Source organism: Pseudomonas sp. CH235, from assembly GCF_004368175.1.
Taxonomy (GTDB): Bacteria; Pseudomonadota; Gammaproteobacteria; order Pseudomonadales; family Pseudomonadaceae; genus Aquipseudomonas; species Aquipseudomonas paraglycinae.
Genome location: NZ_RRZJ01000002.1, coordinates 57672 through 115342 on the forward strand (window position 1 = coordinate 57672; position 57671 = coordinate 115342).

Sequence of the window (57671 nt, forward strand, 5' to 3'; positions counted from 1 at the left end):
CTATCAGTTGAGTGAGTTGGGGTTGTTGCTGGTGGAGAAGACGCTGGATAACGAGCGGGCGATTGCGATAACCGCATAAGAAAAAAGGCCACAACCTTCGTCAGGTTGTGGCCCTTTTTTGTTTTCAGGCCGAGGCCGGCAACGGCTGAAAACTGAAATACTGCTTCAACGCCTCGACCAGTTGCCCATACTCGGGCGGTGTCCGGTACAGGCTGAAGCCGGCGTCGTAGTGTCGGGGGGTCGCGTCTTCGTGGCACCACAGGCAACAAGCCGTCAGGTCGATAACCTGCTGACAACCCTCGCCCAAGGGGATTTTCAGGCGCAGGTTGAACTCGGCACCGATCATCATCGGCAACTGGCTGATGAGCATCAAACCGTCTTCGGACACATTGCCCAGAAAGCCGATGGGTTTGTCGGTGACGCTGTTGAACACTCGCAGAAAATACGGCAGCTGATGCCGTTCGATTCGACGGTCGGTAAACATACTCAGTTCGCCATGCAAGGCTCCATCACAGAGCCGCACTCTCGCTTCGGAACGGACCTGTGCGTCAGGTTCGCTCTCCCCGCTCCCGGTGTGGCGCTCGCCACGTGCATCTCATGCCAGTCGCAGGTGTTGCGCCGGTACAGAATTCGATCTGCACCGGTTTCATTCGACTATAGCTCACCCTATACAAGCAGCCAGCTTTTGTATGACAACCGCCATCAGAACCGGGTTGGACGGACCACGGCGGCAGCGCTGCGAGTCGGGTAGTGACCCAGGCTCTGCAGGGTTTCCAGACGCGCGCGGGCGCGGTAGGCGTATTCGCTGTTGGGGTACGAGGCGATGATGAACTGATAGGTCTGCGCCGCATCGACGAACATTTTCTGCCGCTCGAGGCACTGGCCGCGCATCATCGACACTTCCGGCCACACGTAAGGGCGGGCACGGCTGGCGCGTTCGACCTTGGACAGTTCGAGCATCACTTGCTCGCAGTTGCCCCGGTCGTAGGCGCTGTAGGCGTTGTTCAAATGATGGTTCATCGACCAACGGGTGCAGCCCGAAGCGGCGAGGACGCTGAGGGCAAGGGCGGCAATGGGCACGAATCGCATGGGGGGGGTTCTCCTGTCTTGTGCTCTGTATCGACCCCTGGTCGGAAATCTTCAGGCGCGTTTGTCCCAAAGTTGCCGTGTTCAATAAAGAAAGTATTAAGTAGTGCAAACGAACAATGACTACACCCCAAGAGCATAGTAGCCTTCGCTGGCGCTTGAACTTGAGGAGTCTTTGCATGTCCGTCCGTCGTACCAAAATCGTCGCTACCCTTGGCCCGGCCAGTAACTCGCCGGAAGTTCTCGAACAGCTGATTCTGGCTGGCCTGGACGTCGCCCGTCTGAACTTCTCCCACGGCACCCCCGACGAGCACAAGGCTCGCGCGAAGCTGGTGCGTGACCTCGCTGCCAAGCACGGCCGCTTCGTCGCCTTGCTGGGTGACCTGCAAGGCCCGAAAATCCGAATCGCCAAATTCGCCAACAAGCGCATCGAGCTGAAGATCGGTGACCAGTTCACCTTCTCCACCAGCCATCCGCTGACCGAAGGCAACCAGCAGGTGGTCGGCATCGACTACCCGGACCTGGTCAAGGACTGCGGCGTGGGCGACGAGCTGCTGCTCGACGACGGCCGCGTGGTCATGCGCGTTGAAACCGCCACCGCGACCGAGCTGAACTGCGTCGTGACCATCGGCGGCCCGCTGTCCGACCACAAAGGCATCAACCGTCGCGGTGGCGGCCTGACCGCTCCGGCCCTGACTGAAAAAGACAAGGCCGACATCAAGCTCGCCGCTGAAATGGAAGTCGACTACCTCGCCGTGTCCTTCCCGCGTGACGCCGCCGACATGAACTACGCCCGTCAACTGCGCGACGAAGCCGGCGGCACCGCCTGGCTGGTGGCGAAGATCGAACGCGCCGAAGCCGTGGCCGACGACGAAACCCTCGACGGCCTGATCAAGGCTTCCGACGCCGTGATGGTTGCCCGTGGCGACCTGGGTGTGGAAATCGGCGACGCCGAACTGGTGGGCATCCAGAAGAAAATCATTCTGCACGCACGCCGCCACAACAAAGCGGTGATCGTGGCGACCCAGATGATGGAGTCGATGATCCAGAACCCGATGCCGACCCGCGCCGAAGTGTCCGACGTGGCCAACGCCGTGCTCGACTACACCGACGCCGTGATGCTGTCTGCCGAATCCGCTGCCGGCGCTTATCCGCTGGAAGCCGTGCAGGCGATGGCGCGCATCTGCGTCGGCGCTGAAAAGCACCCGACCAGCAAGACCTCCAGCCACCGCATCGGCAAGGAATTCGAGCGCTGCGACGAGAGCATCGCGCTGGCGACCATGTACACCGCCAACCACTTCCCGGGCGTCAAGGCGATCATCGCGCTGACCGAAAGCGGCTACACCCCGCTGATCATGTCGCGTATCCGTTCGTCGGTGCCGATCTACTGCTTCACCCCGCACCGCGAAGCCCAGGCCCGCGCGGCGATGTTCCGTGGCGTGTACACCGTACCGTTCGACCCGGCTTCGCTGGCCCCGAACGAAGTCAGCCAGAAAGCCATCGACGAGCTGGTCAAGCGCGGCGTGGTCGAGAAAGGCGACTGGGTCATCCTGACCAAGGGCGACAGCTACCACACCACCGGCGGCACCAACGGCATGAAGATCCTGCACGTGGGCGACCCGCAGGTCTGAGTGACCGGTTGCTGAAAACGAAAAGCCCCGCCATGTGAATGGCGGGGCTTTTTCATTTCAGATTGATCGTTCCCACGCTCCGTGTGGGAATGCCTCAATGGACGCTCCGCGTCCGCTTCGGCATGGGACGCGGAGCGTCCCGGGCTGCATTCCCACGCAGAGCGTGGGAACGATCGGTGCACGGAGTGCGGCGGCGGTCGGCGGTCGGCGGTCGGCGGTCGGCGGATATCTCAATGGCGTTTGATGAACCCGGTCAACGCCGCCAACGCCTCCGGCGAGCGCAGCCGCTGGGTGAACAGCGCGCCCTCCTCCTCGATCACCTTGCGGATCAACTCGCGATCCGGCGCGCGCATCAGTTGCTTGCTGATGCGCACCGCCTCGGCCGGCAGCTCGTCAAACCGCAGCGCCATCTCCCGCGCCTTGGCCAACGCGGCTTCGCCACTGCCCAGCGCCTCGGTTGCGATGCCCCATTGCGCCGCCTGCTCACCGGTGAAGCCTTCACCCAGCAACAACAGCTCCGATGCCTTGGCCTGCCCGAGCAAGCGCGGCAGGATCAGGCTGGAACCGAACTCCGGGCACAAACCGAGGTTGACGAACGGCATGCGCAACCGCGCATCCCGCGCCACGTACACCAGATCGCAATGCAGCAACAGCGTCGTGCCAATCCCCACCGCCGCCCCGGCCACGGCGGCAATTACCGGTTTGCGGCATTCGAGCAGTTCGAGCATGAAGTGAAACACCGGGCTGTCGAGGTCGCTCGGCGGTTGCTGGATGAAGTCGGCGATGTCGTTGCCGGCGGTGAAACACTCAGCGCTGCCGGTGATCAGCACGGCGTTGATTTCGGGGTCGTGATTCGCCTGTTTGAGCGCATCGGCCAACTGGCTGTACATGGCGCGGGTCAGGGCGTTTTTCTTGTCGGGACGGTTGAGGCGCAGGGTCAGCAAACCGCGTTCGCGGTGCAGCAGGATGGCTTCGGGCATGGCAGGTCTCGCGTCTGAGAATTCAGCGCTCAACCACGGCTCAGGAAGACATCGGCCAGCAGTTGATTGCGCGGCAGTCCGGCCAGGAACAGACGCTTGGCAAACGCGTCGACACTGGCAGTCGAGCCGCAGACTAAGGCCAGGGTTTGTCGGGAGACAAGGCGCAGTTGCGCCAAAGCGCCCGGCAACTCGGCCGCCGTCCACCCTTCGACGCTGAGGTTTTCCCGCTGCGCGGCCAGTGCTTCAAGGGGTTTGGCCAGGTAATGCCCGTCGGCATCATGGGCCAGATGAATGACGCGGATGGCGCCGCGATGATCGTGACGCAAGGCTTCGCGCAAGACACCGAACAACGGGCCGAGCCCGGTGCCGGCGGCGAGCAGCCACAGCGGCCGGTCATGCCAGTCCGGGTCGTAATGCAACGCACCGCCGCGCAGTTCGCCGAGGCGGATCGGGTCGCCGATCTGTAGGCGGCGCGCGGCATCGCTGAATTCGCCGGGCTGGCGGCAATCGAGGTGGAACTCGAGAAAGCGGTCTTCTTCCGGCAGGCTTGCCAGCGAATAAGGCCGCGCAATGTGGCCGGCCCATAGCACCAGATGCTGGCCGGCGCTGTAGCGCAACGGCCGCTGGGGTGTCAGGCGCAATCGCAGCACGCTGTCGCCGAGCCAGTCCAGCGCTTCGACCGTGGCCGAGCGACCATCGGTGACGGGGTCGAAAGTATGCACCTGCAAGTCTTCGATCACCTGGCACTGACAGGCCAGCCGCCAGCCCTGATCACGCTGCTCGGCGCTCAAGGCATCGGGGCGACTGTCGGCGGGCAAGCCCTGCACGCATTGCACCAGACACGCATGGCAACTGCCGGCGCGGCAGCTATAAGGCACCGCCACACCGTTCTGATTGAGGGCATCGAGCAGGTTGCTGCCCGCTGCCACCGACCACTGTCGTTCACCGACCCGCAGTTCAGGCATCGACGTTCTCCCACGCGGCTGCGCAACGGTTGCGCCCGTCACGCTTGGCCCGGTAGAGCGCCTGATCGGCACGCTGCAAGGCATCGTCCAGATCATCGCCCAGTTCCAGCAGGGTCATGCCGGCGGACAGGCTCAGGTTTTTCACGTTCAGGCCCACCAGTTCGACGTCGGTGAAGGCGATGCGCAGCCGTTCGCAACAGGCGGTCAGGCGCTCGGCGTTGCAATCGGGCAGCAGCACCACGAATTCTTCACCACCATATCGCGCCAGCACATCGCCGTCGCGCAGACAGGCCCCGGCCACCCCGGCGAAGGCTTGCAGCACCTGATCGCCGGCGGCATGGCCGTGAATATCGTTGATGCGTTTGAAGTGGTCGAGGTCGATCAGCGCCAGGCCATGCACCACGTCGGCCTCCATCGCATTCAGCTCGCGGGTGGCCAGGCGCAGGAAATGCCGGCGATTGAACAGCCCGGTCAATTCGTCGGTGGCCACCAGGTCTTCGAGCTGGCGCATCATCCCGCGCAGGGTGTCCTGATGCGCCTGCAAGGCGAACCGCCGCTGGCGCATGCGTTGGCGCGACGTCTGGACGAAACGCGCGTAAATCACCAGCCACGCCAGCACGATCAGCAGAATGCACGCCTGCAACGCGGACAGCGCCGGATCGTGAAGACGCATGTGATAACCGTCCCACAGCGTGATGGCGCAGAAGCTGAAGAACACCAGCATCGCGCAGCGCACGAACGCCCGTTGTGAAAGATGGAACAGGCCGAACAGCAGGATCAGCACATAAAAGACCAGAAACTCGCCCCGAGCCTCCTCCAGATGTGCAATCAGCCACGTCTGCCAGCCGAGGCCAAGCAGCACTTGTGCTTCCGTCAGGCTCGGGTCGGAAAAACGCAGGTTGCAGCCAGAAAAGAATAGGGCAAACAGGGTCGCCTGACTGATTACCACCAGTGCACTGCCGACGGCGACGCCGGCCAGTGAGTCATTGTAATGACCAGTGAAATACGCCAGCCACAGCAGCAGCAAAGCCAATCCATAGGTGGCTGCAGCGAGGGCGAAGCGTTTGAGCAAAAGACGTTGAATGGCGTTATGGGTCAATCGTTGACTCACCGTGCGATAAGAGGCTGACCGAGTGTCCTACTCTACAGACCGGCTGCCACTTTAGTGGCCCAGTCGATAAATGACCATTGATTTTCGGGCCGGGTATTTGGCGTCAAAAACCTGCAGCCATGCGACCAACGAATGACTCCCGGCAGATGTGCCCGCCACCGAGGCGCGGTATACTGCCGCGCCTTTTTAGCGTCGCGCCAGCAGCCCCGGCGTGCCTTGAAAGGTGTCTGCGACCGACCGATGCACCCAAGCCGCAGGCACCTTATTGAATGTTCCCGTCTTTTAGAGGAGCGCGACTCATGACCGTGATCAAGCAAGACGACCTGATTCAGAGCGTTGCCGACGCCCTGCAGTTCATTTCCTACTACCACCCCGTGGATTTCATCCAGGCGATGCACGAAGCCTACCTGCGCGAAGAATCGCCAGCGGCCCGTGACTCGATGGCGCAGATCCTGATCAACTCGCGCATGTGCGCCACCGGCCACCGGCCGATCTGCCAGGACACCGGCATCGTGACCGTGTTCGTGCGTGTGGGCATGGACGTGCGTTGGGATGGCGCGACCATGAGCCTGGACGACATGATCAACGAAGGCGTGCGCCGCGCCTACAACCTGCCGGAAAACGTCCTGCGTGCTTCGATCCTGGCCGACCCGGCGGGCGCTCGTAAAAACACCAAGGACAACACCCCGGCGGTCATCCACTACTCCATCGTTCCGGGTAACACCGTGGAAGTGGACGTAGCGGCCAAGGGCGGCGGTTCCGAGAACAAGTCGAAAATGGCCATGCTCAACCCGTCCGACTCGATCGTTGACTGGGTACTGAAGACCGTTCCGACCATGGGCGCCGGCTGGTGCCCACCGGGCATGCTGGGCATCGGCATCGGCGGCACTGCCGAGAAAGCCGCCGTCATGGCGAAAGAAGTGTTGATGGAATCCATCGACATTCACGAGCTCAAAGCCCGTGGCCCGCAGAACCGCATCGAAGAAATGCGTCTGGAGCTGTTCGAGAAGGTCAACCAGCTGGGCATCGGCGCCCAGGGCCTCGGTGGCCTGACCACCGTGCTCGACGTGAAGATCATGGATTACCCGACCCACGCCGCCTCTTTGCCGGTGTGCATGATCCCGAACTGCGCCGCCACCCGTCACGCGCACTTCGTGCTCGACGGTTCCGGCCCTGCTTCGCTGGAAGCGCCACCGCTGGACGCCTACCCGGAAATCGTCTGGGAAGCCGGCCCGTCGGCCCGTCGCGTCAACCTCGACACCCTGACCCCGGAAGACGTGCAGAGCTGGAAGCCGGGCGAAACCGTCCTGCTCAACGGCAAGATGCTCACCGGTCGCGACGCCGCGCACAAGCGCATGGTCGAGATGCTGAACAAGGGCGAAACCCTGCCGGTGGACCTCAAAGGTCGCTTCATCTACTACGTCGGCCCGGTTGATCCGGTCGGTGACGAAGTGGTTGGTCCCGCTGGCCCGACCACCGCCACGCGGATGGACAAGTTCACCCGTCAGATCCTCGAGCAGACCGGCCTGTTGGGCATGATCGGCAAGTCCGAGCGTGGCCCGACCGCCATCGACGCGATCAAGGACAACAAGGCCGTGTACCTGATGGCCGTCGGCGGTGCCGCTTACCTGGTGGCGCAAGCGATCAAGAAGTCCAAGGTCCTGGCGTTCGCCGAGCTGGGCATGGAAGCGATCTACGAGTTCGAGGTCAAGGACATGCCGGTCACCGTCGCGGTGGACAGCAAAGGTGAATCGGTACACATCACCGGTCCTGCGATCTGGCAACAGAAGATCAGCGAAAGCCTGGCGGTTGAAGTGCAGTAAGCGCTTCATCCGTCAGTGAAAAGGCCGGGCGGTCAGCAATGACCGCCCGGCCTTTTTTTCGCCTGCCATAAAGTGCAGACAAAGACACCTGTCAGATCTGACAGGTGTCGAAGGAAAAATGCTCTGTTAGCGTGCAATCTCGGCATTCACTGGTTGCGTTGCTATGGTTCCTGATGCAGATGCGCTCGTCACCCCGCCCTCCATTGCCAAAACTGCGTCCATTGCCACCAATGGACGCAGTTGGGGGGAGATCGGTGCGACCGGGCAACGGTCTTACTCATTGACGTTGCCGATCATCGCTGCGCGCTCGCTCAATCCTGACCTGCAACTGGTCTATGACGGCAACGCGGGTAACGGCAAGTGCGGCCTCGGCTGGGACTTGCCGCTGCCAGTCATCTCCCGCAAGACCAGCAAGGGCGTACCGAAATACGCACCCGACGACGTCATGCAGGCGGACGGCACCGAACTGCGACCCGAACTGACAACCCGCGGCAAGATCAAGGCAACCCGGCGCACCCGTGGCAAGGGCAAGAACGCCCGCAAGTTTTCCGTGGTGCGCTACATCCCTCGCCTGGAAAGTACGTTCGACCGCTACGAACGCTGGACCTCTGCCGACGGCAATACCTTCTGGATCGTGTTCCGCGCTGACGGCTCGCAAGATTGCTATGGCAATAACCCGGGCTCACGCATCTACGACCCGGCAGACCCAGGCAATATCGCCACGTGGTTGCTGGTGGAAACCCGGAACGCGGTGGGAGAAAACATCTTTTACGAATACAAGGCCGATGACAAAGTCGCCGACGCTCGTTTTGATTACCAGGCCCAACGTTATTTGCGTCAGGTCTGTTACTGCAACAAGAGCGCCAGCACTGATCTGTATTGCCTTGGTAATGAGCAGCCAGAACTGCTGGACTGGCTGTTCCGGCTGGTCGTCGACTACGGCGAACGCGTCGCTGGCTATGACGACATCCCACCGTACACGGCCGCCAACGAAAACGCCTGGACGGTGCGCTCCGATCCGTTTCGCATGCATCGTTTCGGCTTCGAGGTCGGCACCCGGCGCCTGTGTCGGCAGTTTCTGCTGTTCAACCACACCGGCCCCGCTCCGGCCCTGGTCAATCGCCTGTTACTGGAACACGAAACCACGCCGCAGCAATACAACCAGCTGAAAGCCGCGCATCACATGAGTTATGACGCCGCCGGCCAGGTCAAACACACGCCTCCGATCGAGTATTTCAATCAGGCTCTTGTGCTCAACACACTGCCCCAAGCCTTCCTTGCACTTGATCGCATGCCCGGCCTCGACAACGGCCAGCCCTATCATTGCGTCGATCTCTATGGTGAAGGTTTGCCCGGTTTCCTTTGCCAGTACAACAACGCCTGGTACTACCGCGAACCCTTGCGCGGCACACCCGGGACGGACGAGATCAACTACGACCCATGGTCTTTGCTGCCATTGATCCCCAATGCCGACAGCAGTAAATCAGTGCTGCAGATCCTCACCGATCTTACCGGCAACGGACGTCTGGACTGGGTGGTCGCGCAGCTCGGTGGCAGCGGTTATTACACGCTCAACCCGGATCGAAACTGGTCATTGTTCAAACCTTTCAGCCAGTTCCCTGTGGAATTTTTCCATTATTCAGCGCGAATGGGCGACTTTAGCGGTGACGGGCTGGAATCGATGGCCCTCATCGGCCCGAACAGCGTGCGGGTGTATGCGAACCTGAGGGAAAAGGGCTTCGCTCCCGGCCAGGATGTACCCCATGCCCCGGACAGATTGCCGCTGTTCAGCGATGACAAAAGCGCACTGGTGACCTTCAGCAACATGGGCGCCAGTGGAATGGAGCTATGCCGGATTCGCCACGATGAAATCCGTTGCTGGATCAGCCTCGGCCATGGTCGGTTCGCAGAAGGTTTCAAGTTGAGCGACTTGCCGTTCAACTATGGCGAGTTCGATGCCGACCGGGTGCGTATCGCCGATCTGGACGGCTCCGGTGCCCCGGCCTTCATTTACTTGTCTTCGGATTATTTCGAAATCTGGCTCAACCAGGGCGGCAATGGCCTGGCCGCGACGCCGGTACGCGTCCCATGGCCCAGAGGCGTGCGCTATGACAACCTCTGCCAGGTGACCTTCGCCGATCTGCAAGGCATTGGCTGCGCCAGCCTGCTGCTGACCGTGCCACACATGAAACCGCGGCACTGGGTGTATCACTTTGTCAGTGAGCGGCCGTACCTGCTTACCGGCTGCAATAACAACATGGGCTACAGCGCCACCCTGAGTTATCGCAGCAGCGCACAGTTCTGGCTGGATGAAAAACGCCAGGAGCTGATCGCACGCAGGCGCCCGGTCTGCCATCTGCCGTTCCCGCAGATGGTGCTCGAATGGTTGCGTCAGGATGATGAAGTTACCGGTAATTACCTGATGCAGTTCCACGAGTATTTCGAGGGTCACTACGACGGGCTCGAGCGCGAATTCCGCGGCTTCGGCCGGGTCTGTCAGATCGACAGCGAACTGGAATCGGGCAAGGCCGAGAGCGGCCATACGGCGCCGATGCGGATGACGCACTGGTTTCATACCGGCAAAAGTATCGATCTGGTTTTGAACAATATTGGCGACCTCGACGATGAGATACAGCCACTGTGCCCCACTGTCATTTCAGCCTACGACACAAAACTTCGCAAAGAGCGCATTCGCAAGCGACGCAAGGCCGACGCCCCCGAAATTGCCTACGCCCTGGCGGGTCGCCTGCTTCGCACCGAAGTCTGCCAGGCAGACGACCCTGCCCCTGCGCGCCTGTTCTCTCTGAACGAGTCCCGCTATCGGGTGCGGGTCGTCAACGAAAGCCCATCCAGCCTGCTGGTGCTGGAACTGGAAAGCCGCAGCCAACAATACGAACGTTTCATGGACGACCCTAACTGTCAGCACGTGGTCAATCTGGCGTGGAACGAATACGGCCAACTGACTCACAGCCTGACGGTTGCCTGCGCACGCCGTCGAACCGAAACAGACGAACCGCCCTTCGATCAAGAGGATCAGCGGCGCGCCTGGGTGGACAGTCACGATGAGCAACAGCGGCACTTCTATCTGGCGGAAACCCTTGTCGAGCACACGCACCTGATCACTGACGGCCACTGGCTGCTCAATCTGCCCTTGCGCAAGCGCGGCAATGCGCTGATGTTGCCCAAGGGGGCATTGCCGGGTGGATTGACTGCGGACGCAATCAGTTTCGAAAACGTCGTCCTACACAAAGACAGTGCGCAATGGACAGCGGCCCGCGAGCTGACCTCGCTCTCGCAACAAACCTATCTGGAGGCGGCCGGCGAGATTCTGTATCCGCCATTGGCGGGGCCAACCGAGCAGGCGGTGTTCGACAAAAAAGCACTGGCGGCCTACGACGACGTCCCGATTGTCATTCGGGACGAGTTGGCAAAAATCGGCTACGCCCCGATGAAGCTGTTCTTCCCGGAAGACTCGGCACAGGATCAGCTGCAAAACCTGTGGTCGGCACGGAGCGGCTTCTTTACTTACGACAATGCCAACGGTTTTTATCACGTCACCGATGTGCAACCGACCGCCAGCCATGGCGCAACCCACATCACCCGGGACGCAGACCATCTGCTGACCATTGCCATAAGACCGCCGGACGGCTGCGTCACGACAGTGACCTACGACATGCACACACTGCTGCCGTGGAGTGTCACCGACCCCAACGAGAATATTCACGAAGTGCTGTACGAAGCGGGGGGGCATCCCATCGCGCACAGTTCTCATGGAACCGAAGGGGGCGTGCGCGCCGGTTTCGAACCTCTGTCCGTTTATCCACCTCAGTCTGATCTGAGCGTCGAGTTTGCCCTCGCCAATCCGAAAACCGTGCTGGCGTCCGCTGCCGGCGTGGTGCGCACCGATCTGTTCAGCTGGATGCCATTGCTACCGGTCAAAACGGCGCGGCTCAAAAGAAAGCAATGGATCGCCAACGGCCTGATCCTGCCCGACGGGCACATACGCGCATCGGCCCTGCGCGGGTTGACCAGGCTGAAAAAACGCACTGCCAGCGAACAGACCCTGCTCAATATCATCCAGACCGCCCTCAGGCAGCCGGTTCACAGCCTCAACCTGGTTGCCGACCGCTATCACACCGACCCGTTGCAACAGATTCAGATGACCCTTCGCTACGTCGACGGATTCGGCCGGGAACTGCAAAGCAAACAGCTAGTGCCGCCGGGCGATGCCTTTGTGGCCACGTCCGATAACGGCCTCGAGACCGGCGCCGACGGCAAGCCGATTGAAATGCCCGCCGCGCGTCGCTGGCGGGTCATGGGACGCATCGAATACAACCACAAGGGCGAACCGATTCGGACCTATCGCCCTTATTTCCTCGACACCCATCGCTGCATCAATGACAGCGCCATGCGTGAGCACGGCTATCACGACCAAATGTTCTACGACGCGTTGGGGCGTCCGGTCCGGACACTCAATGCCTTGGGCGATCTGGCGTTCGAGCTTCTGCATCCGTGGTTCAAACTCAGTTACGACTTCAACGATACCCACGAACCAGCGCCCGCCGGGCCGGCGAAGAAAACCACGCCGGCAAAACCTGCAAAACGGGTCAAGTCATGAACACCGGCGTGCACCATCTCACACCGAAGATGTCGGTAATCAGCCCCCGTGGCGAGGCTGTCAGGCACGTTGACTATCTGCGCACGGTGGCCGGCGGAGAGGTGCGAGCGCTCATCAACCGACTGCAATATGACGTGGCCGGCCACCTGGTTGCACAGCGAGATCCGCGCCTGTCCACACCCAATACAACAACGGTGCACAGACTCGATGGCATGGCGGTCAGAACCCACAACGTCGACGGCGGAGAACACACTGTCCTGCCCGGCCTCGGCAGCGAGCTACTGCAAAGCTGGGATGCAAACGACAATCACCGGGAGATGGGCTACGACCCGCAACTGCGGCTGCGGAGCGTCACGGAAAACGGGGTAACCGGCATCGAAAACTTCAACTACGACGACGCCCTGGCCGACCCGACGCACAACCTGCGCGGTCAGATGACGGCGCTAAGCGATCCATCGGGCACGTTACAAATCAACAGTTTCGCCATGAGCGGCCCGTCACTGGAAGAAACCCGCACCTTCAAGGACGGCAAGATCTGCACCAGCCGCCAGCGCTTCAGCGCCGTCGGTGCGCGGCTGCAAATCACCGACGCCGGCGGGCATGTACAACAATCGACCTACGACATCGCCGGGCAGCTTATTCAAGTGCAGCTGCAACTCAGTGGACAAAACCTCCAGAATATTTTGAACGGCGCGACTTACAACGCTGCCGGCCAGATCACCGAGCAACGGCTCGGCAACGGCGTGACCAGCCACTGGCACTACCGGCAGGCCGACGGATGCCTGCTTCGCCAATATGCGCAAAAGGCATCAGAACCGGCGGTTCAGGATTTCGAGTATGAGTACGACGCAGCAGGAAACGTCATCCGGATTGTCGCTCCCACCTACAAAACGACGTTTTTCCGCAACCAGCGGGTCGACGGTGAACGTGCATTTGTCTATGACTCGATGTACCGGCTGAAGCACGCCACTGGTTACAGCGACGCCCCGCCCGCAGACAACCCCGGGCGGCCGCAACCCACCGATCCCAATGACCGACTCAACTACGTCGAGTCTTTCGAATACGACGATGGCAACAACCTGAAGAAATTGACCCACGTTCGCGACGGCAACACCTACACCCGCGAGATGTTCATTGACCCTGCGAGCAATCGCGGTGTGCGCTGGAAAACGGGGGACCCGGTCCCTGATTTCGGCGCTCTGTTCGACCCTGCCGGCAATCTCAGGCATCTGCAAGCCGACCAGCCGCTCGACTGGAACAGCCGCAACCAACTGCAATCGCTGACCCTCGTCGAACATGACAGCGGGCCATCGGATCAGGAGCTGTACCAATACAGCCAGGGCACCAGGGTCTACAAACGTCACGAAACCCACACCAGCAAAGTCAGCCACGTGGATGAAGTGCATTACGTGGGAAGTCTGGAAATCCGCACCAAAAGCAGCGGTGAGGAATTGCACCGGATCACTGTCGCAACCGGTATCGGTGAGGTGACTTGCCTGCACTGGGTAGCCGGAAAGCCGCCGGGCATCGATGTTGATCAGGTGCGTTATTCCCATTCCGACCACCTGGGATCGAGCGTGACGGAGATTGATCAACGGGCGCAGATAATCAGCCGCGAAAGCTACTACGCCTTCGGCGGCACCGCGTCGATGGCAGCCCGCTCGCAGATCGAAGCGGACTACAAGTTCATCCGCTACTCAGGCGAGGAAGCGGACGCCACCGGGCTTTATTACTACGGCGTGCGGTATTACGCGCCGTGGTTGTGTCGCTGGGTCAGCAGCGACCCGGCCGGGGATGAGGACGGGCTGAACCGGTACGCATTTGTCGGGAACAACCCGATGACATACGTCGACACTAACGGGCAGACCAGGACACCTGCAGAGCTGAAAAGGCAGGCTGACTACTCGATGAACTTCCTGAGTGCAGCCAACAGGCAAATGGACGTTCTCGAACGACAGATTGACAACCTTTCGAGTCGGAGTCGGTTCCGTACCGTCACCACTGCAAAATTTGTCGTACAAGTCTCGAAGGTTCTTGCCAGTTGGTTCTCCACAAACGATCTCTTCAGTGCGGTGGAAACATTAGCCGGAGGAGATCCTTATTCATCAATGGTGGGTGAACTCAAGGGGCTGACCATCGGCAACTTCACCGCTGATCGTTCCGCTGAACTGGTCGATATGGCCTTTTCAAACTTTCAGGACGTTTCCAACCCTCTGATACCCCGCAAAGCCGATATATCGGCTGAATCAATCTCGCAACAGTCGAGGGGTGTGGAAAGTGGCCCCCTCGATGCTTTCATGCACATCAGATCTTTTGAGCCAAAGGACGCCATCGAAGCCTCGGTCAATGCCATCTCCGCCACCGGGGGATCACAACTCTACGGCGTCGGAGAATTAATAGAACTCGCGAAAGTGGCAGAACAGGGAAGCAGGGCCGAAGAAGGCATGTTTTCACAAGAGATCGACGCGCATCTGAATGCGCTCGACGCATTGCGTGAGAAAGTTGTCAGAGTATCCAATGCCGGCCAAATAGCCTTCAGCGAGCTTGGGGTCAACGAGTTCTACAACTCGGATGTCGATCATCTACTCGATCTGGCGCAAGGGAGAGTCGGCACTCAACAAGCCAGATCAGTCAGACTCGAAAATCTGCACGCACTCACTGAAAAAGCCTTGTACGTTGTCGATGACAGAAAGCAAATGCTCAAGACCTATGGCAGGCGGACCGCGCACAAACAGAAGAACAACTAACAACCGACAGGTGATCAAACCGGGCACGCAAAGGTGAAAATCTGGTCAAGTGGCAATGATGGACACCCAGGGTCATCGGGGGAAAATCACTGACATGCTCCGCGGTCTGGCAAACACGCTTCGACACCACCGGGCCAGACAGAGGGCAGCCCGTGAACACACGGATTTTATAGTGTGATAACAATGCCAGCACCCGGCGACATGCTATCGTGCCCGCCCGTCCTGCCATCCGTTTGCCCCAGCATGCTGCCGACTTCCCGTACCCTGCGTCTGTCGTTGTATACACTGCTGATCATCGCCGGTGCCGCCCTTGCTGCAACGCTTGCGATCCGCCACGCCGAGCGCCAGGCGCTGGAAGAAGACGCCGCGCGGGCCAATCAACAGCTGGCGCTGTACGCCAACTCGCTGCATACCCTGATCGACCGCTATCGCGCCCTGCCCGCCGTGCTGGCGCTGGACCCGCAATTGCGTGCGGCGCTGGCCGGCCCGGTCGACGCCGAACAGCAAGCGGCGCTCAACCTGAAACTGGAAAAGATCAACGGCGCGGCGCAGTCCTCGACGCTGGAACTGCTCGACCACACAGGCCTTGCGGTGGCAGCCAGCAACTGGCGTCTGCCCAGCAGTTACGTCGGTCACAACTACGGCTTTCGCCCCTATTTCAGTCAGACCCGCACCCAGGGCACCGGGCGTTTCTACGCGGTTGGCGTGACCAGCGGGATTCCCGGTTACTTCCTGTCCAGCGCGGTGCTCGGCGACAACGGCGAGTTCCTCGGGGCGATGGTGGTCAAGCTCGAATTCCCCGAACTCGAACGCGAATGGAGCCAAGGCAATGACACCCTGCTGGTCAGCGATGCGCGCGGGATCATCTTCATCGCCAACCAGCCCGGCTGGCGCTATCGCCTGCTGCACCCGCTGAGCCCGGCCGATTACCGCGAGATCAAGGCCACCCGCCAATACGACAAACAGTCGCTGGTACCGCTGACGCATCTGGCGCTGCGCAGCTTCGATGACAACAGTGATCTGCGCCGCGTCGAAGGCCCGCAAGGCACGGCGGATTACCTGTGGGAATCGCTGCCGTTGAGCGCCGAAGGCTGGACCCTGCATCTGCTGCGGCGCCCGCAAATATCTTTCGAGGATCAGCGCAATGCCGGGCTCGCCGCTGCCGGGGTATGGCTGGCGCTGGTGTTCCTGCTGCTGTTCCTCAATCAGCGCTGGCGCCTGGCGAAGATGCGCCAGCGTAGCCGCGAAGAGCTTGAGCAACTGGTCGAGGAACGCACCCGGGATTTGCGCACCGCCCAGGACGGTCTGGTGCAGTCGGCAAAACTGGCGGCATTGGGGCAGATGTCCGCCGCGCTGGCCCACGAAATCAATCAGCCGTTGACCGCCCAGCGCATGCAACTGGCGACCCTGCGTCTGCTGCTCGATCATGGCCGGGTCGATGACGCCTATAAGGCGCTCAAACCGGTGGATGACATGCTCACGCGCATGGCCGCCCTCACCGGCCACCTGAAAACCTTCGCCCGCAAGAGCCCCAGCGGCTTGCGCGAACGGCTGGATCTGGCGACGGTGGTCGATCAGGCCCTGCAATTGCTCGATGCGCGCCTGCGCGATGAGCAGGTCAGTCTGGTGCTGCACCTGACCCGTCCGGCGTGGGTGCGCGGCGATGCGATCCGCCTCGAACAAGTGCTGATCAACCTGCTGCGCAACGCCCTCGATGCGATGCAGGGCAAACCGTGCAAGCGACTGGAAATCCGTCTGGAAGCCGACGAACAACTGTGGTGCCTGAGCGTCATCGACAACGGTGGCGGCATCGCCGAAGAACATCTGGGTCAGGTGTTCGATCCGTTCTTCACCACCAAACCTGTGGGTGACGGGCTGGGTCTGGGGCTGGCGGTTTCCTTTGCCATCGTCCATGAATCCGGCGGGCGCCTGTGCGCCGAGAATGGCGATAATGGCGCAGTGTTCAGCCTGACCTTGCCGATCGATCTGGAGGCGCACATCTGATGCTCAACTCGGTGATGGTGGTCGATGACGAAAGCAGTATTCGCAGTGCCGTCGAACAGTGGCTGAGCCTGTCCGGGTTCGAGGTGCAGCTGTTCAGCCGCGCCGAGGAATGCCTGGCGGCGCTGCCCGCGCATTTTGCCGGGGTGATTGTCAGCGACGTGCGCATGCCCGGGCTCAGCGGTCTTGAACTGCTGGCCGAAGTGCAGCGCCGGGATCCCGACCTGCCGGTGATTCTGCTGACCGGCCACGGCGATGTGCCGATGGCGGTCGAAGCGATGCGCGACGGCGCCTACGATTTTCTGGAAAAACCGTTCAGCCCCGAGACCCTGCTCGGCAGCCTGCGCCGGGCGCTGGACAAGCGTCGCTTGGTGCTGGAAAACCGCGCCCTGCACGAACAGGCCGACAACCGCGCCAGGCTGGATGCGACGTTGCTCGGTGTATCCCGCGGCTTGCAGACCTTGCGCCGACAGGTGCTGGACCTGGCAACGCTGCCGGTCAACGTGCTGATCCGTGGCGAGACCGGCAGCGGCAAGGAACTGGTTGCCCGTTGCCTGCACGACTTCGGCCCGCGCGCCGACAAGCCGTTCGTGGCGCTGAACTGCGCGGCGATCCCCGAGCAGTTGTTCGAAGCCGAGTTGTTCGGGCATGAGAGCGGCGCGTTCACCGGGGCCTCCGGCAAGCGCATCGGCAAGCTGGAATACGCCGATGGCGGCACGCTGTTTCTCGATGAAATCGAAAGCATGCCCTTGGCTCAGCAGGTGAAACTGCTGCGGGTGTTGCAAGAGCAGAAGCTGGAGCGGCTGGGGTCGAACCAGAGCATTCGGGTGGACTTGCGGATCGTCGCGGCGACCAAACCCGACTTGCTGGATGAAGCGCGGGCCGGGCGTTTTCGTGAAGACCTGGCGTATCGCCTGAACGTCGCCGAGCTGCGACTGCCGCCGCTGCGGGATCGTCGGGAGGACATTCCGCTGTTGTTCGAATCCTTCGCCCAGAGCGCCGCCCAGCGCTTGGGCCGCACGTTCCCGCCGCTCAGTGGCGCGCAGTTGAGTCATCTGCTGAGTCATGACTGGCCGGGTAATGTGCGGGAGCTGGCGAACGTCGCCGAGCGGCAGGTGCTGGGGCTGGATGAACCGGTGCAGGGGATTGATCCGGGGCAGTCGCTGGCGGCGCAGCAGGAAGCGTTTGAGGCGCAGTGTTTGCGGGCTGCTTTGACCCGGCACAAGGGGGATGTGAAAGCCGTGCTTGAAGAACTGCAACTGCCGCGTCGTACGTTTAATGAAAAGATGCAGCGGCATGGGTTGAGTCGGGAAATGTTTTTGGTTGATTGAGTTCGGCTGGATATTTTTCGCGTGGCTGAAATCCATCCCCCTCACCCCAGCCCTCTCCCCCAAGGGGGCGAGGGGGAAAGGGAGCCGATTTGCGCTGGTTTTCAAACCTGAGTTCGACTCGATATCTCAGGTCGGTGCACCTCGAATAATCTACTCCGTCAGTCCCCTCTCCCTCCGGGCGGTCCGACGTTTCGGGAGGGCTAGGGTGAGGGGGCTTTTGATTCAAGCCCCCATAAGCGGAAATCCGCTCATTCATTCCGGATCATCGGCAAAATCCCGCTCAACCCATTTCCCCACCCCCTCTAAACCGGCCCTCCCCCCCGTTGGCACAGCTCCTGCTATAGCCCTCGCAGGCTGCGTTTCAACGCGCTCCACAAAAACAATTAAACGAAGGATCCTTCAATGGATAACTCCAACGCCCTGCCTCTTGGGTCGGCTGCCGTGCCGGCCAAAGAACGAACCACCGCCAGTCGCATCAAGTCGATCTTCAGCGGTTCCGTCGGCAACATGGTCGAGTGGTACGACTGGTACGTCTATGCCGCCTTCTCGCTGTACTTCGCCAAAGCCTTCTTCCCCAAAGGCGACACCACCGCCCAACTGCTCAACACCGCCGCGATCTTCGCCGTGGGCTTCCTGATGCGCCCGATCGGTGGCTGGCTGATGGGCCTGTACGCCGACAAGGTCGGACGCAAAAAGGCCCTGATGGCCTCGGTTTACCTGATGTGCTTCGGCTCGCTGATCATCGCCCTGAGCCCGGGTTATGAAACCATCGGTGTCGGCGCGCCGATCCTGCTGGTGTTCGCCCGCCTGCTGCAAGGCCTGTCGGTCGGTGGCGAATACGGCACCTCGGCGACTTATCTGTCGGAGATGGCGACCAAGGATCGTCGCGGCTTCTTCTCCAGCTTCCAGTACGTGACCCTGATTTCCGGCCAGCTCATCGCGCTGGGCGTACTGATCGTGCTGCAACAGTTCCTGACCACCGAAGAGCTGTACGCGTGGGGCTGGCGTATTCCGTTCGCCATCGGCGCGCTGTGCGCAATCGTGGCGCTGTACCTGCGTCGCGGCATGGAAGAAACCGAGTCGTTCACCAAGAAAGAGAAGTCCAAGGAAAGCGCCATGCGCACCTTGCTTCGTCATCCAAAGGAACTGCTCACCGTGGTCGGCCTGACCATGGGCGGTACGCTGGCGTTCTACACCTACACCACCTACATGCAGAAATACCTGGTGAACACCGTCGGCATGAGCATCTCCGACTCCACCACCATTTCCGCAGCGACACTGTTCCTGTTCATGTGCCTGCAACCGATCATCGGCGGCCTGTCCGATAAAATCGGTCGTCGTCCGATCCTGATCGCCTTCGGCGTGCTCGGGACGATCTTCACCGTGCCGATCCTGATGACCCTGCACACCATCCAAACCTGGTGGGGCGCGTTCTTCCTGATCATGGCGGCGCTGATCATCGTCAGCGGCTACACCTCGATCAACGCCGTGGTGAAGGCCGAGCTGTTCCCGACCGAAATCCGCGCCCTGGGCGTCGGCCTGCCGTACGCACTGACCGTGTCGATCTTCGGCGGCACCGCCGAATACATCGCGCTGTGGTTCAAGAGCATCGGCATGGAAACCGGTTACTACTGGTACGTGACCGCGTGCATCGCGGTGTCCCTGCTGGTGTACATCACCATGAAAGACACGCAGAAACACTCGCGTATCGTCACTGACTGATCGCGAAAAAACGCGCGAAGGTGCAAGACCTTCGCGCGTTTCTTTTCTGTCCGATTTCCCGATCAGGACAATTCGGCAACCCCCTGTTTGCTGCCATAGCGCTTCTGCGCATACGACGCCCCGACGATCATCACCAACAGAATCCCCGCCAGCACCGCCGACGAACCGATGGTACCGAAATCCAGCCCACCCTTCTCATGGGACTTGGTCATCAAGTCGCCCAAGGTCGCGCCAAACGGCCGGGTCAGCACGAACGCCACCCAGAACAGCGCCACCGACGAAATCTTCGTGAAGTACTTGAGCAGCACGACCACACCAATCGCCGAGCCGATCAACAGCGCGCCACCGGCAAAGCCCAGGCCGGAGTCGTCCGCCAGGTAATCGCCGAGCGCGGTGCCCAGGGTGTTGGAGAACAGAATCGCCATCCAGTAGAACATCTCGCCGCGAAAGCTCTGCACCTTGGTGACGTTGAGCGAGTCGCCGCTCAGGCGCCAAGCCGCGAAGATCGCCAGCAGGATCGCGATCAGGATCATGGAACCGGTGGCGTAACCCAGTTCCAGCGTGCGGTCCATGAAGTCGGACATGGTGGTGCCGGCGGTGCTGGTCGACAGGATCACGATCCAGTACAGCAACGGCTTGTAAGTCTTGGACATCAACTGCGCGACCAGCGTCAGGACAAACACGCTGATCAGGATCAGCGAGCTGATGGCGTAGCCGACGTTAAGGGTCATCGACAACAAATCCCCCGCGGTTTCCCCCAGGGTCGTCGCGCAGATTTTCATGACCCAGAAGGCCAAGGTGATTTGAGGCAGTTTGTTCATCGCGGGCAACGCTCCAGTGTGTGACGGCCGGTTTTTGGCTTTATGGCCGTGGGCAGACTGGCGTTGCGCGGGTGAAAAACCGGTCGGGAATCCATGAAAAATCTGTCACACACGCAAAAAACGGTGATTAATCACCGGTTAATGCCTCTGCCGCATCCTGCACCTACCTGATCGATTAACTGCGCGACGCTCGCTCCGACGACGAAAGCGAATTGAATGCGCCGCCCTTAATATCAACTTAATCGATTATTTTTAGCATTATTTTGCGCTTTTTAATCAATTTAGTTGGCGTAGCATGAACCCCATGCGAAACACATTGCCAACGAATTTCGAATCTGGAGAACGACCATGAAAACCAAACTGATCCTCGCCCTGACCCTGTCCGTACTGGCCGCCAACACGTTCGCCGCCGACGGTTCGGACAAAACCAAATCCGCCGACTTCATTTCCGGCGCCAGCGCTGCCATCGAAACCAGCCACACCGGCGCCTACGCTGCCGATGGTTTCGATAAAACCAACGTTGGCAAAGCCGTTGCTGCTGATGGTTTCGATAAAACCGGCACTGCCAACGCCATCGCCGCCGACGGCTTTGATAAAACCGGTACCGCCGCTGCCATCAGCTGATTGCCAGAATGCAGACACCAAAGCCCGGCCATTGCCGGGCTTGTTCATTTCCAAAGGTCGGTATTTGATCTTCGCGGATCGGACTTGCACTATTGGTCGCCTATAGAAGCCTTCAGGAACACCCCGCCATGCCCGATGACATCCATTTCTACGAACCGGCCAACGGCCACGGCCTGCCCCACGATCCGTTCAACGCCATCGTCGGCCCGCGTCCCATCGGCTGGATTTCTTCGCAGGATGCCGAGGGCCGGCTGAACCTGGCGCCCTACAGCTTTTTCAACGCATTCAACTACATTCCGCCGATCATCGGGTTCTCCAGCGTCGGTCGCAAAGACAGCCTGAACAACATCGAGCAGACCGGCGAATTCGTCTGGAACCTCGCCACCCGACCGCTGGCCGAGCAGATGAACCAGAGCTGCGCGATGGTCGGGCCGCAGGTCAACGAGTTCGAACTGGCGGGGCTGACGCCGGTGGCGTCGAAGGTGATTGCCGTGCCGCGCGTGGCCGAAAGCCCGGTGTCCTTCGAGTGCAAGGTCACCCAGATCATTCAGTTGCAACGCGCCGACGGCGAGACCGTGCCGAGCTGGCTGGTGCTCGGCGAAGTGGTCGCCGTGCATATCGCCAAGTGGCTGTTGAAGGACGGGATCTACGACACGGCCGCCGCCGAACCAATACTGCGGGGCGGCGGGCCGGCGGACTATTTCCAGCTGGGGCCGGAGGCGTTGTTCAAGATGTGGCGCCCGGGGGCAACGAAGTAAGCGCTTACCAGATCAGCTCGGCGTCGTCGGTGACGCCCTTGAGCTTGTCCAGTTCGTTGATCGCGGCTTCATCGGCCGCAATGGCGCCGGGGAAAACCTGATCGTTCAGCAGTTTGTGAAAGCGCGGTGCGCCGCCGTCGACCAGGGCCTTGACGGCGATTGCCGCGTGATAACCCTTGTTGCCGCCCAACTCGACGGGGACTACAGCGGAAACCGCTTCGAAGTGTTCGAACTCTTTACGTGCCATATCGCAGGTCCTGGCTCAATCGGATAAGCCCGACATTAAACATTCAACCGGCGAGTTTGTGTATCGGCGCAGTGCATTGCCCTACGGCCTGTGCGGCCGAGACTTCCTTGAAGGTGTGGAAATCCAGGCTGTTGACCACCAGGTCCTGCACCAGCTCGGCAAAGATTTCCATCGACGGGCTGCTGAAATACGCGGTCATCGATTGCTGGTTGTTCCAGAAACCGGAGACCAGCCACAACTCCGGATCACATTGCGAATGCTGCAAGGCGAAGCTCAGGCAACCGGGGGCGGCACGGGACGGTTCGATCAGGGCGCTCAGGCGCATGCCGAGTTCCGCCGAGCGTCCGGCGCGCGCTCGAACGAAGGCCATATGACTGACGGGAATCTGCTTGGACATGTTCAACCCTCCCAGGGAGTCGCGTGGCAGCCGGGGACGGGCTGCGACAGGATCCAAGGTTAAGGGCCGGGCACGGCTCGCCGTTAGTCGATTCCTGCCGTCGCGTTGCACAATCCTGCGAGACTGTCGTGCAGACCTGTAACAAGTCGTGAATTGCTGTCACCGTCCTGTCACACCGGTTTCGGGCAACTCTGACGATCTGCGTCCTGCTATGGCTGGACGAGTCAACAAACCCATGCAGGATCAGGCAAGCATTTCGCAGGATGTGTCTACCGCTTGCGCTTGCACAAACTTATGCTCTGCTCCCATTCCATCCCTTGCCGAGGAGGCTGTGCATGACGTCGTTCGATCGTTTTCAGGCGCCGCCCGATGCCGACATGGAAAAGCAGCGCGCGGAACTGGCGGCCATCATTCGCCGCAACACATCCGAAGATGGCAGTTATGCCACTGCCGTCGGCTCGCTGTTCATGTCGCGCCACACCCAGTCCCATGACTTCGCCCCGGTGCTCGCGCAACCGGCGCTGTGCATCATGGCCCAGGGTCGCAAAGAGGTACGGCTGGCGGACGAATTCTTCAATTACGACCCGCTTAATTACCTGGTGGTATCGGTCTCGATGCCGTTGAGTGGTCGGGTGGTGAATGTCTCGCCCGAAGAGCCGATCCTCGCCGTGCGCCTGGACATTGATCCTGCGGAAATCACCGCGCTGATCGCCGATGCCGGCCCGATGGGCGTGCCGACCCGTCCGACCGGACGCGGTTTGTATGTGGAGAAGATCGACAGCGCCATGCTCGATGCGGTGCTGCGTCTGGCCCGCCTGCTCGACGCGCCGAAAGACATCGCCATGCTCGCGCCGCTGATCCGCCGGGAGATTCTCTATCGCCTGCTGCGCAGTCCGCAGGGCCATCGGCTGTACGAAATCGCCATCGCCAACAGCCAGAGCCACCGCATCAGCCAGGCGATCAAATGGCTCAACGGCAACTTCGAACAGCCGCTGCGCATCGATGATCTGGCGAAGGAAGTGAACCTCAGCGTCTCGACCCTGCATCACCGTTTCAAGGCGATGACGGCGATGAGTCCGTTGCAGTATCAGAAGCAGCTGCGCCTGCAGGAGGCGCGGCGTTTGATGCTGGCTGAAGGGCTGGAAGCGTCGGCGGCGGGGTATCGGGTGGGGTATGAAAGTCCGTCGCAGTTCAGTCGCGAGTACAGCCGGTTGTTTGGCGCGCCGCCGTTGCGGGATCTGGCGCGCCTGCGATTGAGTGTCTGATCAGGCGCCGAGCACCCGACACGCCTCACTCGGCAACGTCACCGACACCGGATGCCCGATCCCCAGACCGAAGCCCTGACACGGCGTACTCAGCGCCGTAAACGTCACGCCGGAACACTCCACCGTAGTCTCGATGGTCGCGCCGATGTCGCGCACAAACGTCACCTTGCCCAGCAGGCGATTGCCCGCCGTGGCCTGGGGCGCCGACAGTTGCAGGTCTTCGGGACGAATCAGCATCTTCACTTTCTGCCCGACTACGATGCTGCTGCAGATCGGCACTTGCAGGGCATCGCCGCCCGGCAGCACGACCTTGCCATCGCCCAGTGCGGTGGCCGGGAAAATATTCCCCGAGCCGATAAAGTCCGCGACGAATTCGTTGGCCGGGTGCCGATAGATTTCAATCGGCGTCCCCACCTGCTGCACCCGATGCTCACCGAGGACCACCACAATGTCTGCCATGGTCATGGCTTCACGCTGATCGTGGGTCACCATGATGGTGGTGATGTTCAGGCGTTGTTGCAGCTGACGGATTTCCACCTGCATCGACTCGCGCAACTTGGCGTCCAGCGCCGACAGCGGTTCGTCGAGCAGAAGGATTTTCGGATGCGAGGCAATCGCCCGGGCAATCGCCACTCGCTGACGCTGGCCACCGGACAGTTTCGCCACCGGACGATCAATCATCGGTTGCAACTGGATCAGCTCCAGCAACTCCACCACCCGCGCCTGTTGATCAGCCTTGCTCACACCGCGCAGTTTCAGCGGATAGGCGATGTTCTCGCCCACGGTCATGTGCGGGAACAGCGCCAGCGACTGAAACACCATGCCGAAGTTGCGCAGATGCGCCGGGGTGTGGCCGATGTCCTCGCCGTCCAGGCGGATCTCGCCGCCGGTGAGGGTTTCCAGCCCGGCGATCATGCGCAGCAACGTGGTCTTGCCGCAGCCCGACGGGCCGAGGAAGCACACCAGTTTGCCCTCGGGCAAATGCAGGTTGACGTCTTTTACCGCGCAGGCCGAGCCGTAGTGTTTCTCGACGTTTTCCAGAATCAGACCAGACATAAATCACCTCAAGAAATCAGAACGAAACGCCGCCCTCACCGACCAGCTTCTCCAGCGCCCAGATCAGGACGAAGTCGATCAGCACGATCAGCACGGCAAACGAGAACACGGTTGGGTCGAGCGAAGACACGGTGCGGCTGTACATCCAGATCGGCACGGTCATGACGTCGATGGTGTAGAGGAAATAGGTCACGGTGAATTCGTTGAACGAGACGATGAACGCCAGCAGCATCCCCGCCAGAATCCCCGATTTCATCAACGGCACCACCACATCGACGATGGCCCGCAACGGCGAAGCGCCGAGCATCTGCGCCGCCTCTTCGACTTCGCTGCCGATGGAAAGCATGGCCGCCGTGCAGTTCTTCACCACGAAAGGCAGCGCCAGAATCACGTGGGCGATCACCAGCCGCGAGGTGGTCATGTGGAACGGCAGGCTGTCGAACACCAGCAGCAACGCCAGCCCCAGCACCACCATCGGGAACACCAGCGGCAGCGACATCAGCTGCAGCGCCACACCCTTGCCACGGAACTCGCAACGGGTCAGCGCGTAGGCCGCCGGCACCGCGATCAGCGTGGCGAAAATCATCGTCAGGCATGACACCAGCAAACTGGTGCCCATGGCCTGGCCGAGGCTCAGCACATCGCTGGCATCGGGCGAAACGAAGGTGTGCCACGCCGCTTTGTACCACTGCAGGCTGTAGCTGCTCGGCGGGAAGTCGAGGTTCGACGCGCCGCTGAACGACATCACGATCATGGTCAGGATCGGCAACACGGCCAGGAACAAAATGATCCCGGAAAGAATGCCGGCGAACTTGCCGGTATCGCCCGGCAACAGCGACTGACGCTTCTTGATCAGGGCACTCATTGCGAAGCCTCCAGCAGACGGCGACGGCGGCCGGTGATGTATTCGGACAAGGTCATGATGGCGAGCGTGGTGACGATCAGCACCACACCGGCGGCGGATGCGGCGGGCCAGTTCATCAGCGGGGCGATCTGGTCATGCACCATCACCGCGAGCATCGGCACGCGCCGACCGCCGAGCAAAAGCGGCACCACGAAGCTGCTGGCGTTGTAGGCGAACACCAGGGTCGCGCCGGTGATGATCCCCGGCAGACTCATCGGCAACACCACCTGACGGAACACTTGAAAGCGGCTGGCACCGAGGGTCGCGGCGGCTTCTTCATAGCTGCGAGCAACACCGCGCATGGCGCTGGCAATCGGCAGCACAGCCAGCGGGAACGCGGTCTGCACCAGGCCCATCAACACGCCGTTCTGGTTGTACAGCAACATGATCGGACGCTTGATCAGACCGAGGCCCATCAGGGTCTGGTTGAGCATGCCGCCAGGGCCGAGGATCACCAGCCAGCCATAGCTTTGCAGCAGCAGGTTGACCAGCAGCGGCAGCAGCACCGCCGCCAGAAAAATCCGTCGCACGAATGGCGAAGTCAGGCGCGACATGGTGTACGCCACCGGGATCGCCAGCACCACGGCGATCACCGCGCTGATCAGCGCCAGACGCAAGGTCAGCAGCAACGATTTGAGGTAGTAGGGTTCGAGCAACTGGGCGTAACTGGTCAGGCTGAAACCGGACCACTCCGCACCCTTGGTACCGACACTCATGCGCAGCACCAGCAGGCTGGCGGCAATCAGCACGCCGAGAAACAGCATCGACGGCGTGAGGAAAAACCACGCCCGCGCGGTCGGCGAAACACCGCGCGCCGGGCGCGCGTCACCCGCGCCGACCGGTTGGGTCAGGGATTGATGTTCCATAGCAATGATCTCGTCAATGGAAAAACAACTGACAGACACTGCCTTCAAATCCACCGAGAAATCTGTGGGAGCGAGCTTGCTCGCGATAGCAATCTGTCAGTCGACACTGTCGGTGAATGTCAGTCCGCAATCGCGAGCAAGCTCGCTCCCACAGGTACTTCGGTGTTTGAAGAACCTGCGTCCATCACTCGATCAGGAAGAAAAGATTTCCGTGTAGCGACGAATCCACTGGTCATGCACGGTCGCCAGGAAGGCGTTGTCGTGCATGATCGCCTTCTCCGCGATCTGCTCCGGCGTGAGGATGAACGGGCTCTTGCGCGCTTCGGCGGAGATGATCGCCTTGGCATTGACCGGGCCGTTGAAGATGTCTTCGGCCATCTTGCCCTGCACCAGCGGATCGAGAGAGTGGTCGATGAAGGCGTAAGCCAGGTCGGTGTCGCCCGGACGGTTCTTCGGCATCACCGAAAGCATCAGGTCGGTGTAGAAACCTTCCTTCATGCCGAACGTGGCGCCGAGGCCATAGTTCGGGTCGCGGATCTGCTTGGGGAAAAACGCCGGGGCATACAGGCCGCCCATGTCCAGGGAACCGGTGCGGAACAGCTCGGCGATCTGGTTGGGGTTTTCGCCCAGGGTCACCACGCGGTCTTTCAGCTCCGCGAGTTTCTTGAAGCCCGGTTCGATGTTGTGCTCGTCACCACCGGCCAGTTTGGCGGCGATGATGATCAGGTCCATCGCCTCGGTCCAGTTCGGCGGCGGCAGGAAAATGTTCGGTGCCAGATCGGCGTCCCACAGTGCGGCGTAACTGTCCGGCGCGGTGGTCTGGGTGCGAGTGCTGTAGACCAGACTGTTGCACCACAGCAGGTAGCCGATGCCGTGACCGTTGGCCCCGGTGCGGTATTTTTCCGGGACGTCCACCAGATTGGGAATGCGGTTGAGATCGGGTTTTTCCAGCAGTCCGGCAGCGGCCAGACCTTCGGCACCAACGCCAGCCAGGGTGATGATGTCGTACTGCGGACGGTCACCGCCGGCCTTGAGTTTGGCGACCATTTCCGAGGTGCTGCCGGTGCGGTCGGCAATCACTTTGGCGCCGGTCTTGGCTTCGAACGTTGCAGCGATATTGCGCAGCGCAGCCAGGCCCGTGTCATCGGACCAGGTCAACAGGCGCAGGGTCTTGCCGGCAAAACGGGTGTCGCTGGCACTGGCCCGGATGAAGGGCATGCTCATGGCCGCCGCAGCCACCGAGGCCACGCCGACGGTTTTGATGAATTGACGCCTGTTCAGATCGTGCTCGCCCATTTAGGACTCCCATTTTTTTTGTAAGTATGAGACTGATCGCAACCCTTGCATCTGCCTGACCGGAATTGCTCAAGCGCCCGGTTTCAAAGGGCTTGAGCGTGGTCTGCGGGTTCATCCTGAGGTCGTGCAAAACACCTGACTATCGATAAAAACTCATTGGAGCCATGACGCCGGCGCATGCCTCGTTGCGAGGCATGCGCTGACCTTTTTCGGGCATTCAGAGCGCGCGGATCACGTGCTTTATTTCCTGAAATGCCGCCAGGCCCCATGGCCCCAATTCGCGGCCGATGCTGCTCTGTTTGTAGCCGCCCCACGCCGTCTGCGGGAAGATCACCTGCGGCGCGTTGAGCCACACCAGCCCCGCCTGCAAGGCGTTGGCGACCCGATCCGCGGTCTCGGCATTGCGCGTGACGACGCTGGCGACCAGCCCGAACTGACTGTCGTTGGCCAGGGCAATCGCCTCCGCTTCCGAAGCGAAACTGCGCACGCAGATCACCGGCCCGAAAATCTCTTCACACCACAGCGCACTGTCGAGGGGCACTTCGGTGAAGATCGTCGGCTGCAAGAAATATCCGCGCGGCAGATCGGCGGGACGATTGCCACCACAGATCAGCTTGGCCCCGGCACTCAGACCACGGTCGATATGACCGAGCACACGCTGGTACTGCGCCTGATTGACCAGTGCGCCCATCTCGACTTCAGGATCGAACGGATCGGCCACCCGGATTTTTTCCGCGCGGGCCTTCAGACGAATCAGGAATTCATCGGCAATTTCATCGGCCACCAGCACTCGGCTGGTGGCCGAACACATCTGCCCGGCGTTGAAGAAACCGCCACCGCAGGCCAGTTCCACCGCCAGATCAAGGTCGGCATCTTCCAGAATCAGCAGCGAGGATTTGCCGCCCAGTTCCAGGCTCACGCCCTTCACGGTTTCAGCGGCGCGCTGCATCACCTGCACACCCACGGCGTTACTGCCGGTGAAGGAAATCTTGGCGATGCGCGGGTCCGCCGACAGCGGCGCGCCGACTGCCAGACCGGTGCCGCACACCAGGTTGAACACGCCTTTTGGCAGACCGGATTCGGCAATGATGGTCGCCAGTTCCAGCTCCGGCAGCGGTGTGACTTCCGACGGTTTGAGCACCACGCAGCAACCGGCGGCGAGAGCTGGCGCGAGTTTCCATGCGGTGGTGACCATCGGGAAATTCCACGGCACGATAAGCCCGACAACACCGCACGGCTCGCGGCGCAGACGTGCGCTGAAATCGTCGCTGGGCAGCGGAACGTCGCTGTCGAGTCTGGCGTCGAGGCCTTCGGCGAGTTCGGCGTAGTACTCGAAGGTGGCGATCACGTCGTCGACATCAATACCCGCTTCGAACTGCGGTTTGCCGTTGTTGCTCGACTGCAACTTCATCAGATGTTCGCGACCGTTGCGCACGCCATTTGCGATGTTGCGCAGGATCGCGCCGCGCTCGGCACCGGTGGTTTTCGACCAGCCCTTGAAGGCTTCGGTCGCCGCCGCTACCGCTTGGTTGACGGCGCTTTCGTCACCGCCATTGACCGTGGTCAGCAGCGCTTCGGTGGCCGGGTTGATCACGCGCAGGTGTTCGCGGCCGGCGGACCATTGGCCGTTGATGTACAGGCCGTCGAGTGTGGTCGGGAAATTCATCATTGGGCCACCGCCTTCATCCATTGGGTCTGGTCGATTTCGATCAGGGTCGGGCCCTGACGATCGGTGGCGGCGCGCAGTGCACCGCGCAGGTGTTCGGCCGAGCTGATCGCTTCTGCTGCGCAACCCAGTGCCTTGGCCACACCGATGAAATCCGGGGTATAGATATCCACGCCCACCGGCTCGATGGCGCGGTTGACCATGTATTTCTTGATCTCTTCGTAACCCTGGTTATTCCACAGCAGGATGATTACCGGGGTGCGCGCTTCGACGGCGCTGGCCAGTTCCGGCAGGGTGAATTGCAGACCGCCGTCGCCGATCAGGCACACCACCGGCGGACGTGCGCCGTGTTCGAGGTTGCCACCGAGCCACGCGCCGATCGCCGCCGGCAAGGCGTAACCGAGGGTGCCGTAACCGGTGGACGAGTTGAACCAGCGGCGCGGGCGCTCCGGGTTGAACGTCAGGTTGCCGGTGTACACCGGTTGCGTGGAGTCACCGACGAACACTGCGCTCGGCAATTCGTGCAGCACGGTTTCGAGGAAACGGGTCTGGGCCAGCGTCGGGGCATCCCAGGTCGCGGCCAGGTCTTCACGCAGACGCGCGGCGCGTACCTGACCCCAATCGTTGCGGCGCTCGGCCAGCGGTTTGTGCGACAGCGCGCTCAGCAATGCTTGCGCAGCGTTGCGCGAGTCGGCCACCAGCGCCACGTGAGGCGGGTAATTGCGCACGGTCTGGTCGGGATCGATATCGACGCGCAGCAACTTGCCGGGGATTTCGAAACCACCGGCGAAGGTGACGTCGTAGTCGGTTTCCGCCAGTTCGGTGCCGATCGCCAGCACCACGTCGGCCTCGGCCACCAGAGCGCGAGTCGCCACCAGGCTCTGGGTCGATCCGATCAGCAGAGGATGGCTGGATGGCAGCATGCCTTTGGCGTTGATGGTCAGGGCCACCGGTGCGTCGAGCAACTCAGCCAGTTCGGTGAGTTCGACAGCCGCATCGATGGCGCCGCCGCCGGCGAGGATCAGCGGACGCTGGGCGCCGGCCAGCAGTTCAGTCATGCGGCTCACGGCGGCCGGCGCAGCACCGGCGCGGTCGATGTTGACCGGCACGCTGGTCAGCAGTTCGTCGGCTTCTTCGACCAGCACGTCCAGCGGAATTTCGATGTGCACCGGACGCGGACGCCCGGCCTGGAACAGCGCAAACGCACGGGCCAGTACGCCCGGCAATTCGGACGCCGACATCAGGGTGTGGGAGAACGCCGCCACGCCGCCGACCAATGCGCTCTGGTTCGGCAGTTCATGCAGCTTGCCGCGACCGCCGCCCAGTTGGCTGCGCGACTGCACGCTGGAGATCACCAGCATCGGGATCGAATCGGCGTACGCCTGGCCCATGGCGGTGGTGATGTTGGTCATGCCTGGACCTGTGATGATGAAGCACACACCCGGTTTGCCGCTGGTGCGGGCATAACCGTCGGCCATGAAGCCGGCGCCCTGCTCGTGGCGCGGGGTGACGTGGTTGATGCTCGAACGGGCCAGCCCGCGATACAGCTCCACGGTATGCACCCCGGGAATGCCGAACACCTGCTCGACCCCATAATCTTCGAGTAACTTGACCAGTACTTCGCCACACGTCGCCATGTCTTTGCCCTTCTTGTTCGTTGAGGCACCGGGCTTTAAAGGAACCGGTGATTGGCCTCATTGAAACGGGCGACCCGTAGCCGCAACAATCGATAAAAGCTCATACTAGCCATGTCCTCACGTCATACCTTGGATCCACATGAAACGACTGCCTCCCCTGCCCGCCCTGCACACGTTTCTGATTACCGCGCAGTGCTGCAACTTCACCCGGGCCGCCGAGCAGTTGCACATCACCCAGGGTGCGGTGAGCCGGCAGATCGCCGGGCTTGAGGAACATCTGGGTTATGAGCTGTTCATTCGCCTGGCCCGGGGCCTGGAGCTGACGGCCGAAGGTCGCGAATGGCTGCCACGGGTGCAGCAGGTGTTCAGCCTGATCGGCGATTCGGTGGAGCAGATCGGCGCCAAACGCGAAACCCTGCAACTCAAGGCCCCGAGCTGCGTGATGCGCTGGTTGCTGCCACGGCTGTTGCAATGGCAGCGCGAGCGCCCGGACGTGCCGGTGAAACTCACGGCGTCGTTGCAACACGGGGTGGACTTTCATCGCGAGCAATTCGACGCGGCGGTGATCTACGGCACCGCGCCCCACGACTCACCCGCGACCCTGCATCTGTTCGATGAGCAACTGACGCCGGTCTGCTCGCCGACACTGCTCAACGGTGGGCCGGCCCTGCTCACACCGGCAGATCTGCAACAGCATCTGCTGCTGCACCCGACTCACACGGATGACGACTGGACACTCTGGCTCGAAGCCGCCGAACTGCACTTGAGCAATATCGCCAGCGGTCAGCATTTCGAAACGCTGGATCAGGCGATGTCGATGGCGTCCCACGGGACGGGGGTGGCGATCGGCGACTGGTCACTGATCGGCGACGACTTGAACGCCGGGCGACTGGTGATGCCGTTCGATCTGAAGGTGAAGACGGGATTGGGCTATTACATCGTCGCGCCGGCGTCGGAGCCTTCGGCGAAATTGCAGGAGTTGATGGGGTGGTTGGTTGAGCAGGCTCATACGCGGTGAGGCCTTGCCCTCACCCTAACCCTCTCCCGGAGGGAGAGGGAACTGACCGAGGTGTCTTACGTAATACATCGACCTGAAAAATCTGGGCGATTATGGATTCAATACATCCCGTTCAAGTCGGCGTAATTTTCAAGCATCCCACGATCGGCTCCCTCTCCCTCCGGGAGAGGGCTGGGGTGAGGGGCTTTTCAGTACTTAATAACCGACAGTAAACCGCTGACGCGAATGCTTCGGCGTTTCCACTTCGTCGATCAACGCAATCGCATAGTCGGCAAAGCTGATCGAGCTCTGACCTTCAGCACTCACCAGTAAGTCATCCTTGCCGACGCGGAACTTGCCGGTGCGCTCGCCTTCGAAGAACAGCGCCGACGGCGACAGGAACGTCCAGTCCAGTTCCTTTTCCTGACGCAAGGCATCAAGGAACGCCGCACCGGCGCTGGCCTCAGCCTTGTACTCGGCCGGGAAACCGGCGCTGTCGATCACGCGGGTGCCGTCCGGCAGCAACAGCGAACCGGCACCGCCCACAACCAGCAGACGTTTCACCCCGGCCTGTTTCACCGGGCCGATCAGCGCGCTGGCCGGCACCGTGGCGAAATGCGCTGCGCTGATCACCACATCGTGACCGGCGACGGCGTCCTGCAACGCGGCGGCGTCCAGCACGTCGACATTCTTGCTGAGCACACCGGCGCGGGCGCCGATCTTCGAGGTATCACGGGCGATGGCGGTGACGCTATGGCCGCGACGCAGGGCTTCTTCCAGCAGTTGGCTGCCGGCACGGCCGGTGGCACCAATGATTGCGATCTTGCTCATGACATTCTCCAGTTGGCTTGAGAGTGCTGCGTTTTTCAGAATCGGGTTACCACTGCATTTCGCCCTTGGCGACTTTGGCGCTCAGCTCCAGCGAGCTTTCTTCGCCCAGTGTCGGGTAGCGTTTTTTCATCGCGGCGATCAGCGCGGCAGAGTCCTTGGCCTTGGCGGTTTCGGCATCGAACGCCTTGATGTAGTCGGCGGTGAATTTCACGGCCGCCAGCGAACGGGCGCTGTCACCCAGATAGTGACCGGGCACCACGGTTTTCGGTTTCAGGGTTTCGATCGAGTGCAGGGTTTCCAGCCAGTCGGCGTGGGATTGCGCAGTCTGGGTGTCGGCCATCCACACGTGGATGTTCTCGGCGACAACCACACCGCCGACCACGGCTTTCAGCGACGGAATCCACACGAAGCTGCGATCCGGCTGCTTGCCTTCCAGACCAACCACCTGCAATTTCTGACCTTCGAGCATCAGGCTGTCGCCCTTGAGCACGCCCGGCACGATGGTTTTGGCCGGCACGTCGGCGCCCATTTTCGGGCCCCAGAAGGCGAGTTTGCCGTCGACGGTTTTCTTGATGTGATCAACGGTGGGTTGCGAAGCCAGCACCTTGGCATCCGGAAAGGCTTTGGTCAGGGTGTCGAGACCGAAGTAGTAATCCGGGTCACCGTGGCTGATGTAGATGGTGGTCAGTTGCTTGCCGCTGGCGCGGATCTTTTCCACCACTTGCTCAGCCTGGGATTTGCCGAACTGCGCGTCCACCAGAATCGCGTCCTTCTCGCCGCTGACCAGCACCGAGGTCACCGGGAAGATCGCATGGGTGCCCGGGTTGTAGACATCGAGGGTCAGGTTCGCAGCCGCTGCGTGGGCAGCAAAGCCGAGGGTGGCGGTGGCCAGTAAAACGCGCTTGAGGGTGGTGAAGCCGATCATGGGTTGCTCCGCTGTTCGAATGCCGTGCTTGGCGATGGGGACAGAGCTTAGTTGCCAGACTCGTTACAAAAAATGCGATGCTTGAACATAGTTTGTTTCTGAAAGCGGGCAAATCATGGATCGTCTCCAAGCAATGCGGGTGTTTGTCACGGTGGTGGATCTGGGCAGCCAGTCGGCGGCGGCCGATCACCTGGACCTGTCACGGCCGGTGGTGTCGCGCTATCTGGCGGAACTGGAAGACTGGGTCGGCGCGCGCCTGATGCACCGCACCACGCGCAAGTTGAGCCTGACCGCCGCCGGCAACGAGATCCTGCCGCGCTGCCGGCAAATGCTGGAGCTGTCCGGCGACATGCAGGCCGCCGTCAGCGAACCTGCCGATGCGCCACGGGGTTTGCTGCGGATCAGCGTCAGTACCTCGTTCGGCCAGGCGCAACTGGCCGATGCCATGGCGGCGTTCGTCAAAGCATATCCGGGGGTGAACATCGACCTGCAAATGCTCGATCGCACCGTGAACCTGGTGGACGAGCGCATCGACCTGGCGATCCGCACCAGCAACGATCTCGATCCCAACCTGATCGCCCGGCGACTGACGGTCTGCCGTTCGGTGGTCTGCGCGGCGCCCGCCTATCTGCAGGAGCATCCGCAGCCGCAGCGCGTAGAAGATCTGAGTCGGCACAACTGCCTGACCCATTCCTATTTCGGCAAGAGCCTGTGGCATTTCGAGGAAGATGGCGAACCGGTTTCGGTGCCGGTGCAGGGCAACATCAGCGCCAACGAGGCCAGCACCCTGCTGCGCGCGACTCTGGCCGGCGCCGGGGTCGCGATGCTGCCGACCTATCAGGCCGGGGTGCATGTGCACAGCGGTGAACTGGTTCGCCTGCTGCCCCACGCCGAGCCTCGGCAGATGAACATCTACGCCGTCTATGCCTCGCGCAAGCACATGCCGGCGGCGCTGCGCTGCATGCTGGATTTTCTGGTGCAGCGTTTTCCCGAAAACCCGCAGTGGGATCAGCTTTAAGCTGCAAGCTGCAAGCTGCAAGCGGAGAGCTCCAAGCGGAGAGCGGAGAGCCTGCGTCAATCTTGAAGCTTCAATCTTGAAGCTCGAAGCTTGCAGCTGCTCCCCTCTGGCCTATGCTGAAAGTAGTACCCAAGGGTATTCGTTCAGAGGTCAACGCCATGAACACCAGAACAAGAAGATACCTCGCGATTTTCATCACCTGCGCGGCCACGCTGGCGCTGTACGGCACCGCGGCGTGGCGCGTGGAGCAGTTGCGGCAACTGCCCCGTGAGTACGCGAGCTGCAACTTCGAGCGCTGCATCCCTCACAACGCCACCCTCAACGCCCTGCGCTGATACACGGTTCAGGCGTCGTCGTTCTGCTCGGCCTTCAAGCGGTCGCGGAACGCTTTTGGCGAGATCCCCACCCGGCGCCGGAACAGGCGCGTGAAGTTGGTCGGATCGGAAAACCCCAACACCTCGGACATCTCGTAAATGGTCATGCTGGTGTAAGTCAGCAGACGCTTGGCTTCCAGCAATTGACGCTCGTGCATGATCTGCAACGCCGGCTGCCCCGCCAGTTCACGGCAGGTGCCGTTGAGGTGCGAGACGGAAATCCCCAGACGATGGGCCAAGTCTTCGACCTTGACGTGCTGGCGGTAGGTTTCTTCCACCAGCTGAATGAACCCGTTGAGGTATTCGCGCTGACGCTGCGGACGTTGCGTGGCGTTGTGACGGTGAATCGCCTGACGGCTGACCCAGACCATGATCACACTGACCAGCGAATGCATGAGCATTTCCCGCGCCGGTTGATGGCCGTTGTACTCGGCCTGCAACGCGGCGAACAGACTGTTGAGGTACTCCGCGTCCTTGCCCGCCGGATAACTTTCGGCCTGGGCCAGGGCCTGCACCGCGCTGCCCAGTTGCGCCTGCAAATGGTTGATCAACGGTGTGGCGAGGGTGACGACAAATCCTTCGACGTCCTCGGAAAAACGGAATCCATGCACCGATAACGGCGGCAGGATCTGGATCGCGGCTTCGTTCAGTTGCGTGCGTTGGCCTTCGATTTCAAGCTCTGCCTGACCTTTGAATACGAAGAGCAACTGGCACAAATCGGCGTGGCGGTGGGGTTTGATTTCCCATTGGTGTTCGCGGCTGCGTTTGGAAATGGTTTCACAGTGCAGCAAGTCAGGGGTCGGCCAGTCCAGGCTTTCACCGTAGAGCTTGAACACCGGAATCGAAGGCAGGTCAGGCTTGTTCATCACTTCAATCCAGGCCTCGAGGTTTGCGGGCGATAATCGCACCGATTGGCAGAATGTACAGGTATCGGCTCAGTTTTCACCTTCAATTGACAGACCCGCAAGGGAAAAATGCAAGCACTCGAATCCTGAAAATCATTCACCGGCCGTTGTCGCGTGAAGCTTGCGAGTCATAAAAACAATGAAAACGCTGAAAACCCAAGTCGCCATCATCGGCGCCGGTCCGTCCGGATTATTGCTCGGCCAACTGCTGCACAACGCCGGCATCGACACTCTGATTCTGGAGCGCCAGACACCTGACTATGTGCTCGGCCGAATCCGCGCCGGCGTGCTTGAACAAGGCATGGTAGAGCTGTTGCGCGAGGCTGGCGTAGGTCAGCGGATGGACGCCGAAGGTCTGGTGCACGGTGGTTTCGAACTGGCCCTCGACGGGCGCCGGATCCACATCGACCTGCAAGCCCTGACCGGTGGAAAAACCGTGATGGTCTATGGCCAGACCGAGGTCACCCGCGACCTGATGGCCGCTCGTCGGGAGACCGGTGGGCAGACAATCTATGAAGCCAGCCATGTCGTTCCCTGTGGCATGAAAAGCGACGAAGCCTATGTCACCTTCGAAAAGGACGGCGAAACTTGGCGTGTCGATTGCGATTACATCGCCGGTTGCGACGGTTTCCACGGCGTGGCCCGGCAGTCGATTCCCGAGGACTGCCTGAAAGTCTTCGAACGGGTGTATCCGTTCGGCTGGCTGGGGATTCTCGCCGACACACCACCGATTCATGATGAACTGGTCTACGCCCGCCACGAGCGCGGCTTCGCCCTGTGCAGCATGCGCTCGGCGACCCGCACCCGTTATTACCTGCAAGTGCCGGCCGAGGAAAACGTTGACGACTGGTCGGATCAGCGTTTCTGGGACGAGCTGCGCAATCGTCTGCCGGAGGATCTGGCGCAGAAACTGGTGACCGGTCCGTCGATTGAAAAGAGCATCGCGCCGCTGCGCAGTTTTGTGGTCGAGCCGATGCAATACGGGCGGATGTTTCTGGTCGGGGATGCGGCGCACATCGTTCCGCCGACCGGTGCCAAGGGCTTGAATCTGGCGGCCAGTGATGTCAGCACGCTGTTCAGGATTCTGCTGAAGGTTTACCGCGAAGGTCGCACTGACTTGCTGGAGAAATACTCGCAGATCTGCCTGCGCCGGGTGTGGAAAGCCGAGCGGTTTTCCTGGTGGATGACTTCGATGCTGCACCGCTTCGACGAGCATGATGATTTCAGCCAGCGGATCTGCGCTTCGGAACTGGACTACTTTGTCAGCTCGGAGGCCGGTCAAAAAACCATTGCAGAAAATTACGTCGGGCTTCCTTATGAGGCTATCGAATAGCCTGCTACCGACTTACACTGGCGAGCACTCACCCGCTCGCCGTGGCACTGCGGGTCAATCACTGCCCGCAGGTTCGCCCGTGACCAATCTCAACCATCCCGAAACGCCCAAACCGGCCATTCGCAGCGTGCTGGTCGCGCTGATGATGGCGATCTTTCTCGGTGCGCTGGACCAGACCATCGTCGCCGTTTCCATGCCGGCCATCTCCGCCCAGTTCAAGGACGTCAGCCTGCTGGCCTGGGTGATTTCCGGCTACATGGTGGCGATGACCGTCGCGGTGCCGATCTACGGCAAGCTCGGTGACCTGTACGGGCGGCGCAAACTGATGCTGTTCGGCATGGGCCTGTTCACCCTCGCCTCGCTGTTCTGCGGCATGGCCCAGAGCATGGAGCAACTGGTGCTGGCGCGGATTTTCCAGGGCATCGGTGCCGGCGGGATGATTTCGGTGAGCCAGGCGATCATCGGCGATATCGTGCCGCCTCGGGAGCGCGGGCGCTATCAGGGCTATTTCAGCAGCATGTATGCGGTGGCCAGCGTCGCCGGTCCGGTGCTCGGCGGTTACATGACCGAGTACCTGTCGTGGCGCTGGGTGTTCCTGATCAACCTGCCGCTGGGCCTTGGCGCTTACTGGGTGGCGCGACGCAACCTGATCGGCCTGCCGATTCCCCAACGCAAACCAATCATCGATTACCTCGGCACGCTGCTGATGATCATCGGCCTGACGGCGCTGTTGCTGGCGATCACTCAGGTCGGCCAGGGCCATGCGTGGCGCAGCAGCGAAGTGCTCGGGCTGTTCGCTTGTGCGGTGGCGGTGCTTGCGGTGTTCGTCTGGCATGAGCGGCGCGCCCGGGAGCCGTTGCTGCCGATGCACCTGTTCACCAACCGCAGCGCCCTGCTGTGCTGGTGCACGATTTTCTTTTGCAGCTTCCAGGCGATTTCCCTGATCGTGCTGATGCCGCTGCGCTTTCAGAGCGTGACCGGCGCCGGGGCCGACAGCGCTGCGCTGCACTTGCTGCCGCTGGCGATGGGTTTGCCGATCGGCGCGTATTTCGCCGGACGTCGCACCTCGATCACCGGGCGCTACAAACCGCAGATTCTGACCGGTGCGCTGCTGATGCCGATCTCGATCCTTGGCATGGCCTTCAGCCCGCCTGATGCGACGCTGCTCAGCAGCCTGTTCATGCTGCTCAGCGGGATCGCCGGTGGCATGCAGTTCCCGACTTCGCTGGTGGGTACGCAGAACTCGGTCGAGCAAAAGGACATCGGCGTCGCCACCAGCACCACCAACCTCTTCCGCTCTTTGGGCGGCGCGGTGGGTGTGGCGTTGATGTCGGCACTGTTGCTGGCATTGTTGCAGGACTCCAGTTTCGCCCACCTGACCGGCAGCTCGCTGATGAGTGAAGGGCATTCCGGCAACGTGCTGCTCGATGGCCTGAACGCGGCGCCCGGCGATGCGCAGAATGCCTTGCGCGCTGAGCTGCTGGTGACGTTCCGGCATTTGCTGATGGTCAGTGCGGCGGTGTCTCTGCTCGGGCTGGCGGCGGCGATTGCGATGCCCAACCGGTTGCTGCGGGGCCGTGAGCACGGCGCCCGCTGACTGTAGAACACCGTATGACCTGTGGGAGCGAGCTTGCTCGCGATTGCGGTTGATCAGTCGACATTTGCGTCACTGCTACATTGCTATCGCGAGCAAGCTCGCTCCCACAGGGGAAGTGCATTCAAGCACTGTAATAACCGACCGCCACCAGGAAATTCCCGACCTTCTTCAGGTAGGCATGTTTGTTCTCGACCTTGCCGGTCACCGGATTTTTCCAGCGGTATTCATACTCGCCCTCATCCTGTTTGCCGATCAACGACAGAATCGGCTCGCCCACCGGTTTGCCTTCCGGGTCGTCGACCTTGGCGAAATCGGTGTTGATCAGCCGCAGGTTGGTGCCGTGGGCGACGTAGCGGTGGTTGTTGAGATTGACCACGAACACATACAGGTCGTCCTGCAGGTAACCGCCCTTGAGCGAGTTGATCGCGGACAGCGTGCCCTTCTCGTCCTTGGTCAAATCGCTGGCCGCTTTGTCGAGCAACGCTTTTGCCTGCTCCGCCGACGCCCGCGGCAAGTAATAACCCACCGCCAGAATCCGCTGACCGATGCGTTGATAGTAAACGTGCTTGCGCTCGACCTTGCCGTCGGACCAGTTCTGCCAGCGGTATTCGGCCTGCTGGATGCCGTTGCCTTCCGGCACTTTCAAGGCGTCCTTGAAGGACTTCTGCAAGTCCGGCCCGAGGACTTCGCTGACGTCGCGACCGATCAATGCCGACGAAGGCCCGCCGCTGGCGAGCATCACGCCCTTGGTGTCGACCACGAACACGTAACGGTCCTTGTCGACGAATTCGCCCTGGCGGCTGAACGCCGCGAACGCCTTGTCGCCGTTGTCGTGGTAATAGGCCAGCGCCTTTTCCAGCAAGGCGATGGCGGCCTTGCTGTCGTCTTTTTCCGTGGTGGCCGCATTGGCCTGACCGAAACTCAACAACAGCACCGCGCCGAGCCAGGCCAGCTTGTGCACAAACCCCATGACGCATCCCTCGTTCTTGTTGGTGTTTCAAGAGCGTAGACGGCCTGAAGGCATGTATGGATATTCAGAAAGCTTCTGAATGTTGCTGTGGCGAGGGCGTTCGCGCCCTCGCCACACAAGAGGCTTACGGACGGGCGTTGAGTTGCTGTTGCAGGTTCTGGATCTGCGCTTGCAGGGTGTTGATGTTGCGGGTCATCTGCGCTCGGAACGCATCGAACTCGGCGGTGTTGGTGCCGCCCTGCGCAGCGGCCGGACGGTTGTCCTGCTCGCTCTTGAGGATGACGATTTCCTGCTCCAGACGATCGATCGCCGGGTTCGACCCACCTTGTTTTTTCAAAGCCGTAATGTCGGCACCGAGGCTCTTGAACTGCGCATCGAATCCCTTCACCTGTGCATCAAAGCTCTTGAGCTGAGCATCGAGCTTGCTGGTGTCGGCCGGGGTGCTTTTCAGCGTGGCCAGTTCGGCGCTCAGGGCTTTGACCTGGGCCTGCAACTGAGTGTTGGCGTTCTGTTGTTCAGTGGTCTGGGCGGTCATCTGCGCCAGCCGCTTGTCCAGATCCGTCGCCTGCCCGGCCACGCCCTGCTGCTGTTTGCTCTGATCCTGAAGCGCGCTTTGCAGCTGTTTGATCTGCTGTTTCAGGGCTTCGCTGTCGGTGGTGACATTGGTCTGGCTGGCCACGACTTTGCCGGAAATGTCCTGCAGGCGCCCCGCCGCTTCCTCACTGATGCGCGCGAAACTTTCCTGGGTCGCCACCAGTTGCTGCTCCATCAGCGAGATCTGCTGGAAGCTCCACCAGGCAAGACCAATGAAGGCGAAGAACAATGCGCCGACCAGTGCCCACAACGGCCCGGTGCTGGCGCCCTTGACCTTGACCACCGGCGGCGTGCGCGAATGCACGGTGGTGCGGGCGGTGACCGGAAAATCGTCGTCATCGAGGGTGTCGGCGCGCAGGCTCGGTACATCGTCGAAATCGTCGTGGGCATCGTTACGCATGGACATTGAGGCAACCTTTGTGAAACGCGGTGATGGCAGATTGGCGCGAAGTATAAACCCCGCGGCCGCTGGGGTTGACCCTCAAGCCGTGACGCGGTTCAGTGCCGGCCGGCAGATTCGTATCAACGAATGTCCTGAGCCTTCCACCAGCCACAGAACTCATCGAGGGCCGTCCACAGACTGACTTTCGGATCGTAGTCCAGATAATGCCGGGCGCGACTGATGTCGAGGGTGAAATTTTTGTTCATCACCTGCATGCCCAGGCGCGACAGGGTCGGCTCGGGACGCCCGGGCCAGAGCTTGCACACCCCTTCGTTGAGCGCCGCCACGCTGTAGGCCAGACCGTAGGAACGGTACTTGGTGACCTGTGGGACTTCCATCTTGCGCATCACGTAATTGACCACATCCCACAGCGGCACCGGAGCGCCGTTGCTGATGTTGTAGGCTTTGCCCAACGCGGAGGCATCGGCCAGCAGACTGCTGAGCAATGCCTCGTTGAGGTTGTGTACGCTGGTGAAATCGACCTTGTTCAGACCGTTGCCGATGATTACCAGACGGCCCTTGCGCTGCATGTTCAGCAAGCGCGGGAAGATGCTCATGTCGCCGGCGCCGGTGACGAAGCGCGGGCGCAGGGCGAGGGTTTCGAGGCCGAATTCCTGGGCGCCGAAGACCTTTTGCTCGGCCAGGTATTTGGTCGCGGCGTAGTGATGCTTGAAGCGCTTGGGCACTTGCTCTTCGGTCAGGCCGAGATGGTCGCGACCGTCAAAGTAGATCGAGGGCGACGACAGATGCACCAGCCGCCGGACCCGTTGCTTCAGGCAGGCCTCGACCACGTTTTCGGTGACTTGCACGTTGCCCTGATGGAAGTCCTGATAACGGCCCCACAAACCGACCGCGCCGGCGCAATGCACCACGGCTTCGACATCGCTGCACAGCGCACGCACCAGATCCGGATCGCTCAAATCGCCTTGAACGAACTCGGCACCGCGACGCACCAGATGCTCGACGCCCTCGGCCCGGCGACCGTTGACCCGCACGTCCAGGCCCTGCTCCAGGGCGAAACGCGCAAAGCGTCCGCCAATGAAGCCGCTTGCGCCGGTGACCAGAATTTTCATGTAGAGCTCCAACAAAACCAGCTGCAAGCTTCGAGCTTCGAGCTGCAAGGTAAATACAGTACGCAAGCGCTTTACTTGGCGCTTGCAGCTTGACGCTCGTAGCTGCTTTCAGGCCACCAGCCATTGCGCCGACGAGCGCACCAATTGCTCGGTCAACAGCCCGAGCAACTGACCGCCATTGCGCCAATGATGCCAGTACAAGGGCACGTCGATCGGTTTATCTGGCAACAGTTCGCGCAGTACGCCGCGCTTCAGTTGCTCGCGCACCTGCAATTCCGGCACCAGTCCCCAGCCAAGCCCGGCTTCGGTCAGGCGGATGAAACCTTCGGACGACGGGCACAGGTGATGTTCGAAACCGCCATCGACGCCGAGGGAGGCGAGGTAACGATGCTGGAGAAAGTCGTCCGGGCCAAACACCAGCGCCGGGGTGCGCGGCAATTGTTCGGCCCGCACGCCGTCGGGAAAATGCCGCTCGATGAACGCCGGACTGGCCAGCGCCCGATAGCGCATCGCTCCGAGCAGCACGCTGCGCGCGCCTGCCACCGGACGCTCACTGGCGCACAGGCAACCGGCCACTTCACCGGCGCGCATGCGCTTGAGGCCGACGGTCTGGTCTTCGACGATCAGATCGAGCAATAGATGTTGTTCGGCGCAGAAGTCGCCCACCGCCTCGGCCCACCAGGTGGCGAGGCTGTCGGCATTCAGGGCGATGCGCAGGCGCTCCGGCAGGCCTTCTTCGTCCAGCGCCGGCACCAGCGTCTGCAAATCCCGTTCGAGCAGGCGCACCTGCTGCACATGGTTGAGCAGGCGCCGGCCAATTTCGGTTGGCGACGGCGGTGTCCCGCGTACCAGCACCGGTTGGCCGACCCGAGCTTCCAGCAGTTTGATCCTTTGGGAAATCGCCGATTGCGAAAGGCCCAACACCTGCGCCGCGCGTTCGAATCCGGCCTGCTCGACCACGGCGGCCAGAGCGGAAAGCAATTTGTAGTCGAACATCAGTTTTCCTAATGAGCGATCAGCACTATTGGTTTTTCTTATACCGCGTCAACCGGGAGAATAGCCAGCAAGCACTCTTTACCAAGGACCACCATCATGGCTGGCGAAACCTCATTGACCACCCTGCTGCGCAGCATGAGCCCGCAGCTCAATGCCGGCGAATACGTGTTCTGCACCTTGCGCGACGGCCAGTTGCCGAGCGGTCTGGAAATCGTCGGCAGTTTCCGCGAACAGGAAGGCCTGACGGTAATTCTCGAACGTTCCCACGCCGAGCGCGCCGGTTTCAGCTTCGACTACGTCGCAGCCTGGATCACCTTGAACGTGCATTCGGCGCTGGAAGCCGTCGGCCTGACCGCCGCATTCGCCACCGCACTGGGCAAGGCCGGCATCAGCTGCAACGTGATTGCCGGCTACTACCACGATCATTTGTTCGTCGGTCAGGCCGACGCCGAACGCGCCATGCAAGTGCTGCGCGATCTCGCAGCCAACGCGGAGTAACCGTCATGTGGCAAAGCTATACCAACGGTTTGCTGGTGGCGTTCGGACTGATCATGGCGATCGGCACCCAGAATGCTTTTGTCCTGGCACAGAGCCTGCGACGTGAACATCACCTGCCGGTCGCCGCGCTGTGCGTCGCCTGTGATGCATTGCTGGTGGCGGCAGGTGTGTTCGGTCTGGCCACGGTGCTGGCGCAAAACCCGACCTTACTGGCGGTCGCCCGCTGGGGCGGCGCGGTGTTCCTGATCTGGTACGGCAGCCAGGCATTGCGCCGGGCGTTTTCGAAACAGAGCCTGCAACAGGGTGAAAACCAGACCGTGCGCTCACTGCGGGCGGTGATGCTCAGTGCACTGGCGGTGACGCTGCTCAACCCGCACGTCTATCTCGACACCGTTTTGCTGATCGGCTCCCTCGGCGCGCAACAGTCGGTACCCGGCGCTTATGTGGTCGGCGCGGCGAGTGCTTCGCTGCTGTGGTTCTTCACCCTGGCGTTCGGCGCGGCATGGCTCGCGCCGTGGCTGGCACGGCCGAGTACGTGGCGGATTCTGGATCTGCTGGTGGCGGTGATGATGTTCACGGTGGCGGGGCAATTGATATTGGCTTCCTGAATTATTCCAAAAGGCTCTGGAACCTCTATCCCACACAGTTGTTGCGTGGTTAAGCCGCACCCCCGGTGCTATGATCCGAACCCTGCGCCGCAAAGAGTAAAAACTCGCCGGTGCATTTCTGGCCGCCCGTGATCGGCCTTGCGCTCACCGCAACAGACCTGATTAGGAGAATCATCATGGCTTTCGAATTGCCGCCGCTGCCTTACGCACACGATGCCCTGCAGCCGCACATTTCCAAGGAAACCCTGGAATTCCACCACGACAAGCACCACAACACCTATGTCGTGAACCTGAACAACCTGGTGCCAGGCACCGAGTTCGAAGGCAAGACCCTGGAAGAAATCGTCAAGACTTCCTCGGGCGGCATCTTCAACAACGCCGCTCAGGTCTGGAACCACACCTTCTACTGGAACTGCCTGGCGCCAAACGCCGGCGGTCAACCAACCGGCGCCCTGGCTGAAGCCATCAACGCGGCTTTCGGTTCGTTCGACAAGTTCAAGGAAGAGTTCAGCAAAACCTCGATCGGCACATTCGGTTCCGGCTGGGGCTGGCTGGTGAAAAAGGCTGACGGTTCCCTGGCCCTGGCCAGCACCATCGGCGCCGGCAACCCGCTGACCAGCGGCGACACCCCGCTGCTGACCTGCGACGTGTGGGAACACGCTTACTACATCGACTACCGTAACCTGCGTCCTAAGTACGTCGAGGCGTTCTGGAACCTGGTCAACTGGAAGTTCGTGGCCGAGCAGTTCGAAGGCAAGACCTTCACCGCTTAAGCTGCACGCCAGACAAAAAACCCGGCTATTGCCGGGTTTTTTTCTGCCCGCAGAAATCATCACGGGTGCGTCGCATCACCAACAGGGCCTTTTCCCACACGTAAAGCAGCCCTTCTCGCCTTGCCCCCAAGCCACGGCGAACTACCATCAAAAGAGGAAAAATTGTCCGACGCCCCTCAAGTTGGAGGCCAAAACTACCGACACAGTACAAATAGGGCAAATACTCCAGACAGCAGCATTTCGGCCAAGGCCACGGACAAATTTTCCGCGGCTCGATTGTCCCTTTGACTGCCAACACGGGATTGCCAATACTCATGGCAACTTGACGCTACCCGCACGGAACAAGGAATAACCCTTTGAAGCTGGAACTCAAGAACAGCTTGTCGGTGAAGTTGCTCCGGGTCGTGCTCCTGTCGGCATTGATCGTCGGCGTGGTCTTGAGCTGCGCGCAGATCGTTTTCGATGCCTATAAAACACGCCAGGCCGTCGCCGGCGATGCCGAACGCATCCTCGACATGTTCCGCGATCCCTCAACCCAGGCGGTCTACAGCCTGGACCGGGAAATGGGCATGCAGGTGATCGAAGGCCTGTTCCAGGACGACGCCGTGCGCCAGGCCTCCATTGGCCATCCCAACGAAGCGATGCTCGCGCAGAAATCCCGTGAGCTGCAGCATTCCAACAGTCGCTGGCTGACCGACCTGATCCTCGGCCAGGAACGCACGTTCACCACCCAACTGGTGGGACGCGGCCCCTACAGCGAATATTACGGCGACCTGAGCATTACCCTCGACACGGCCACCTACGGTCAGGGTTTCATCGTCAGCTCGGTGATCATCTTCATTTCCGGCGTGTTGCGCGCCCTGGCCATGGGGCTGGTGCTGTATCTGGTCTATCACTGGCTGCTGACCAAACCGCTGTCGCGCATCATCGAGCACCTCACCGAGATCAACCCGGACCGCCCCAGCGAACACAAGATTCCGCAGCTCAAGGGGCACGAGAAAAACGAACTGGGGATCTGGATCAACACCGCCAACCAGTTGCTCGAATCCATCGAACGCAATACCCACCTGCGCCACGAAGCGGAAAACAGCCTGCTGCGCATGGCCCAGTACGATTTCCTCACCGGCCTGCCGAACCGCCAGCAATTGCAGCAGCAACTGGACAAGATCCTGGTGGATGCCGGCAAGCTGCAGCGCCGGGTTGCGGTGTTGTGTGTCGGACTGGATGACTTCAAAGGCATCAACGAACAATTCAGCTACCAGACCGGCGACCAATTGCTGCTGGCACTCGCCGACCGCCTGCGCGCCCACAGCGGTCGCCTCGGCGCCCTCGCCCGTCTTGGCGGCGACCAGTTCGCGCTGGTGCAGGCCGATATCGAGCAACCCTACGAAGCGGCGGAACTGGCGCAAAGCATTCTTGATGACCTGGAAGCGCCGTTCGCCCTCGATCATCAGGAAATCCGTCTGCGCGCGACCATCGGCATCACCCTGTTCCCGGAGGATGGCGACAGCACGGAGAAGCTGTTGCAGAAAGCCGAGCAGACCATGACCCTGGCCAAGACCCGCTCGCGCAACCGTTATCAGTTTTATATCGCCAGCGTCGACAGCGAAATGCGCCGCCGTCGCGAACTGGAAAAAGACCTGCGCGACGCCTTGCTGCGCGATCAGTTCTACCTCGTCTATCAGCCGCAGATCAGTTACCGCGATCATCGCGTGGTCGGCGTCGAGGCATTGATCCGCTGGCAGCATCCGGAACACGGTCTGGTGCCGCCGGACCTGTTCATCCCGCTGGCCGAGCAGAACGGCACCATCATCGCCATCGGCGAATGGGTGCTGGATCAGGCCTGCAAGCAACTGCGCGACTGGCACGATCAGGGCTTCGTCGATCTGCGCATGGCGGTCAACCTGTCCACCGTGCAACTGCACCACGCCGAGCTGCCGCGGGTGGTCAACAACCTGTTGCAGATGTACCGCCTGCCACCGCGGAGCCTGGAGCTGGAAGTCACCGAAACCGGCCTGATGGAAGACATCAGCACCGCCGCCCAGCACCTGCTGAGCCTGCGCCGCTCCGGCGCCTTGATCGCCATCGACGACTTCGGCACCGGCTACTCCTCGCTGAGTTATCTCAAGAGTCTGCCGCTGGACAAGATCAAGATCGACAAGAGCTTCGTCCAGGACCTGCTGGACGACGACGATGACGCGACCATCGTTCGCGCCATCATTCAACTGGGCAAGAGCCTGGGCATGCAGGTGATCGCCGAGGGCGTGGAAACCGCCGAACAGGAAACCTACATCATCTCCGAAGGCTGCCACGAAGGTCAGGGCTACCACTACAGCAAACCGCTACCGGCGCGCGAGCTGAGCATTTATCTCAAGCAGGCCCAGCGCAGCAACGCGGCCATCCTCTGAAATCTCCCTGCGAAGCCCGGCAAACCCCTTGATCCGCCGGGCGTGCTCTACGCTATTGATCCAGCGCAACCCCCGCGCAAATAAGAAATATTTCCAGCTACAACCCTTTACACATAATGCGAAAGATTTGCATTATGTCGCAGCTTTTGCGCACCCCCGCGCCTGTCCACTCAATTACCGAAGCAGGATGTTCGCCATGATTCGTATGCCTCTGGCTACCGCCAGTCTGCTGGCCATCGCTATTTCCCTCGCCGGTTGCGGCGAAGGTAAAGACAAAGACAAGGCCGCCGCTCCTGCGCCGACCCCGGCTGCCAGCACCGCTGCACCGGCTGCGCCTGCTGCCGCCGGTAAAGTCGACGAGGCCGCCGGCAAAGCCGTTGTCTCGCACTACGCCGACATGGTCTTCGCCGTTTACAGCGATGCCGAATCCACCGCGAAAACCCTGCAAACCGCCATCGACGCGTTCCTCGCCAAGCCGAACGCCGACACCCTGAAAGCCGCCAAGGCTGCCTGGGTCGCCGCCCGCGTTCCTTACCTGCAGAGCGAAGTGTTCCGCTTCGGCAACACCATCATCGACGACTGGGAAGGTCAGGTGAACGCCTGGCCTCTGGACGAAGGCCTGATCGACTACGTCGACAAATCCTACGAACACGCACTGGGCAACCCGGGCGCCACCGCCAACATCATCGCCAACACCGAAGTACAGGTCGGCGAAGACAAGGTCGACGTCAAGGACATCACCCCGGAAAAACTCGCCAGCCTGAACGAGCTGGGCGGTTCCGAAGCCAACGTTGCCACCGGCTACCACGCCATCGAATTCCTGCTCTGGGGCCAGGACCTGAACGGCACCGGCCCTGGCGCCGGCAACCGTCCTGCGTCGGACTACCTGGAAGGCGCCGGCGCCACCGGCGGTCACAACGATCGTCGTCGTGCCTACCTGAAAGCCGTGACCCAGTTGCTGGTCAGCGACCTGGAAGAAATGGTCGGCAACTGGAAGCCGAACGTGGCCGACAACTACCGCGCCACCCTGGAAGCCGAACCGGCTGAAAGCGGCCTGCGCAAAATGCTGTTCGGCATGGGCAGTCTGTCCCTGGGCGAACTGGCCGGCGAGCGCATGAAAGTGTCCCTGGAAGCGAACTCCCCGGAAGACGAACAGGATTGCTTCAGCGACAACACCCACAACTCGCACTTCTACGATGCCAAGGGCATTCGTAACGTGTACCTGGGCGAGTACACCCGTGTCGACGGCACCAAAATGACCGGCGCCAGCCTGTCGTCGCTGGTGGCCAAAGTCGACCCGGCTGCCGACACCGCGCTGAAAGCCGATCTGGCCGCCACCGAAGCCAAGATCCAGGTCATGGTCGATCACGCCAACAAGGGTGAGCACTACGACCAGTTGATCGCGGCCGGCAACACCGCCGGCAACCAGATCGTGCGCGACGCCATCGCTTCGCTGGTCAAGCAGACCGGTTCGATCGAAGCCGCTGCCGGCAAGCTGGGCATCAGCGACCTGAACCCGGACAACGCCGATCACGAGTTCTGATCACAGCGTCCGCGTTAATAAAGGCGACCTTCGGGTCGCCTTTTTCGTTCTGGCTGACCTGACGCGCATCAAGCAAACGATAATTCCTCTTATTCAAACCCCCTCGCCCTGTTAGACTTTGCGCCTTTAAATTCGCCCCTCTTGCAGGAAGTCTGATGCCCTCGCTGCCTCTTCGCTTGTCCGCACTGTTTCTGGCCCTGGGCCTGAGTGCCTGCGATGACGCCCCGCGCTTCACCAAGGCCGAGCCGGGTGAGGCCCGTTCCGGCGGCGCGGCGACCGTGCGCAAGAGCGATCAGAACGCGTTTTCCCTGCCGTCGGCCAACCTGCCGCCTTCGCGGCGGGTGGACTTCAGCGTCGGCAACAGCTTCTTTCGCAGCCCGTGGGTGATCGCGCCATCGACCACCACGGCCCGCGATGGCCTCGGCCCGCTGTTCAACACCAACGCCTGCCAGAACTGCCATATCAAGGACGGCCGCGGCCATCCGCCGACGCCGGATGCGGCCAACGCGGTGTCGATGCTGGTACGCCTGTCGATTCCCGATGCGCCGGCCTATGCCAAGGTCATCGAGCAAGTGGGCGTGGTGCCGGAGCCAGTCTATGGCGGCCAGTTCCAGGACATGGCGGTCCCCGGCGTCGCGCCGGAAGGCAAGGTGCGGGTCGATTACACGCCGGTGCCGGTCCGCTTCAAGGACGGCACCGAGGTCGAGCTGCGTAAACCGGTCCTGCAGATCACCCAGCTCGGCTACGGCCCGATGCACCCGGACACACGTTTCTCGGCCCGCGTTGCACCGCCGATGATCGGCCTGGGCCTGCTCGAAGCGATCCCGGAAGAAGCGATCCTCGCCAACGCCGCCGCGCAGGCCAAAGAGAACAACGGCATCAACGGCCGGCCAAACCGGGTCTGGGACGATGAGCAGCAAAAGACCGTCATGGGGCGATTTGGCTGGAAAGCCGGCCAGCCGAACCTCAATCAACAAAATGTTCACGCGTTTTCTGGTGATATGGGCCTCACCACCAGCCTGAGACCGTTTGATGACTGCACCGACGCGCAAACCGCCTGCAAACAGGCACCGAACGGCAATGGCCCGGACGGCGAACCGGAAGTCAGCGACAACATCCTGCGCCTGGTGCTGTTCTACAGCCGCAACCTTGCCGTTCCCGCCCGCCGTGGGGTCAACGATGCGCAAGTGCTGGCCGGCAAGAATCTGTTCTTCCAGGCGGGTTGCCAGTCCTGTCACACACCGAAATACACCACCGCCGCCAACGCGGCCGAACCTGAACTGGCCAATCAAGTGATTCGCCCGTACAGCGATCTGCTGCTGCACGACATGGGCGAAGGCCTGGCGGACAACCGCACCGAATTCCAGGCCTCCGGCCGCGACTGGCGCACCCCGCCGCTGTGGGGTATCGGCCTGACGCAGGCGGTCAGCGGCCACACCCAGTTTCTGCATGACGGCCGCGCCCGCAACCTGCTCGAAGCCGTGCTCTGGCACGGCGGCGAAGCGAAGGCGGCGCAGCAACAGGTTTTGTCTTTCAACGCCGAGCAGCGTGCCGCGCTGCTGGCGTTCTTGAACTCACTTTAAACACTTAAAAGAATCGGGAGCCCGACATGTTCCGTCCCAAGCTGTTGTTCACCAGCCTTGCCGCACTGGCCCTCGGCGCGTGCTCGCCGCAGGATCCGCAAGCCGTCACCTCGGCGGCCATCGCCAAATCGGTGATCCTGCCGACCTACACCCGCTGGGTCGAAGCCGACAAGCAACTGGCCGTCAGCGCCCTCGCTTACTGCCAGGGCAAAGAGTCACTGGACACCGCCCGTGCCGACTTCCTGCACGCGCAGAAAGCCTGGGCCGAGTTGCAACCGCTGTTGATCGGCCCGCTGGCCGAAGGCAACCGTTCGTGGCAGGTGCAGTTCTGGCCGGACAAGAAAAACCTGGTCGGCCGTCAGGTCGAGCAACTGGTCACCGCGCAGCCGCAGATCGATGCCGCCGCACTGGCCAAGTCCAGCGTCGTGGTTCAAGGCCTGTCCGCTTACGAGTACATCCTGTTCGACGCCAAACCTGACGTCGCCAACGACGCGCAGAAAGCCAAGTACTGCCCACTGCTGGTGGCCATCGGCGAGCGTCAGAAACAACTGGCCGAAGAGATTCTCAGCAGCTGGAACAACACCGACGGCATGCTCGCGCAGATGAGCAAGTTCCCGAACCAGCGCTACGCCGACTCCCACGAAGCGATCGCCGATCTGCTGCGGGTACAGGTCACCGCCCTCGACACCCTGAAGAAAAAACTCGGCACGCCGATGGGCCGTCAGAGCAAGGGCGTGCCTCAGCCGTTCCAGGCCGATGCATGGCGCAGCCAGTCGTCGATGGAGTCGCTGGAAGCCAGCCTCGCAGCGGCCAAAACCGTCTGGGAAGGCGTCGACAACAAAGGCCTGCGCGGCCTGCTGCCGGCTGAGCAAAAACCGCTGGCGGACAAGATCGATGCAGCTTACGCGGCGTCGCTCAAACTGTTCGGCAGCACTCAGCGCTCGCTGACCGAAATGCTCAACGATGACGCCGGTCGCCAGCAGCTCAACGACATCTACGACAGCCTCAACGTCGTCCACCGCCTGCACGAAGGCGAGTTGGCCAAGGCGCTGGGCATCCAACTGGGCTTCAACGCCAACGACGGTGACTGATGAGGGCACGTGCCATGCTGCGACGCCAGGCTCTGACTTTAGGTAGTTTGCTGCTGGGAGCAGTGACACTGGGCGGCTGGACGCTGTTCAAACGCAAGGACCAAAGCCCGCTGCTGTTGTCGGCGCGGGACGACACCGACGGCAAGCATTACGCCGTCGGTTATCGGCTGGACGGCACCCAGGTGTTTGCCACCGAAGTCGGCCAGCGCTGCCACGACATCATCAATCACCCGACGCTGCCGATCGCGCTGTTCGTTGCCCGTCGGCCGGGCACCGAGAGCTACCTGATCGATCTGCGCAACGGTGCATTGCTGCAAACCGTGACGTCGCAGCCGAACCGGCATTTCTACGGCCACGCGGTGATCCACCACAGCGGCGACTACCTGTACGCCACCGAAAACGACACCACCGATCCGGGCCGTGGACTGCTCGGGGTGTACAAGTTCGAAGGCGAACGGCTGGTGCACAGCGGCGAGATTTCCACCCACGGTCTCGGCCCGCATCAGGTGTCGTGGATGCCCGACGGTGAAACCCTGGTGGTGGCTAACGGCGGGATCCGCACCGAGGCCGAAAGCCGGGTCGACATGAACCTCGACGCCATGGAGCCAAGCCTGGTGCTGATGCAGCGCGATGGCACCCTGCTGAGCAAGGAGACCCTCGCCCAGCAGATGAACAGCGTGCGGCACCTGGGGATCGCCAGCGACGGCACCATCGTCGCCGGCCAGCAATTCATGGGGCCTTCCCACGAGCGCTCGGAGCTGCTGGCGATCAAGCGACCGGGCCAGCCTTTCGTGGCGTTCCCGGTGCCGGAGCATCAGTTGCAGTCGATGGGTCATTACACCGCCAGCGTCGCCGTGCACAGCGACCTGCGTCTGGTGGCACTGACCGCACCGCGCGGCAACCGCTTCTTCATCTGGGACCTGGACAGCGGCGAAGTGCGCCTCGACGCACCGTTGCCCGACTGCGCCGGCGTCGGTGCGGTGAAGGACGGGTTTGTCGTGACCTCCGGTCAGGGACGTTGCCGCTACTACGATTGCCGTCAGGACGATCTGCTGGCCAAACCGCTGGATTTGCCCGCAGGGCTCTGGGACAACCATCTTCATCTGATGGCCTGAAATTCGCCGCCGACCGTTCGGTCGGCGGCACCGCTTTTCTCCACCTTCTTCCCTTACACCCGCTAAAAACTGGCAGTTGGAATCCCTGCCGTACTCGGGGTAATGTGCCCGCCTGTCTCGCCTGATTTTCTCCAAGGAACTGGAAATATGCTGCGTCGCCGCATGCTGATCATGTTGGGTGTTGTACTGCTGATCGTTCTGCTTCTCGCCGGTTACAAGGCCTTCTCGATCTATACGATGATCCAGGGCTTTTCCAAACCGAAGCCGCCGATCAGCGTCGCCGTGGCCACCGCCGTCGAGCGCCCGTGGCAGATGCGTCTGCCCACCGTCGGCACGCTGAAAGCGCTGCAAGGCGTCGACCTGAGCCTGGAGAACGCCGGCACCGTCACCGAGCTGAAGTTCGAATCGGGGCAGAAGGTCAAGGCCGGCCAGCCGTTGCTACAACTGGACAGCGCCGTCGAAGCCGCCTTCCTCGAAACCGCCAAGGCCGATCTCGGCCTCGCGCAGCTGGATTACGGTCGCGGCAGTCAACTCGTCGGCAGCAGCGCCATCTCCAAAGGCGAATTCGACCGGCTCTCGGCGCAGTTGCAAAAGAACAAGGCCACGGTCAATCAGCTCAATGCGGCGCTGGCGAAAAAACGCATCGTCGCGCCCTTCAGCGGCACCATCGGCATCCGCCTCGTCGACATCGGCGACTACCTCGCCAGCGGCACCAAGATCGCCACCCTGCAGGACCTGAGCAGCCTCTACGCCGATTTCTACGTGCCCGAACAATCGGTGCCGAAACTGGCTATCGGTCAACCGGTACAGATCACGGTCGCGGCGTATCCCGGCCAGCATTTCACCGGCGCCATCAGCGCCATCAACCCGATCGTCGAAAGCACCACTCGCAACATTCTGGTGCGCGCCACCCTGGCCAACCCCGATGGCAAGTTGCTGCCGGGCATGTTCACCAGCGTCGAAGTGCTGCTGCCGGATCCGCAGAAACACATCGTGGTCCCGGAAAGCGCGATCACCTACACCCTCTACGGCAACTCGACGTACGTGGTCACCCAGAAGAAAGCCGAAGATGGCACCGTCGAAAAAGACGACAAGGGCCAACCGGTGCTGATCGCCGAGCGTCGGTTCGTCGAGACCGGCGAACGCCGCGATGGCCAGGTGATGATCAACAAGGGCGTGCAGAGCGGCGAACAGGTGGTGACGGCCGGCCAGATCAAACTGGACAACGGCGCCCACATTGCCATCAGCGACGACAAGACCCTCGGCGAGCAGAACAGTCCGCCCCGCGCCGACTGATCAAGGAAACCCCATGGCTTTTACCGATCCGTTCATCCGCCGCCCGGTGCTCGCCACCGTGGTCAGCCTGCTGATTGTGCTGCTGGGCTTCCAGGCCTGGAGCAAGCTGCCGCTGCGCCAGTACCCGCAAATGGAAAACGCCCTGATCACGGTGACCACCGCGTACCCCGGGGCCAACGCCGAAACCATCCAGGGCTACATCACCCAGCCGATGCAACAGAGCCTGGCCAGCGCCGAGGGCATCGACTACATGACCTCGGTCAGTCGCCAGAACTTCTCGGTGATTTCGATCTACGCGCGCATCGGCTCCAACAGCGACCGCTTGTTCACCGAACTGCTGGCCAAGGCCAACGAGGTGAAGAACAAGTTGCCTCAGGACGCCGAAGATCCGGTGCTGAGCAAGGAAGCCGCCGACGCCTCGGCGCTGATGTACATCAGCTTCTTCAGCAAGGAGCTGAACAACCCGCAGATCACCGACTACCTCTCACGGGTGATCCAGCCGAAACTGGCGACCCTGCCGGGCATGGCCGAGGCAGAGATTCTCGGCAACCAGGTGTTCGCCATGCGCCTGTGGATCGACCCGGTGAAACTCGCCGGCTTCGGCCTCAGCGCCAGCGACGTGACCAACGCGGTGCGCCAGTACAACTTTCTCTCCGCCGCCGGCGAAGTGAAAGGCGAGTACGTGGTCACCAGCATCAACGCCAACACCGAACTGAAGTCCGCCGAAGCCTTCGGCAAGATCCCGCTCAAGGTCAGCGGTGACAGCCGGGTGCTGCTCAGCGATGTGGCACGGGTCGAGATGGGCGCGGAAAACTACAACTCGATCAGTTCATTCGGCGGAACGCCCTCGGTGTACATCGGGATCAAGGCCACGCCCGGGGCCAACCCGCTGGAAGTGATCAAGGAAGTACGCAAGATCATGCCGGAGCTGGAAGCCCAGCTGCCGCCCAACCTCAAGAGCGAAATCGCCTACGACGCCACGCTGTTCATCCAGGCGTCCATCGACGAAGTGGTGAAAACCCTGTTCGAAGCGGTGCTGATCGTGATCGTGGTGGTGTTCCTGTTCCTCGGTGCCCTGCGTTCAGTGGTGATTCCGGTGGTGACCATTCCGCTGTCGATGATCGGCGTGATGTTCTTCATGCAGATGATGGGCTACTCGATCAACCTGCTGACCCTGCTGGCGATGGTGCTCGCCATCGGGTTGGTGGTGGACGACGCGATTGTGGTGGTGGAAAACATCCACCGGCACATCGAGGAAGGCAAGACACCACTGGAGGCCGCGCTCGAAGGCGCACGGGAAATCGCCATGCCGGTGGTGTCGATGACCATCACCCTGGCGGCGGTGTATGCACCGATCGGTTTTCTCACCGGACTGACGGGGGCACTGTTCAAGGAGTTTGCGTTGACCCTGGCCGGGGCGGTGGTGATTTCCGGCGTCGTCGCCCTGACCCTGTCGCCGATGATGTGCGCCATGCTGCTGCGCCATGACGAAAATCCCACGGGCCTGGCCCACCGCCTCGACCGGATTTTCGACAGCCTCAAGCGTCGCTATCAGAGCATGCTGCACGGCACGCTCAATACCCGGCCGGTGGTGCTGGTGTTCGCGGTGATCGTGCTGTGCCTGATTCCGGTGCTGCTCAAGTTCACCAAATCGGAACTGGCACCGGACGAGGATCAGGGCATCATCTTCATGATGGCCAACGCCCCGCAACCGACCAACCTCGATTACCTGAACACCTACACCGACGAGTTCATCAAGATCTTCAAGGAGTTTCCGGAGTACTACTCCTCGTTCCAGATCAACGGCTATAACGGGGTGCAGAGCGGCATCGGCGGTTTCCTGCTCAAACCATGGAACGAGCGCAGCCGCACGCAAATGGAAATCCTCCCCGAGGTACAAGGCAGACTCGAGGGCATTCCAGGCCTGCAGATCTTCGGCTTCAACCTGCCGTCCCTGCCTGGCACCGGTGAAGGCCTGCCGTTCGAGTTTGTGATCAACACCGCCAACGACTACGAGCTGTTGCTGCAAGTGGCCGACCGGATCAAGAAGCGCGCCATGGAATCGGGCAAGTTCGCCTTCGTCGACCTCGACCTGGCTTTCGACAAACCCGAAGTGGTGGTCGACATCGACCGCGCCAAGGCTGCGCAGATGGGCGTGTCGATGCAGGATCTGGGCGGCACCCTCGCGACCTTGCTCGGCGAAGCCGAGATCAACCGGTTCACCATCGAAGGCCGCAGCTACAAGGTCATCGCCCAGGTCGAACGGGCCTACCGCGACAACCCGGACTGGCTGAACAATTACTACGTGAAAAACACCCAGGGCGAACTGCTGCCGCTGTCGACCCTGATCACCGTGACCGACCGCGCACGACCGCGACAGCTCAACCAGTTCCAGCAACTCAACGCGGCCAAGCTGTCCGGGTTCCCGCTGGTGAGCATGGGCGAAGCCATCGACAGCGTGTTGCAGATAGCCCGGGAAGAAGCCCCGGCCGGTTTTGCCTTCGATTACGGCGGCGCCTCCCGGCAGTTCGTCCAGGAAGGCAGCGCTCTGTGGGTGACGTTCGCCTTGGCGCTGGCGATCATTTTCCTGGTGCTGGCGGCGCAGTTCGAGAGCTTCCGCGATCCACTAGTGATTCTGGTGACCGTGCCGTTGTCGATCTGCGGAGCGCTGATTCCGCTGTTCCTCGGCTGGTCGAGCATGAACATCTACACCCAGGTCGGGCTGGTGACGCTGATCGGGCTGATCAGCAAGCACGGGATCCTGATCGTCGAGTTCGCCAACCAGTTACGCAAGGAGAAGGGCCTGACACCCCGCGAGGCAGTGGAGGAAGCGGCAGCGATTCGCCTGCGCCCGGTGTTGATGACCACGGCGGCGATGGTCTTCGGCATGGTGCCGCTGATCGTGGCCACCGGCGCCGGTGCGGTCAGCCGTTTCGACATCGGGACGGTGATTGCCACCGGGATGTCGATCGGGACGTTGTTCACGCTGTTTGTCCTGCCGTGCGTTTACACCGTGCTGGCGAAACCCGATCCCAAGGCATGACGCAGTAAAAAAAGCCATGACGCAATAAAAAAGGCCTCGCATCAGCGAGGCCTTTGGCTCTTCTAGAAAGAGATTTCAATCGATTCAACTCTGCGGCCTCATTCCT

Annotated in this window: 48 protein-coding genes (2 of these 48 cut by a window edge); 26 read left to right on the top strand and 22 right to left on the bottom strand. The window is 61.4% G+C overall.

Translation table 11 applies throughout. The features are described 5' to 3' along the window. On the top strand, window positions 1–79 hold the end of the coding sequence (locus EIY71_RS02480) for a DUF6124 family protein (RefSeq protein WP_134020364.1). The gene continues 326 nt to the left of window position 1, outside the view; the window shows 79 of its 405 coding nt (coding positions 327–405); its start codon lies beyond the left edge, outside the window; its stop codon occupies window positions 77–79. A gap of 45 nt (window positions 80–124) precedes the next feature. Here the strand turns inward: EIY71_RS02480 and EIY71_RS02485 are convergent, their stop codons facing one another. Both EIY71_RS02485 and EIY71_RS02490 read right to left on the bottom strand, forming a co-directional pair. Further along, window positions 125–484, bottom strand: coding sequence for a PilZ domain-containing protein (locus tag EIY71_RS02485; RefSeq protein WP_007951248.1), 360 nt, complete (start codon window positions 482–484; stop codon window positions 125–127). A gap of 218 nt (window positions 485–702) precedes the next feature. Beyond that, a complete protein-coding gene (locus EIY71_RS02490) occupies window positions 703–1089 on the bottom strand; it encodes a tol-pal system YbgF family protein (RefSeq protein WP_011335675.1) in 387 nt (128 codons plus the stop codon). Window positions 1090–1265: 176 nt separating this feature from the next. Between EIY71_RS02490 and pyk the strand changes: the two genes are divergently transcribed. Continuing rightward, window positions 1266–2717, top strand: a complete 1452-nt coding sequence (gene pyk / locus EIY71_RS02495) for a pyruvate kinase (RefSeq protein WP_007951250.1) — start codon at window positions 1266–1268, stop codon at window positions 2715–2717. A gap of 230 nt (window positions 2718–2947) precedes the next feature. Here the strand turns inward: pyk and EIY71_RS02500 are convergent, their stop codons facing one another. Genes EIY71_RS02500 through EIY71_RS02510 form a run of 3 tightly spaced genes read right to left on the bottom strand, consistent with a single transcriptional unit; the run spans window position 2948 to window position 5761 of the window. Next, on the bottom strand, window positions 2948–3697 hold the full coding sequence (locus EIY71_RS02500; protein ID WP_102687231.1) for an enoyl-CoA hydratase-related protein: 750 nt from the start codon (window positions 3695–3697) through the stop codon (window positions 2948–2950). A 29-nt stretch (window positions 3698–3726) separates the two neighbouring features. Further along, window positions 3727–4662, bottom strand: coding sequence for an iron-sulfur-binding ferredoxin reductase (locus EIY71_RS02505; RefSeq protein ID WP_085745232.1), 936 nt, complete (start codon window positions 4660–4662; stop codon window positions 3727–3729). Beyond that, window positions 4655–5761, bottom strand: coding sequence for a diguanylate cyclase (locus EIY71_RS02510; protein WP_085745233.1), 1107 nt, complete (start codon window positions 5759–5761; stop codon window positions 4655–4657). Before EIY71_RS02510 ends, EIY71_RS02505 begins: the two co-directional genes overlap by 8 nt. Before the next feature lie 311 nt (window positions 5762–6072). Here EIY71_RS02510 and EIY71_RS02515 point away from each other — a divergent pair, with 311 nt between their 5' ends. The 6 genes from EIY71_RS02515 (at window position 6073) to EIY71_RS02540 (ending at window position 20015) form a co-directional block, all read left to right on the top strand. Beyond that, a complete protein-coding gene (locus EIY71_RS02515; protein ID WP_007960181.1) occupies window positions 6073–7596 on the top strand; it encodes a fumarate hydratase in 1524 nt (507 codons plus the stop codon). Window positions 7597–7759: 163 nt separating this feature from the next. Then, complete coding sequence (locus EIY71_RS02520; protein ID WP_134020367.1) at window positions 7760–12214, top strand: SpvB/TcaC N-terminal domain-containing protein; 4455 nt, start codon at window positions 7760–7762, stop codon at window positions 12212–12214. Further along, window positions 12211–14961 carry an RHS repeat-associated core domain-containing protein gene (locus EIY71_RS02525; RefSeq protein ID WP_134020370.1) on the top strand — a complete coding sequence of 917 codons (2751 nt, stop codon included), beginning with the start codon at window positions 12211–12213 and terminating at the stop codon, window positions 14959–14961. The genes EIY71_RS02520 and EIY71_RS02525 overlap by 4 nt, the downstream gene beginning before the upstream one ends. A gap of 243 nt (window positions 14962–15204) precedes the next feature. Then, complete coding sequence (locus tag EIY71_RS02530; protein ID WP_129973153.1) at window positions 15205–16965, top strand: ATP-binding protein; 1761 nt, start codon at window positions 15205–15207, stop codon at window positions 16963–16965. After that, complete coding sequence (locus EIY71_RS02535) at window positions 16965–18293, top strand: sigma-54 dependent transcriptional regulator (RefSeq protein WP_134020373.1); 1329 nt, start codon at window positions 16965–16967, stop codon at window positions 18291–18293. The genes EIY71_RS02530 and EIY71_RS02535 overlap by 1 nt, the downstream gene beginning before the upstream one ends. Window positions 18294–18695: 402 nt before the next feature. Continuing rightward, complete coding sequence (locus EIY71_RS02540; protein ID WP_011335686.1) at window positions 18696–20015, top strand: MFS transporter; 1320 nt, start codon at window positions 18696–18698, stop codon at window positions 20013–20015. A 62-nt stretch (window positions 20016–20077) separates the two neighbouring features. Here EIY71_RS02540 and EIY71_RS02545 read toward each other — a convergent pair whose 3' ends face one another. Next, window positions 20078–20836, bottom strand: coding sequence for a hypothetical protein (locus EIY71_RS02545; protein ID WP_085745240.1), 759 nt, complete (start codon window positions 20834–20836; stop codon window positions 20078–20080). 348 nt (window positions 20837–21184) lie between these two features. Here EIY71_RS02545 and EIY71_RS02550 point away from each other — a divergent pair, with 348 nt between their 5' ends. Beyond that, the gene (locus tag EIY71_RS02550; protein ID WP_039765925.1) at window positions 21185–21460 is read left to right on the top strand and encodes a hypothetical protein; all 276 of its coding nucleotides are present in this window, start codon (window positions 21185–21187) and stop codon (window positions 21458–21460) included. Between the two features lie 128 nt (window positions 21461–21588). Further along, on the top strand, window positions 21589–22218 hold the full coding sequence (locus EIY71_RS02555) for a flavin reductase family protein (protein ID WP_085606680.1): 630 nt from the start codon (window positions 21589–21591) through the stop codon (window positions 22216–22218). Window positions 22219–22222: 4 nt separating this feature from the next. Here EIY71_RS02555 and EIY71_RS02560 read toward each other — a convergent pair whose 3' ends face one another. Then, window positions 22223–22465, bottom strand: a complete 243-nt coding sequence (locus EIY71_RS02560) for a hypothetical protein (RefSeq protein ID WP_007960172.1) — start codon at window positions 22463–22465, stop codon at window positions 22223–22225. Between the two features lie 43 nt (window positions 22466–22508). After that, on the bottom strand, window positions 22509–22862 hold the full coding sequence (locus EIY71_RS02565) for a putative quinol monooxygenase (protein ID WP_102687225.1): 354 nt from the start codon (window positions 22860–22862) through the stop codon (window positions 22509–22511). A gap of 335 nt (window positions 22863–23197) precedes the next feature. Here EIY71_RS02565 and EIY71_RS02570 point away from each other — a divergent pair, with 335 nt between their 5' ends. Beyond that, window positions 23198–24127: an AraC family transcriptional regulator gene (locus tag EIY71_RS02570; RefSeq protein ID WP_039765922.1), complete on the top strand. Its 930-nt coding sequence runs from the start codon at window positions 23198–23200 to the stop codon at window positions 24125–24127. Here the strand turns inward: EIY71_RS02570 and EIY71_RS02575 are convergent, their stop codons facing one another. The 6 genes from EIY71_RS02575 to EIY71_RS02605 form a co-directional block, all read right to left on the bottom strand. Then, the gene (locus tag EIY71_RS02575) at window positions 24128–25183 is read right to left on the bottom strand and encodes an ABC transporter ATP-binding protein (RefSeq protein WP_007960168.1); all 1056 of its coding nucleotides are present in this window, start codon (window positions 25181–25183) and stop codon (window positions 24128–24130) included. It lies immediately after the preceding gene. A 16-nt stretch (window positions 25184–25199) separates the two neighbouring features. Further along, a complete protein-coding gene (locus EIY71_RS02580; RefSeq protein WP_007960165.1) occupies window positions 25200–26048 on the bottom strand; it encodes an ABC transporter permease in 849 nt (282 codons plus the stop codon). Continuing rightward, window positions 26045–26953: an ABC transporter permease gene (locus EIY71_RS02585; protein ID WP_102718053.1), complete on the bottom strand. Its 909-nt coding sequence runs from the start codon at window positions 26951–26953 to the stop codon at window positions 26045–26047. The genes EIY71_RS02580 and EIY71_RS02585 overlap by 4 nt, the downstream gene beginning before the upstream one ends. 192 nt (window positions 26954–27145) lie before the next feature. Beyond that, a complete protein-coding gene (locus EIY71_RS02595) occupies window positions 27146–28249 on the bottom strand; it encodes an extracellular solute-binding protein (protein WP_064599076.1) in 1104 nt (367 codons plus the stop codon). A 217-nt stretch (window positions 28250–28466) separates the two neighbouring features. After that, window positions 28467–29915, bottom strand: coding sequence for an aldehyde dehydrogenase family protein (locus EIY71_RS02600; RefSeq protein ID WP_178083779.1), 1449 nt, complete (start codon window positions 29913–29915; stop codon window positions 28467–28469). Then, a complete protein-coding gene (locus EIY71_RS02605; RefSeq protein WP_129973308.1) occupies window positions 29915–31552 on the bottom strand; it encodes a 5-guanidino-2-oxopentanoate decarboxylase in 1638 nt (545 codons plus the stop codon). Before EIY71_RS02605 ends, EIY71_RS02600 begins: the two co-directional genes overlap by 1 nt. Before the next feature lie 139 nt (window positions 31553–31691). On the opposite strand from EIY71_RS02605, the gene EIY71_RS02610 reads away from it, so the two are divergent. Continuing rightward, the gene (locus EIY71_RS02610; RefSeq protein ID WP_102718055.1) at window positions 31692–32570 is read left to right on the top strand and encodes a LysR substrate-binding domain-containing protein; all 879 of its coding nucleotides are present in this window, start codon (window positions 31692–31694) and stop codon (window positions 32568–32570) included. Window positions 32571–32765: 195 nt separating this feature from the next. Here EIY71_RS02610 and EIY71_RS02615 read toward each other — a convergent pair whose 3' ends face one another. Then, complete coding sequence (locus EIY71_RS02615; RefSeq protein WP_102718056.1) at window positions 32766–33380, bottom strand: NAD(P)-dependent oxidoreductase; 615 nt, start codon at window positions 33378–33380, stop codon at window positions 32766–32768. A gap of 46 nt (window positions 33381–33426) precedes the next feature. Further along, window positions 33427–34305, bottom strand: coding sequence for an MBL fold metallo-hydrolase (locus EIY71_RS02620; RefSeq protein WP_134020382.1), 879 nt, complete (start codon window positions 34303–34305; stop codon window positions 33427–33429). A 115-nt stretch (window positions 34306–34420) separates the two neighbouring features. On the opposite strand from EIY71_RS02620, the gene EIY71_RS02625 reads away from it, so the two are divergent. Together EIY71_RS02625 and EIY71_RS28525 are read left to right on the top strand one after the other, a co-directional pair. Further along, a complete protein-coding gene (locus EIY71_RS02625; protein WP_218568795.1) occupies window positions 34421–35323 on the top strand; it encodes a LysR family transcriptional regulator in 903 nt (300 codons plus the stop codon). A gap of 158 nt (window positions 35324–35481) precedes the next feature. Further along, complete coding sequence (locus EIY71_RS28525) at window positions 35482–35658, top strand: hypothetical protein (RefSeq protein WP_007953274.1); 177 nt, start codon at window positions 35482–35484, stop codon at window positions 35656–35658. 8 nt (window positions 35659–35666) lie between these two features. On the opposite strand, the gene EIY71_RS02630 is transcribed toward EIY71_RS28525, so the two are convergent. Then, window positions 35667–36563 carry a helix-turn-helix domain-containing protein gene (locus EIY71_RS02630; RefSeq protein WP_007953272.1) on the bottom strand — a complete coding sequence of 299 codons (897 nt, stop codon included), beginning with the start codon at window positions 36561–36563 and terminating at the stop codon, window positions 35667–35669. Between the two features lie 178 nt (window positions 36564–36741). Between EIY71_RS02630 and pobA the strand changes: the two genes are divergently transcribed. Then, window positions 36742–37935 carry a 4-hydroxybenzoate 3-monooxygenase gene (gene pobA, locus EIY71_RS02635; RefSeq protein ID WP_134020385.1) on the top strand — a complete coding sequence of 398 codons (1194 nt, stop codon included), beginning with the start codon at window positions 36742–36744 and terminating at the stop codon, window positions 37933–37935. A 79-nt stretch (window positions 37936–38014) separates the two neighbouring features. After that, window positions 38015–39532, top strand: coding sequence for an MDR family MFS transporter (locus EIY71_RS02640; protein WP_102718060.1), 1518 nt, complete (start codon window positions 38015–38017; stop codon window positions 39530–39532). 121 nt (window positions 39533–39653) lie between these two features. Here the strand turns inward: EIY71_RS02640 and EIY71_RS02645 are convergent, their stop codons facing one another. The 4 genes from EIY71_RS02645 to EIY71_RS02660 form a co-directional block, all read right to left on the bottom strand. After that, window positions 39654–40502, bottom strand: coding sequence for a cache domain-containing protein (locus EIY71_RS02645; RefSeq protein WP_085745253.1), 849 nt, complete (start codon window positions 40500–40502; stop codon window positions 39654–39656). Between the two features lie 124 nt (window positions 40503–40626). Then, complete coding sequence (locus EIY71_RS02650) at window positions 40627–41502, bottom strand: ATPase (protein ID WP_129973301.1); 876 nt, start codon at window positions 41500–41502, stop codon at window positions 40627–40629. A 116-nt stretch (window positions 41503–41618) separates the two neighbouring features. Next, complete coding sequence (locus tag EIY71_RS02655) at window positions 41619–42611, bottom strand: NAD(P)-dependent oxidoreductase (protein ID WP_134020388.1); 993 nt, start codon at window positions 42609–42611, stop codon at window positions 41619–41621. Window positions 42612–42719: 108 nt separating this feature from the next. Continuing rightward, a complete protein-coding gene (locus EIY71_RS02660) occupies window positions 42720–43607 on the bottom strand; it encodes a LysR family transcriptional regulator ArgP (protein WP_134020391.1) in 888 nt (295 codons plus the stop codon). A 96-nt stretch (window positions 43608–43703) separates the two neighbouring features. Between EIY71_RS02660 and EIY71_RS02665 the strand changes: the two genes are divergently transcribed. The 10 genes from EIY71_RS02665 (at window position 43704) to EIY71_RS02710 (ending at window position 57565) form a co-directional block, all read left to right on the top strand. Further along, window positions 43704–44105: an ACT domain-containing protein gene (locus EIY71_RS02665; RefSeq protein WP_085709558.1), complete on the top strand. Its 402-nt coding sequence runs from the start codon at window positions 43704–43706 to the stop codon at window positions 44103–44105. Window positions 44106–44110: 5 nt separating this feature from the next. Further along, a complete protein-coding gene (locus EIY71_RS02670; protein WP_007953256.1) occupies window positions 44111–44713 on the top strand; it encodes a LysE/ArgO family amino acid transporter in 603 nt (200 codons plus the stop codon). Between the two features lie 176 nt (window positions 44714–44889). Beyond that, window positions 44890–45486, top strand: coding sequence for a superoxide dismutase (locus tag EIY71_RS02675; protein ID WP_003227660.1), 597 nt, complete (start codon window positions 44890–44892; stop codon window positions 45484–45486). Between the two features lie 356 nt (window positions 45487–45842). Continuing rightward, window positions 45843–47894 carry a bifunctional diguanylate cyclase/phosphodiesterase gene (locus EIY71_RS02680; RefSeq protein WP_011335711.1) on the top strand — a complete coding sequence of 684 codons (2052 nt, stop codon included), beginning with the start codon at window positions 45843–45845 and terminating at the stop codon, window positions 47892–47894. A 196-nt stretch (window positions 47895–48090) separates the two neighbouring features. Beyond that, a complete protein-coding gene (locus tag EIY71_RS02685; RefSeq protein ID WP_085745257.1) occupies window positions 48091–49437 on the top strand; it encodes an imelysin family protein in 1347 nt (448 codons plus the stop codon). A 155-nt stretch (window positions 49438–49592) separates the two neighbouring features. Beyond that, window positions 49593–51020, top strand: a complete 1428-nt coding sequence (locus tag EIY71_RS02690) for a di-heme oxidoredictase family protein (RefSeq protein ID WP_085745258.1) — start codon at window positions 49593–49595, stop codon at window positions 51018–51020. A gap of 26 nt (window positions 51021–51046) precedes the next feature. Beyond that, the gene (locus EIY71_RS02695) at window positions 51047–52111 is read left to right on the top strand and encodes an imelysin family protein (protein ID WP_007953243.1); all 1065 of its coding nucleotides are present in this window, start codon (window positions 51047–51049) and stop codon (window positions 52109–52111) included. A gap of 14 nt (window positions 52112–52125) precedes the next feature. Beyond that, the gene (locus EIY71_RS02700) at window positions 52126–53226 is read left to right on the top strand and encodes a DUF1513 domain-containing protein (RefSeq protein WP_007953242.1); all 1101 of its coding nucleotides are present in this window, start codon (window positions 52126–52128) and stop codon (window positions 53224–53226) included. 147 nt (window positions 53227–53373) lie between these two features. Then, complete coding sequence (locus EIY71_RS02705) at window positions 53374–54522, top strand: efflux RND transporter periplasmic adaptor subunit (RefSeq protein WP_085610855.1); 1149 nt, start codon at window positions 53374–53376, stop codon at window positions 54520–54522. 13 nt (window positions 54523–54535) lie between these two features. Beyond that, complete coding sequence (locus EIY71_RS02710) at window positions 54536–57565, top strand: multidrug efflux RND transporter permease subunit (protein WP_134020393.1); 3030 nt, start codon at window positions 54536–54538, stop codon at window positions 57563–57565. Window positions 57566–57649: 84 nt separating this feature from the next. Here EIY71_RS02710 and EIY71_RS02715 read toward each other — a convergent pair whose 3' ends face one another. Then, a protein-coding gene (locus EIY71_RS02715; protein WP_011335717.1) for a hypothetical protein crosses the window boundary here: on the bottom strand, window positions 57650–57671 show its 3' portion. 206 nt of this gene lie beyond the right edge of the window; 22 of the gene's 228 nt are visible here — the last part of the coding sequence; its start codon lies off the right edge, out of view — the gene reads right to left on this strand; its stop codon occupies window positions 57650–57652.

Bases quoted from the DNA above. Each gene is read 5' to 3' on its own strand.
- EIY71_RS02670 (WP_007953256.1), top strand. From the start codon at position 44,111: ATGTGGCAAAGCTATACCAACGGTTTGCTGGTGGCGTTCGGACTGATC.
- EIY71_RS02525 (WP_134020370.1), top strand. From the start codon at position 12,211: ATGAACACCGGCGTGCACCATCTCACACCGAAGATGTCGGTAATCAGC.
- EIY71_RS02500 (WP_102687231.1), bottom strand. From the start codon at position 3,697: ATGCCCGAAGCCATCCTGCTGCACCGCGAACGCGGTTTGCTGACCCTG.
- EIY71_RS02535 (WP_134020373.1), top strand. From the start codon at position 16,965: ATGCTCAACTCGGTGATGGTGGTCGATGACGAAAGCAGTATTCGCAGT.
- EIY71_RS02505 (WP_085745232.1), bottom strand. From the start codon at position 4,662: ATGCCTGAACTGCGGGTCGGTGAACGACAGTGGTCGGTGGCAGCGGGC.
- EIY71_RS02610 (WP_102718055.1), top strand. From the start codon at position 31,692: ATGAAACGACTGCCTCCCCTGCCCGCCCTGCACACGTTTCTGATTACC.
- EIY71_RS02545 (WP_085745240.1), bottom strand. From the start codon at position 20,836: ATGAACAAACTGCCTCAAATCACCTTGGCCTTCTGGGTCATGAAAATC.
- EIY71_RS02575 (WP_007960168.1), bottom strand. From the start codon at position 25,183: ATGTCTGGTCTGATTCTGGAAAACGTCGAGAAACACTACGGCTCGGCC.
- EIY71_RS02705 (WP_085610855.1), top strand. From the start codon at position 53,374: ATGCTGCGTCGCCGCATGCTGATCATGTTGGGTGTTGTACTGCTGATC.
- EIY71_RS02540 (WP_011335686.1), top strand. From the start codon at position 18,696: ATGGATAACTCCAACGCCCTGCCTCTTGGGTCGGCTGCCGTGCCGGCC.
- EIY71_RS02585 (WP_102718053.1), bottom strand. From the start codon at position 26,953: ATGGAACATCAATCCCTGACCCAACCGGTCGGCGCGGGTGACGCGCGC.
- EIY71_RS02555 (WP_085606680.1), top strand. From the start codon at position 21,589: ATGCCCGATGACATCCATTTCTACGAACCGGCCAACGGCCACGGCCTG.
- EIY71_RS02520 (WP_134020367.1), top strand. From the start codon at position 7,760: ATGGTTCCTGATGCAGATGCGCTCGTCACCCCGCCCTCCATTGCCAAA.
- EIY71_RS02710 (WP_134020393.1), top strand. From the start codon at position 54,536: ATGGCTTTTACCGATCCGTTCATCCGCCGCCCGGTGCTCGCCACCGTG.
- EIY71_RS02600 (WP_178083779.1), bottom strand. From the start codon at position 29,915: ATGAATTTCCCGACCACACTCGACGGCCTGTACATCAACGGCCAATGG.
- EIY71_RS02645 (WP_085745253.1), bottom strand. From the start codon at position 40,502: ATGGGGTTTGTGCACAAGCTGGCCTGGCTCGGCGCGGTGCTGTTGTTG.
- EIY71_RS02515 (WP_007960181.1), top strand. From the start codon at position 6,073: ATGACCGTGATCAAGCAAGACGACCTGATTCAGAGCGTTGCCGACGCC.
- EIY71_RS02570 (WP_039765922.1), top strand. From the start codon at position 23,198: ATGACGTCGTTCGATCGTTTTCAGGCGCCGCCCGATGCCGACATGGAA.
- EIY71_RS02485 (WP_007951248.1), bottom strand. From the start codon at position 484: ATGTTTACCGACCGTCGAATCGAACGGCATCAGCTGCCGTATTTTCTG.
- EIY71_RS28525 (WP_007953274.1), top strand. From the start codon at position 35,482: ATGAACACCAGAACAAGAAGATACCTCGCGATTTTCATCACCTGCGCG.
- EIY71_RS02660 (WP_134020391.1), bottom strand. From the start codon at position 43,607: ATGTTCGACTACAAATTGCTTTCCGCTCTGGCCGCCGTGGTCGAGCAG.
- pobA (WP_134020385.1), top strand. From the start codon at position 36,742: ATGAAAACGCTGAAAACCCAAGTCGCCATCATCGGCGCCGGTCCGTCC.
- EIY71_RS02690 (WP_085745258.1), top strand. From the start codon at position 49,593: ATGCCCTCGCTGCCTCTTCGCTTGTCCGCACTGTTTCTGGCCCTGGGC.
- EIY71_RS02675 (WP_003227660.1), top strand. From the start codon at position 44,890: ATGGCTTTCGAATTGCCGCCGCTGCCTTACGCACACGATGCCCTGCAG.
- EIY71_RS02580 (WP_007960165.1), bottom strand. From the start codon at position 26,048: ATGAGTGCCCTGATCAAGAAGCGTCAGTCGCTGTTGCCGGGCGATACC.
- EIY71_RS02655 (WP_134020388.1), bottom strand. From the start codon at position 42,611: ATGAAAATTCTGGTCACCGGCGCAAGCGGCTTCATTGGCGGACGCTTT.
- EIY71_RS02605 (WP_129973308.1), bottom strand. From the start codon at position 31,552: ATGGCGACGTGTGGCGAAGTACTGGTCAAGTTACTCGAAGATTATGGG.
- pyk (WP_007951250.1), top strand. From the start codon at position 1,266: ATGTCCGTCCGTCGTACCAAAATCGTCGCTACCCTTGGCCCGGCCAGT.
- EIY71_RS02620 (WP_134020382.1), bottom strand. From the start codon at position 34,305: ATGATCGGCTTCACCACCCTCAAGCGCGTTTTACTGGCCACCGCCACC.
- EIY71_RS02560 (WP_007960172.1), bottom strand. From the start codon at position 22,465: ATGGCACGTAAAGAGTTCGAACACTTCGAAGCGGTTTCCGCTGTAGTC.
- EIY71_RS02630 (WP_007953272.1), bottom strand. From the start codon at position 36,563: ATGAACAAGCCTGACCTGCCTTCGATTCCGGTGTTCAAGCTCTACGGT.
- EIY71_RS02615 (WP_102718056.1), bottom strand. From the start codon at position 33,380: ATGAGCAAGATCGCAATCATTGGTGCCACCGGCCGTGCCGGCAGCCAA.
- EIY71_RS02550 (WP_039765925.1), top strand. From the start codon at position 21,185: ATGAAAACCAAACTGATCCTCGCCCTGACCCTGTCCGTACTGGCCGCC.
- EIY71_RS02530 (WP_129973153.1), top strand. From the start codon at position 15,205: ATGCTGCCGACTTCCCGTACCCTGCGTCTGTCGTTGTATACACTGCTG.
- EIY71_RS02685 (WP_085745257.1), top strand. From the start codon at position 48,091: ATGATTCGTATGCCTCTGGCTACCGCCAGTCTGCTGGCCATCGCTATT.
- EIY71_RS02565 (WP_102687225.1), bottom strand. From the start codon at position 22,862: ATGTCCAAGCAGATTCCCGTCAGTCATATGGCCTTCGTTCGAGCGCGC.
- EIY71_RS02665 (WP_085709558.1), top strand. From the start codon at position 43,704: ATGGCTGGCGAAACCTCATTGACCACCCTGCTGCGCAGCATGAGCCCG.
- EIY71_RS02595 (WP_064599076.1), bottom strand. From the start codon at position 28,249: ATGGGCGAGCACGATCTGAACAGGCGTCAATTCATCAAAACCGTCGGC.
- EIY71_RS02695 (WP_007953243.1), top strand. From the start codon at position 51,047: ATGTTCCGTCCCAAGCTGTTGTTCACCAGCCTTGCCGCACTGGCCCTC.
- EIY71_RS02490 (WP_011335675.1), bottom strand. From the start codon at position 1,089: ATGCGATTCGTGCCCATTGCCGCCCTTGCCCTCAGCGTCCTCGCCGCT.
- EIY71_RS02625 (WP_218568795.1), top strand. From the start codon at position 34,421: ATGGATCGTCTCCAAGCAATGCGGGTGTTTGTCACGGTGGTGGATCTG.
- EIY71_RS02650 (WP_129973301.1), bottom strand. From the start codon at position 41,502: ATGTCCATGCGTAACGATGCCCACGACGATTTCGACGATGTACCGAGC.
- EIY71_RS02700 (WP_007953242.1), top strand. From the start codon at position 52,126: ATGCTGCGACGCCAGGCTCTGACTTTAGGTAGTTTGCTGCTGGGAGCA.